At 68.9% G+C, this 40,848-nt stretch carries 31 protein-coding genes (1 of these 31 only partly in view); 26 read left to right on the forward strand and 5 right to left on the reverse strand.

What is annotated here, in order from left to right; translation table 11 throughout:
- A protein-coding gene (locus RUR_RS11340; protein WP_283134929.1) for an ATP-binding protein crosses the window boundary here: on the forward strand, positions 1-311 show its 3' portion. 172 nt of this gene lie to the left of the window's left edge; 311 of the gene's 483 nt are visible here — the last part of the coding sequence; the start codon falls outside the window, past its left edge; the stop codon is at positions 309-311.
- Positions 312-817: 506 nt separating this feature from the next.
- Here RUR_RS11340 and RUR_RS11345 read toward each other — a convergent pair.
- The 3 genes from RUR_RS11345 to RUR_RS11355 form a co-directional block, all read right to left on the reverse strand.
- The gene (locus RUR_RS11345; protein ID WP_283134930.1) at positions 818-1,102 is read right to left on the reverse strand and encodes a hypothetical protein; all 285 of its coding nucleotides are present in this window, start codon (positions 1,100-1,102) and stop codon (positions 818-820) included.
- Positions 1,099-1,404, reverse strand: coding sequence for a hypothetical protein (locus RUR_RS11350; RefSeq protein WP_283134931.1), 306 nt, complete (start codon positions 1,402-1,404; stop codon positions 1,099-1,101). Before RUR_RS11350 ends, RUR_RS11345 begins: the two co-directional genes overlap by 4 nt.
- A 361-nt stretch (positions 1,405-1,765) precedes the next feature.
- Complete coding sequence (locus RUR_RS11355; RefSeq protein WP_283134932.1) at positions 1,766-2,452, reverse strand: class I SAM-dependent methyltransferase; 687 nt, start codon at positions 2,450-2,452, stop codon at positions 1,766-1,768.
- 522 nt (positions 2,453-2,974) lie between these two features.
- On the opposite strand from RUR_RS11355, the gene RUR_RS11360 reads away from it, so the two are divergent.
- The 19 genes from RUR_RS11360 (at position 2,975) to RUR_RS11450 (ending at position 27,675) form a co-directional block, all read left to right on the forward strand.
- Positions 2,975-3,820: an ABC transporter permease gene (locus RUR_RS11360; protein WP_283134933.1), complete on the forward strand. Its 846-nt coding sequence runs from the start codon at positions 2,975-2,977 to the stop codon at positions 3,818-3,820.
- A 35-nt stretch (positions 3,821-3,855) separates the two neighbouring features.
- A complete protein-coding gene (locus tag RUR_RS11365; RefSeq protein ID WP_283134934.1) occupies positions 3,856-4,650 on the forward strand; it encodes an ABC transporter ATP-binding protein in 795 nt (264 codons plus the stop codon).
- Positions 4,647-5,474, forward strand: a complete 828-nt coding sequence (locus tag RUR_RS11370) for an ABC transporter permease (protein ID WP_283134935.1) — start codon at positions 4,647-4,649, stop codon at positions 5,472-5,474. The genes RUR_RS11365 and RUR_RS11370 overlap by 4 nt, the downstream gene beginning before the upstream one ends.
- A gap of 36 nt (positions 5,475-5,510) precedes the next feature.
- Positions 5,511-6,674, forward strand: a complete 1,164-nt coding sequence (locus RUR_RS11375; protein ID WP_283134936.1) for an ABC transporter substrate-binding protein — start codon at positions 5,511-5,513, stop codon at positions 6,672-6,674.
- Between the two features lie 83 nt (positions 6,675-6,757).
- A complete protein-coding gene (locus RUR_RS11380; RefSeq protein ID WP_283134937.1) occupies positions 6,758-7,549 on the forward strand; it encodes an IclR family transcriptional regulator in 792 nt (263 codons plus the stop codon).
- A gap of 43 nt (positions 7,550-7,592) precedes the next feature.
- Positions 7,593-9,077, forward strand: a complete 1,485-nt coding sequence (locus RUR_RS11385) for an NAD-dependent succinate-semialdehyde dehydrogenase (protein ID WP_283134938.1) — start codon at positions 7,593-7,595, stop codon at positions 9,075-9,077.
- Complete coding sequence (locus RUR_RS11390; RefSeq protein ID WP_283134939.1) at positions 9,074-9,922, forward strand: nitrilase-related carbon-nitrogen hydrolase; 849 nt, start codon at positions 9,074-9,076, stop codon at positions 9,920-9,922. The genes RUR_RS11385 and RUR_RS11390 overlap by 4 nt, the downstream gene beginning before the upstream one ends.
- A gap of 114 nt (positions 9,923-10,036) precedes the next feature.
- Positions 10,037-10,600, forward strand: coding sequence for an amino acid synthesis family protein (locus RUR_RS11395; RefSeq protein ID WP_283134940.1), 564 nt, complete (start codon positions 10,037-10,039; stop codon positions 10,598-10,600).
- Between the two features lie 28 nt (positions 10,601-10,628).
- Complete coding sequence (locus tag RUR_RS11400) at positions 10,629-11,990, forward strand: aminotransferase class III-fold pyridoxal phosphate-dependent enzyme (protein WP_283134941.1); 1,362 nt, start codon at positions 10,629-10,631, stop codon at positions 11,988-11,990.
- Between the two features lie 232 nt (positions 11,991-12,222).
- Positions 12,223-13,638: a dihydropyrimidinase gene (gene hydA / locus RUR_RS11405; protein WP_283134942.1), complete on the forward strand. Its 1,416-nt coding sequence runs from the start codon at positions 12,223-12,225 to the stop codon at positions 13,636-13,638.
- Between the two features lie 26 nt (positions 13,639-13,664).
- Positions 13,665-14,672, forward strand: a complete 1,008-nt coding sequence (locus RUR_RS11410) for an LLM class flavin-dependent oxidoreductase (RefSeq protein WP_283134943.1) — start codon at positions 13,665-13,667, stop codon at positions 14,670-14,672.
- A 117-nt stretch (positions 14,673-14,789) separates the two neighbouring features.
- On the forward strand, positions 14,790-15,614 hold the full coding sequence (locus RUR_RS11415; protein ID WP_283134944.1) for a nitrilase-related carbon-nitrogen hydrolase: 825 nt from the start codon (positions 14,790-14,792) through the stop codon (positions 15,612-15,614).
- Positions 15,615-16,019: 405 nt separating this feature from the next.
- On the forward strand, positions 16,020-17,384 hold the full coding sequence (locus RUR_RS11420; RefSeq protein ID WP_283134945.1) for a trypsin-like serine protease: 1,365 nt from the start codon (positions 16,020-16,022) through the stop codon (positions 17,382-17,384).
- A 293-nt stretch (positions 17,385-17,677) separates the two neighbouring features.
- Positions 17,678-19,102, forward strand: a complete 1,425-nt coding sequence (locus RUR_RS11425) for a S1 family peptidase (protein WP_283134946.1) — start codon at positions 17,678-17,680, stop codon at positions 19,100-19,102.
- Between the two features lie 257 nt (positions 19,103-19,359).
- Positions 19,360-20,772 (forward strand): S1 family peptidase, encoded by a 1,413-nt coding sequence (locus tag RUR_RS11430; protein ID WP_283134947.1) that lies wholly within the window; start codon positions 19,360-19,362, stop codon positions 20,770-20,772.
- A gap of 331 nt (positions 20,773-21,103) precedes the next feature.
- The gene (locus RUR_RS11435; RefSeq protein WP_283134948.1) at positions 21,104-22,447 is read left to right on the forward strand and encodes a S1 family peptidase; all 1,344 of its coding nucleotides are present in this window, start codon (positions 21,104-21,106) and stop codon (positions 22,445-22,447) included.
- Positions 22,448-22,886: 439 nt separating this feature from the next.
- Complete coding sequence (locus RUR_RS11440; RefSeq protein ID WP_283134949.1) at positions 22,887-24,197, forward strand: S1 family peptidase; 1,311 nt, start codon at positions 22,887-22,889, stop codon at positions 24,195-24,197.
- Between the two features lie 317 nt (positions 24,198-24,514).
- Complete coding sequence (locus tag RUR_RS11445) at positions 24,515-25,930, forward strand: trypsin-like serine protease (RefSeq protein ID WP_283134950.1); 1,416 nt, start codon at positions 24,515-24,517, stop codon at positions 25,928-25,930.
- A gap of 332 nt (positions 25,931-26,262) precedes the next feature.
- Positions 26,263-27,675 (forward strand): hypothetical protein, encoded by a 1,413-nt coding sequence (locus RUR_RS11450; protein ID WP_283134951.1) that lies wholly within the window; start codon positions 26,263-26,265, stop codon positions 27,673-27,675.
- A 149-nt stretch (positions 27,676-27,824) separates the two neighbouring features.
- On the opposite strand, the gene RUR_RS11455 is transcribed toward RUR_RS11450, so the two are convergent.
- Positions 27,825-29,174 carry an FAD-dependent oxidoreductase gene (locus RUR_RS11455; protein ID WP_283134952.1) on the reverse strand — a complete coding sequence of 450 codons (1,350 nt, stop codon included), beginning with the start codon at positions 29,172-29,174 and terminating at the stop codon, positions 27,825-27,827.
- The gene (locus RUR_RS11460; protein ID WP_283134953.1) at positions 29,165-29,785 is read right to left on the reverse strand and encodes a TetR/AcrR family transcriptional regulator; all 621 of its coding nucleotides are present in this window, start codon (positions 29,783-29,785) and stop codon (positions 29,165-29,167) included. Before RUR_RS11460 ends, RUR_RS11455 begins: the two co-directional genes overlap by 10 nt.
- A 362-nt stretch (positions 29,786-30,147) precedes the next feature.
- Here RUR_RS11460 and RUR_RS11465 point away from each other — a divergent pair, with 362 nt between their 5' ends.
- From RUR_RS11465 to RUR_RS11490, 6 genes are all read left to right on the forward strand, one after another.
- The gene (locus RUR_RS11465) at positions 30,148-32,820 is read left to right on the forward strand and encodes a PEP/pyruvate-binding domain-containing protein (RefSeq protein WP_283134954.1); all 2,673 of its coding nucleotides are present in this window, start codon (positions 30,148-30,150) and stop codon (positions 32,818-32,820) included.
- Positions 32,821-32,922: 102 nt separating this feature from the next.
- Positions 32,923-33,459: an NUDIX hydrolase family protein gene (locus RUR_RS11470; RefSeq protein WP_283134955.1), complete on the forward strand. Its 537-nt coding sequence runs from the start codon at positions 32,923-32,925 to the stop codon at positions 33,457-33,459.
- A gap of 190 nt (positions 33,460-33,649) precedes the next feature.
- Positions 33,650-34,336: an L-2-amino-thiazoline-4-carboxylic acid hydrolase gene (locus tag RUR_RS11475; protein ID WP_283134956.1), complete on the forward strand. Its 687-nt coding sequence runs from the start codon at positions 33,650-33,652 to the stop codon at positions 34,334-34,336.
- A gap of 518 nt (positions 34,337-34,854) precedes the next feature.
- Positions 34,855-36,612, forward strand: a complete 1,758-nt coding sequence (locus tag RUR_RS11480) for an amidohydrolase (RefSeq protein ID WP_283134957.1) — start codon at positions 34,855-34,857, stop codon at positions 36,610-36,612.
- Positions 36,613-36,614: 2 nt separating this feature from the next.
- Entirely contained in the window at positions 36,615-38,099 is a 1,485-nt protein-coding gene (locus tag RUR_RS11485) for an amidase (RefSeq protein ID WP_283134958.1), read from the forward strand.
- 942 nt (positions 38,100-39,041) lie between these two features.
- Positions 39,042-40,592, forward strand: a complete 1,551-nt coding sequence (locus tag RUR_RS11490) for a hypothetical protein (RefSeq protein WP_283134959.1) — start codon at positions 39,042-39,044, stop codon at positions 40,590-40,592.
- Positions 40,593-40,848 lie beyond the last annotated feature (256 nt).

Genomic DNA, 40,848 nt, shown 5'->3' on the forward strand with positions numbered 1-40,848 from the left:
GCGATCGCGCCCCCGACGACGTCCCCCTCGACGATCACGATCCCGGTCCCCCCACCGGCGACTTCTTCACCGACTCCGACGGAACCCGCCGTTTCAAGGTCGTGCACTCCGTCGCGGCCCGCTGGGGCCACGAAGGCATCCCCGGCCGCCACACCCTCGTCTGGGCCGAGGTCGGCAACCCCGCCCCGGACCCCGATCACCCCACCGACGGCTGCAAAGACAACCCCCACTCCCGAATCCCGCTCTATGAGCGCTGGCGAGCCGCCAATTCGGGCGCGAGTTCATCGACGGACATCCCAGACGCTCCCTGAGAACCGACGAAAGACCGCCAGGGGACTAGGGGATGTCCGCCTTCGCCACATTGCGCATGGTGAAATTCGCCTTTTTCCCTGCTTGTCCGCCTATCTTTGTGAATATCGGGACACGGGGTAACAGACCTCACCAGGATGATGAAGGCTGAGGAATCGCCTGAGGTGATCGATGGGTCTCCGGTCGAGAGGGGACGTGCCTCTGCGACCTGGGGCTTCCTGCTACGGGCGGAGCATCCGGGAACGGCGACGGCCTGGCGAACCGAGGTCCGCCAGGCCGTTGCGCCCCCGCTGTTCGCCATCGGATGCCGGAGGTCATTCGTTCAATATGAAGTGAATTCCGGGGCATGGAATTGAAATTGATCGCTGCGGGCGGTGCCCAGTCGCGGTATATATTTCGCAGGCTGATATGGTTTTATAGCTGCAATCCCGGTTAGAGGTCCATACTTCGCGAGTTTTCTTAGGGCTCGCTTAACATTCGAGGCGGGGCGCTCGGCGGATCGGCGATCCTACCCCGCGGCTTCCTCCCCGGCGGACTCCCAGAGCGTGAACAGGCTCGCGAGGAGACCGGCGGTGTCGGCGGCGTCGCAGGCGAAACCCAGGGGGATCACGTCGTCCAGCCAGAGCATGGGGACGCCGCCTTTCCCCTCCCGGCAGGTCACGTTCACGCGGTACCCGTGGCGGGTCTTCGACCACACCTCGATCGAGTGTTCCACCCACCGGCCCCGCAGGTCGCCGTACTTCAGGCAGGCCAGGAACGCGGTGAGGAACGCCCGCTCCTCGTCGGGGCTCACGGGCATCGCGCCGCGGCGCGCAGCCCGAAGGCGTACCCGATCCTGCGCGCGGCCGTCCCCGGGGTGTCGGTGGAGACCTCCGCGTACCCGCCGAGCGCGTCGTCGGCCCGCCAGCGGTATAGCCAGGCTCCCCGTCCCCACTGCACCCAGACGACCGGCCCCCGCTCGGGGATCACGAGCGCCACCCCGGACCCGAGACGGATCACAGTGGAGACGCCGAGCACGGCGAACTCCGCCTGAAGCCGGAGTGCGGCCTTCACCTCGGGGGCCTCCACCCGGGCGGAGTGACCGGTCTCATCCATCGCACCCCTCCGCGATCGACAACCAAGCCGGTGCGTCGAGTGTGCACAGCCCTCCGCCCACCTGGTGCGCTCTCTGAAACCGAGTGAACCCGCGGAGCGCGGCCGACCTTGCGATGGCCGGACTGACCGGGCGATTCACGCTTCCCCGCCGGGGCGCAGAGCTGCACGACCCGGGTCCGGTACGGACGTCGGCTCTAGCCGGACACAGCGGAGGAGCGAATCTGATGCTTCGTCGGCCGAAGGCTCAGCTCCGACTGGGGTCTTCCGCTGGAGGCATTGGTAGAACTCCATTTCGACGAAGTGGAGTTGGGTGAGATGCGATCCCATGCTCGCACCGCCCAAGCAGTGGCCTGACTCCGCCTCAAGGGGTGTGGCGGAGGATGAGGGTGTCGAGGTTTTGGCGGTGGACGGTTTTGAAGCCGGATCGGGTGAAGAGGTTGGCGCAGCGGGGGTTGAGGTAGACGACGTGCAGGTCGCGGGGGCTCCGCTCGACCGACTCGCGGATTCGGGCGATGACGCGGTGCATGATTTCGGGGCCGAAGGGGTTGCAGAGGAAGACGACGTTGATCTCTGGCGGGAGTTCGTAGACGGCGGCGTCGGCGCAGTGGACGTCGATGGTGTCGCCGGGGTGGTGCTCCCGGTGGACGGCGATGTTGCGGCGGGCGATCGCGCAGAGGCTCGGGGAGATCTCGACGCCGGTGACGTGGGCGAAGCCGTGTCGTGCGGCGAGGATCAGGGCGCGGCCTTTGCCGGAGCCGAGGTCGAGGAAGGCGGCGGTGCACGGGTCCGCGGGGAGCCTGGCGACGGATTCGGCGAACAGGAGCGGGTTGCAGCTTTCGTACGGCGGGTTGCGCGTGGTCCGGGGGCCGGCCGGGTCGTCGAACGAGGTCTCGGTGTGGTTCCGCAGGTCGAACGCGAGTTCGTGGAAGGCGAGCCGGATCGCGCGGGCGATTCCGCGTCTGCGGATCTGGGCGGGCAGTGTCTTCGCGACGATCGACAGATTCGCGGTCAGCGGGCTTCCGGCCGGCCCATGGCCCCCCTCGGACATGGTTCTCCTGTTCTCGGCGCCGTCCTGGCCCGGGCGGCGAGGATCCCCAGGGCCGCCCGCGCCCGTTGATCATCTCGCCGGGTCCGGCTGATTTCGACGACGGCCGCGCATGACGCCCGCCAAGTTTTCGCCAGGAAGGCGTCCAGGGCGGGTCGCGGTCGGGCAGCCAGGGCCGATCATGGTGTTGACCTGGCTGTTCGTCTGGATTCTAGGTCCCGAAGATCTACCGGGACCACCCTCACTGACAGATATTTGTCAGTCTCTTTCACGTAATGTCGTAGATGTCCAGATTGTTTGGGATTGGGTATTGACGAGGGTTAAGCCCACATCTACATTGAACCAACGGATCGCTGAGTGATCCGACGGTTCAGTGAGAGCGCCACGCCGCTGACCGTGACCCTCCTCCCGACGATCCGGGGAGTGACCGGCATGACGGCCACAAGAAATCTGTCTTCCGCATCTGTCGCCACGGCAGGTCCGTCCCCAGGGCGTGGACGCCCCGGCTGGGCCAACGCGGCGACCTTGCGAAACGGGCTCTTCAGCGGGGTGATCGGCCTCGCCGTCCTGGTGCTGATGGCGGCGGTATGGGAGGGCTACAAAGCGCTCGGTCAGGCGACCGGCGACCGGCTGCTGGGCATTCCGTTCCCGGTCGCCACCGACGACCTGTCCATGCCGAACGTCGGCACGATCCTCGGCGCCCTGGTGGAGCCGGCCCGGCGCGGCGACCCGGCCAGCCTTGGCGTCTACCTGCTCGGCGAAGCCTCGGTGACCTTGCGGGAAGCCGCGTACGGGCTGGTGGCCGGCTCCCTGCTCGGGCTCCTGCTCGCCGTCGTCTTCCTGCATCTGGCGCCGGTGTCCCGCGGGCTCATGCCCTGGCTCGTGGCCTCCCAGACCGTCCCGCTGGTGGCGATCGCCCCGATGATCGTCATCTGGGGCGGCAAGGCCGGGCTGCCGCCCTGGATGGCGGTGACCGGCATCGCCGCCTACCTGGCCTTCTTCCCCGTGACGATCAACTCGTTGCGCGGGCTCAAGTCCCCGCCCCAGGTGCAGACCGAGTTCATGCGGAGTGTCGGGGCGAGCCGGGGCCAGCTGCTGTTCTGGCTGCGGCTGCCCGCCGCGCTGCCGTACGTCTTCGCGGGCCTGCGGCTCGCCGCCACCGCCAGCGTGGTGGGCGCCATCGTCGGCGAGCTCTCCGCCGGGACCGGCCGGGGCATCGGCCGGTCGATCCTCACCTTCGCCTACTACTACTCAAACGGCCCCGAGAAGCTGTACGCGGCCGTGCTCGTCGCCGCGGTCACCGGAATCCTCTTCGTGCAAGTCCTCAATCTGATCGAGCGGTTCGCGCTGCGAAACCGGCAGACCCGATGACCGCCCCCGCCCCTTCGACCTCTCGGGAGTTCCCGATGCCCGAATCCGGGATCATCAGCGTCCACGGTGTCACCAAGGAGTTCAACAGCGCCACCGACCGCTCGGTGACGGCGCTGACGGATATCGATCTGACCATCGCCGAAGGTGAGTTCGTGTCGCTGCTGGGGCCGAGCGGTTGCGGCAAGAGCACCCTGCTGCGGATCCTCGCCGACCTCACCCCGCCCACCGCGGGAACGGTCCAGGTCAACGGCAAGACCCCCGCTGCGGCCCGGCGGGACCGGGACTACGGCATGGTCTTCCAGCAGGCGGGCCTGTTCGAGTGGCGCAGCGTCCGGCGCAATGTGGAGCTGCCGCTGCAGGTCGCCGGGGTGGCCAAGGAGGAGCGCCGGAACAAGGCCTCCGCCATGCTGGACCTGGTCCGGCTGGAGGACTTCGCGAGCCACTTCCCCTGGCAGCTCTCCGGCGGGATGCAGCAGCGGGTGGCGATCGCCCGCGCGCTCTCCGCCGATCCCAAGATCCTGTTCATGGACGAGCCGCTCGGCGCCCTGGACGAGATGAACCGGGAGCACCTCCAGGCCGAGCTGCTCCGGATCTGGTCCGACACCCGGACGACCGTCGTCTTCGTGACGCACAGCATCTCCGAGGCGGTGTTCCTCTCCTCCAGGATCGTGGTGATGTCCGCCCGCCCGGGCCGGATCGCCGCGAACATCGACGTCGACCTGCCGTACCCGCGTACGGCGGCCACGCGGACCACTCCCGAGTTCTTCGAGAAGGTCACGCAGGTCAGGACCGTGCTGCACGGCATGCTGGCCGCCGGGGAGACGTCGTGACCGTCCGCGCGGACGCCGGTCGTCCGCCTTCGGCGCAGGCGGGACGGGCCGCCGCGGTGATCCGGCGCGGGGCGCCGGTGGTCGTCGCCGCGGCGGTGATCCTGGGCGGCTGGGAGCTCGTCGTCCGGCTTTTCGACGTCCCCTCGTTCATCCTCCCGCCCCCGAGTGAGATCGCCTCGGCGCTCTCGGCCCAGTTCGGCACGATTCTCTCCGCGTCGCGGGTGACGGTGCAGGCGGTCCTGCTCGGCCTGGTCCTCGGCGCGGTCGGCGGGGTGCTGGTCGCCTTGGTGGTGAGCCGCTTCCACAAGGTCTCGGCTCCGATCCTGGGTGTCGCGGTGATCGTCAACTGCGCGCCCATCGTCGCGCTCGCCCCGATCTTCAACAACTGGTTCGGCGTGACGAACGTCCTGTCCAAGGCCGGGGTCGCCGCGGTCATGGTCTTCTTCCCCGTGCTGGTCAACACGGCCCGGGGCCTGCTCCAGGTCTCACCCCTCCACCTAGAGATCATGGAGTCGCTGGCGGCGAACCCGCGGCAGGTCTCCTTGATGCTGCGCCTCCCGGGCGCCCTCCCCTTCCTCTTCAACGCGCTCAAGCTCGGCTCCACCCTCGCGGTCATCGGTGTGATCGTGACCGAGTACTTCGGCGGGCCGAGCAACGCGCTCGGCGTCTACATCGCCTACCAGGCGGCGCTGCCCCGCTTCGCCGAGGCGTGGGCCGGGATCTTCATCGCCAGCCTGCTCGGCCTGGCCATGTTCGGCCTGATGACGCTGCTCGAACGCCTGTTCATGCCGTGGCACGCCTCGCTCCACGGCGACGAGAAGTGACCCCCTTTCGACACCTGATCCCCAAGGAGTCTCCCCATGTTCCGACCCCCATGGCGCGCGCGGGCCTTCGCCGCGACGCTCGCCGCAGCCTCCCTCACCCTCGCCGCCTGCGGCGGCATGTCCGAGACCGCCGCCTCCGGCGGGGACTCCGGCTCGGGTGACGCCAAGAACGCCGCGTCCTGCACGACCAAGACGCCGGTCCGGGTCGTCCTGCAGTGGGTGGCCCAGGCGCAGTTCGCCGGCTACTACGCCGCCAAGGACAAGGGCTACTACGACGCCGAGTGCCTGGACGTGACCATCCAGGAGGGCGGCGTCAACATCGTGCCGCAGCAGGTGCTGTCGGCGGGCAACGCCGAGTTCGCGGTCAGCCACGTCACCAAGACGATGGTCACCCGGGAGCAGGGCGCCGACCTGGTCAACGTCGGCCAGGTCTTCCAGCGCGGTGCCTACCTCCAGGTCGCCTGGGCGGATTCGGGCATCAAGACGCTGGCGGACCTGCGCGGCAAGAAGGTCGGCAGCTGGGGCTTCGGCAACGAGCTGGTGCTCTTCGCCGCCATGCGCGGCGAAGGCGTCGACCCGGAGAAGGACACCACCGTCGTACAGCAGCCGTTCGACATGTCGCTGCTGCTCAAGCGGGAGGTCGACGCGGCCCAGGCCAAGACCTACAACGAGTACGCGCAGCTGCTGGAGACGGTCAACCCCAAGACCGGTGAGCTTTACAAGCCGGAGGACTTCACCGCGATCAGCCTGCAGGACGCCGGGTACACCTCTTTAGAGGACGGAATCTACGCGCGCGGTGACTGGCTCGCCGAGGACGGCAACGCCGACGTCGCGGTGAAGTTCCTCAAGGCGACGTACAAGGGCTGGGGTTTCTGCCGCGACGATCTCGCCGGATGTGTGGAGACCGTGCTCGACCACGGCAGCGCGCTCGGCCAGGGTCACCAGACCTGGATGCTCAACGAGATCAACAAGCTGGTGTGGCCCTCCACCGCCGGTATCGGGCAGATGGATCAGAAGGCGTGGGACCAGACCATCAAGATCGCCGTTGACGCCAAGGTCCTCAAGGGGAACCCGAGCGAGGGCGCCTTCCGGACGGATCTCACGGAGAAGGCGAACGAGCAGCTCAAGGCGGAGGGCTTCGACACGGTCGGCGCGAACTTCAAGGCGGCGACGGTGCAGGTCACCCCGGGCGGAAAATAGCGGCGCGAGACCGCGGGCGGGGGAGGATGTCACGATTGTGGGCGCGATGTCAGTCGAACACATCAGGGTAAACGGAGGACATGATGGCACCGAGTGAAGCAGGGCTGGTCCGGCGGACTATCTGGCTGCTTCGTGCCGTGGCGGCCCACCCCCAAGGGGTCGGCCTCAGCGAGGTCGCCCGCGAGTCGGGCATCCCCAAGGCCACGTGCTACCGCGTGCTCACCGTCCTCGAACGGGAGAGCTGGCTCACCCTCGACCCCGACACCCGGCGCTACCGGGTCTCCCTCGGACTGCTGTCCATCGTCGGCGGGCTGCTGGACGGCGACGGCGCGTACGGCCATATGCGCGGCGTCCTGCGGCAGCTCGCCGAGGAGACCAAGGAGACCTCGGGTTTCGACGTCCTCCTCCCGCCGAGCGTCATGGTGGTCGCCCAGGTCCCCGGGCCGTCCCTGATCGGGCAGACGCTCAAGCCGGTGCCCCGTACCCAGCCGGTGTGGGCCACCTCCACCGGGAAGGTGCTGCTCGCCGCGCTCGACCCGGAGGCGGTCCGGGCCGAGTTCACCGAGGAGTTCGCCGCCCAGGCCCCGGAGCGGCTCGGGGGCCTGGACGGGTTTCTCGCGTCGCTGGCGGAGGTCCGCGCCAACGGGTTCGCCGTCGCCTACGACGAGCTGGAGGTGGGGGCGGCGTCGGTGGCGGCGCCGGTCCGGATCCGCGACTCCACGCCGTACGCGGTGTGGATCGGCGGTCCCACCTATCGCATCACCCGCGATCGGATCGACGCGGTGGCGGCGTCGGTGATCAAGGCCGCCCGTGGGCTGAGCGAGTTGCTCAGCGTGACAGACATCGTCCTGCCCAGCGCTCTCACCGGGCGCTAGCGAGAGAACAAACCGCGCGGCTCAGCGCGGCGGAGGAGAAGCCATGACAATCCTCACCGATACCATCGCGGCGGCGGAGGGCATCGCCGGGAGCCTGCCGCAAGGCCTGTTCATCGGCGGCGAGTGGCGCCAGGCCGAATCCGGCGCGACGCTCGCCGTCGACGACCCCGCCACCGGGCGGACCGTCGCCGAGGTCGCGGACGCCGGTACGGCCGACGGCCTGGCCGCGCTGACGGCCGCCGTGGACGCCCAGACCTCCTGGGCCGCCGTCCCGCCCCGCGAGCGGGGCGAGATCCTCCGGCGCTCGTTCGAGATCATCATGGCGCGCCGGGACGACCTGGCCGCCCTGATGACCCTGGAGATGGGCAAGCCGCTCGCCGAGTCCCAGGCCGAGGTGGCCTACGCCGCCGAGTTCTTCCGCTGGTTCGCCGAGGAGGCCGTCCGCATCGACGGTGGCTACCTCGTCGCCCCCGGCGGCGGTTCCCGGGTGGTGACGACCCGGCAGCCGGTCGGCCCGTCCCTGCTCATCACCCCGTGGAACTTCCCGATGGCGATGGGCACCCGCAAGATCGGCCCGGCTCTCGCCGCGGGCTGCACCGTGGTGGTGAAGCCGGCCAAGCAGACCCCGCTCTCCATGCTCGCCCTCGCCGCCATCCTGGCGGAGGCCGGAGTGCCTCCGGGTGTGGTCAACGTGTTCACCACCTCCAAGTCCGGCTCGGTGACCTCGGCCCTCATCGCCGACCCGCGGCTGCGCAAGCTCTCCTTCACCGGGTCCACCGAGGTCGGCCGGGCGCTGATCGCCCAGTCCGCGCAGAACGTGCTGCGCACCTCGATGGAGCTCGGGGGGAACGCCCCGTTCGTCGTGTTCGACGACGCCGACGTCACGCTCGCCGTGGAAGGCGCCGTCCAGGCGAAGATGCGGAACATCGGCGAGGCGTGCACCGCCGCCAACCGGTTCTACGTCCAGCGCGGCGTGGCCCGCGAGTTCGGCGAGGCGCTCGCCGAGCGGCTCGGCTCCCTGGTCATCGGGCACGGGCTCGACCCCGCGACCCAGGTCGGGCCGCTGATCGACCGCAACGCGCTCACCGGCGTGAGCGAACTGGTGGACGCGGCCACCTCCGCCGGGGCCCGGGTGCTCACCGGTGGCGAGGCGGTCGACGGGGCGGGCAACTTCTACCGGCCGACCGTGCTGACCGGGGTGCCGCACGGCATCCGGACCGTCCGGGAGGAGATCTTCGGCCCGGTCGCGCCGATCGTCGCCTTCGACAACGAGGACGAGGCGATCGCCATGGCCAACGATTCGGAGTACGGCCTCGCGGCGTACGTCTTCACCGAGGCGCTCGAACGCGGCCTGCGGGTCTGCGAGCGGATCGAGAGCGGCATGGTCGGTCTCAACCAGGGCATCATCTCCAACCCGGCCGCCCCGTTCGGCGGGGTCAAGCACTCCGGCCTCGGCCGGGAGGGCGGTTTCGGCGGCATCGACGAGTACCTCGAGGTCAAGTACATGTCGATCAGGGCGCCCTGGTGACGGCGTTCCTCCTCGCCGGGGTGCAGATGCGCCCGGAGATCGGCGATGTGGACGGCAACATCCGGCGCTCGTCGGAGTGGATCGTCAAGGCGGCCGGGCAGGGGGCCAAGCTGGTCGTCCTGCCCGAGGCCGTCTCGGCCGGGTACGTCTTCGCGGACTCGGCCGAGGCGCTGAGGTACGCCGAGGAGATCCCGGACGGCCCCGCCTGCAGCGCCTGGGCGGCTCTCGCGGCCGAGTACGGGCTGTGGATCGTGGCCGGGCTTACCGAACGGTCCGGCGGACGCCCGTACAACTCGGCCGTGCTCATCGGCCCGGACGGGCATGTTGGAACGTTCCGCAAGGCGCACCTGTGGAACGACGAGAAGGCGATCTACGGGCCCAACGAGGCCGGCTTCCCGGTGTTCGACACCCCGCTCGGGCGGATCGGGATCGCGATCTGCTACGACGCCTGGTTTCCGGAGAGCTTCCGCAGCGCGGCGTTGCAGGGCGCCGACCTGATCGTGCTGCCCTCCAACTGGGTGCCGGTCCCGGGGCAGCCGCCGGGGGTGCCCGCCATGGCCAACCTGATGTGCATGACCGGCGCGCACGTCAACCAGTGCTACATCGCCGGGGTGAGCCGGGTCGGGGTCGAACGGGGGCAGGAGTTCGTCGGCAGATCGCTGATCGTCGGCCCCGGGGGCTGGCCGATCGCCGGTCCGGCGAGCAACGACGTCGAGGAGCTGCTCCTCGCCGAGGTCGACCTGATCGGGTCGCGGGCGGTGCGGCACGGCAATCCGTTCAACCAGCCGCTGGCCGACCGGCGTCCCGAGCTGTACGTGACCCGGGGGACACCCGACCCCGGCTAGCCCAATAAGCCGGATATATCCGTTTTATGCGGGTGAATCCCTTGACACCCATCCCCGACGTAAGCAGAATTTGAACCGATGGTTCATTAAATGAACCACCCCTCAGGAGGAACCGTGGGCATCCAGGTCCGGAAGATCGTCAAGCTTCTCGAAGAGACGAGAATGGAGAACGGGCAGCCCGTCCCGGGCCCGCACCGCGTCGCCTTCGTCGGAGCGGTGATCGCCAACCCGTATCCGAGCGAGTACGTCCAGGATCTGGTGACGCTCGCCGACGCCCTGGGCGAGGAGATCGGGCGGCTCATCGGGCCGCCCTGCGTCGAACTGCTCGGCGGTGAGGTGGAGGCCTTCGGCAAGGCCGCGCTGGTCGGCATCGACGGCGAGGTCGAGCACGGCTCCGCGCTCATCCACAACCTGCGGTTCGGCAACGTGTTCCGCAACGCGGCCGGCGGCACCGAGCTGCTCCCGGCCGCGGAGAAGACGGGCCTGCCCGGCAGCCCCATCGACATCCCGCTCAAGCACAAGCTGGACGCCAAGACCCGCTCGCACCACCAGACGGTGACGTTCCAGGTGGCCGACGCCCCCCGCCCCCGCGAGATCCTCGTGGCCTGCGTGGCGGCGAACGCGGGTCGTCCCCTCGCGCGCCTCGCCGTGTTCGGCGCCGAGACGAAGAACAACTGATCACGGCAGGACGCGAGAGGTCAATCCGATGACTGTCACCGACACGCCGACGCAGCCGTGGACCGGGCAGCGGGTGAAGGACGCCGACAAGGAGTACGTCATCCACTCCTGGTCGGTTCAGGGGGCGCTCGACCCCATCCCGGTGGCCGGGGGCGAGGGCTCCTGGTTCTGGGACTACGACGGGCGCAGGTACCTGGACTTCCAGTCGCAGCTGGTCAACCTCAACCTGGGGCACCAACACCCCAAGCTGGTCGAGGCGATCCGCCGCCAGGCCGGGGAGCTCTGCTACATCGGCCCCGGTTTCGCCGAGCGGTCCCGGGCGCAGCTCGCCGAGATGATGGCCGAGCTGACCCCCGGCGACCTGAAGATGACCTTCTTCACCACCGGGGGAGCGGCGGCCAACGAGAACGCGGTCCGGCTCGCCCGGCACATCACCGGACGCCAGAAGATCGTCGCTCGCTACCGCTCCTACCACGGTGCCACCGCCGGTGCCATGTCGCTCACCGGTGACCCGCGCCGCTGGGCCGCCGAGCCCGGGATGTCCGGTGTGGTGCGGATGCTCGACCCCTACACCTACCGCTGCCCGGCCGGTCACCCCGACCCGTGCCCGGTCTGCTCCGGCGGCCCGCACCTGGAGGAGATCCTCCAGTACGAGAACCCGAACACCGTGGCCGCCGTGATCGTCGAGCCGGTGACCGGGACGAACGGCCTGATCTACCCGCCGGACGGCTATCTGCGCTCGCTCCGCGAGGTCTGCGACAAGTACGGCATCCTCCTCATCTTCGACGAGGTGATGGCCGGATTCGGCCGTACCGGCGAATGGTTCGCCTGCGACCACTGGGACGTCGTCCCCGACATCCTCACCAGCGCCAAAGGCCTCAACTCCGGATACGTCCCCCTCGGGGCGATGACCGTCTCGGCGGAGATCTCCGACTGGCTGCGCGACAACATGTTCTGGGGTGGGCTCACCTACGCCGGGCACCCGCTGGCCTGCGCCTCCGGCGTGGCCGCCCTGGAGATCATGCGCGAGGAGAACGTCGTCGAGAACGCCCGGATCATGGGCGAGCGACTCGGCACCGGCCTCGCCGCCCTCGCCGAACGCCACCCGAGCATCGGCGACATCCGCGGGCGGGGCCTGTTCCACGGCGTCGAACTCGTCACGGACCGCGCCACCCGGACCCCCCTCGTGCCGTTCAACGCCAAGGGCCCGGCCGCCGCCCCCGTCGGCCGGTTGATCAAAGCCGCGATGGCGCGGGGGGTCTACCTGACCGCCAACTTCAACGTGCTGCGCCTCACCCCGCCGCTGGTCATCCAGGAGGGTGAGATCGACCTCGCCCTGGAGGTCCTGGACGAGGTGCTCACACTCGCCGACGAGAACTACGTCGGTTGATCGCCGTGCTCGCCGAACCCCGACCCAAGACCCCGGAACCGGCCATACCGGTGGATGCGCGCCGCCGGACCGCGCCACGGAAGGGCGCGCATCCGGCCGGACCGGGCCGACGGTCGACCACCGGGTTCGGCGAGCTCGGCCGTCAGCGCGCGAGCAAGTCGTGTGCCCGGACAGCCGCCGGTGGATCCGGCCGTACCAGCCCGGCGCAGCCGGTCGTGTGAGAGGGAGATCGATGGGATCGACGCTCATCAAGGGCGGAACCGTCGTCAACGCGGACGCCGCGGTCACCGCGGACGTCCTGCTGCGGGACGGCAAGATCGCCGCGCTCGGGCTCGGCCACGACTGGCGGGCCGACACGGTCGTGGACGCCTCGGGCAAGCTGGTGCTGCCCGGCGGGATCGACGTGCACACGCACCTGGAGTACCCGATCGACGGGTTCACCACCAGGACCGCCGACGACTTCCACAGCGGCACGATCGCCGCGGCGCACGGCGGCACGACGACCGTGGTCGACTTCGTGAAGAAGGAGCCGGACCGGTCGCTGCGCGAGTCCTACCTGCGCCGGCGGGACGTCGCCGCGGCGAAGTCGTTCGTCGACTTCGGGCTGCACGCCATCGTGCCGCCGCGCGAGCAGCAGCCGGACGTCCTGGACGACCTGCGACTCCTGGTGGCGGAGGGCGCCTCCAGCTGGAAGTTCTTCATGGCCTATCCGGGGACGCAGATGGTCGACGACGGCCAGCTGCTGGACGGGTTCGAACTCGCGGTCGAGTGCGGCGTGCTGCCCATGGTGCACGCGGAGAACGGCCACATGATCGACCGCGAGATCCGGCTGCTCCTGTCGAGCGGCCGGACCGCGGAGAGCTTTCACGCCGTGGCGCACGCGCACGAGTCCGAGGCCGAGGCGGTGCACCGGGCGGTCGTGCTCGCCGACTCGGTGGGGACACCGCTGTACGTGGTGCACGTCTCCAGCGCCGAAGCGGCCATGGAGATCGGACGCGCCAGGACCCGCGGCTCCCGGGTGTGGGGGGAGACCTGCCCGCAGTACCTCGCGGTCGCCTACGAGGACTACGCCGACCTGGGGGAACGCGCCGCCGCCTACGTCTGCTCCCCGCCGATCCGGGAACGCGGCAACCAGGAGGGGCTGTGGCGGGCGCTCGGCGCGGGGACCCTGTCCACGGTCGCCACCGACCACGCAGGGTTCTGCATGGAGCAGCCCGACGATCTTCCGCCGCAGAAGCTGCGCAGCCCCGGCTACTTCCCCAAGGTGCCGAACGGGGTGCCCGGGGTGGAGGACCGGCTCATGGTGCTCTGGGAGACCGGGGTGCGGACCGGCCGGATCGACGTATGCCGGTTCGTCGACCTGGTGGCCACCCGGCCGGCCAAGCTGTTCGGGCTTTTCCCCGACAAAGGCCTGATCGCGCCCGGTGCCGACGCCGACCTCGTGGTCTGGGACCCGGCGGCCGACCATGTGATCACGGCGGCGGGGTCGCATCTGCGCACCGACTACAACCTCTACGAGGGGATGCGGGTCACCGGACGGCCGGTGCACGTCTTCTCGCGCGGCCATCACCTCGTCGACGACGGCGTCCTCGACGGGGAGCCCGGCCGCGGAGCCTTCCTGGCCCGCGGCAACCCACAGATTTTCTGAAATTTCCGGTGATTGGAGCGGGTGGTATGAAGATTCCCTTGGGCATCCATGTGGGGGAGAGGCTCAGCCTCGAACAGACCTACTGGCAGGCCGAGTTCGCGGATCGCAACGGGTTCGAGTCGGTGTGGGTGGCCGAAGGGCGCCTGTCCAGGGACGGAATCGTGCCGGCCGCGATCATCGCGAGCAAGACCTCCCAGATCAAGATCGCTACCGGTGTGCTCAACAACAAGAGCCGGAACGCCGCCCTGATGGCCGTCACCTTCAAGACCCTCGACGAGGTGGCCCCCGGCCGGGCCGTCCTCGGCATCGGCGCCTGGTGGGAGCCGCTCGCCACCAAGGTCGGCCAGCCGCTGGTCCGGCCGATCGCCGCCATGCGCGAGTACATCACCGTGTGCCAGGCGTTCTTCCGCAACGAGCTGGTGGAGTTCGAGGGCGAGTTCGTGCAGATGCGCGGGGTCCGGTTCGACAGCATGTACCGGGAGAACAAGCCGGTGAACGTGCCGATCTACATCGGTGCGGTCGGGCCCAAGATGCTGGAGCTGGCCGGGGAGATCAGCGACGGCGTCAACATGGACTTCCTCCTTCCGCCGTCCTACCTGACCGGCGCCAAGGAGGCGATCGGCCGGGGCGTCGCCAAGCGCACGGACGGCAAGACCGGGATCGACCTCACCCAGATCGTGGCCTGCAGCGTCAACGACGACGACCCGCAGGAGGCCATCGACGCGTGCAAGGCGTTCCTCACGCTCTACCTCATGCAGCAGCCGCACATCGCCGAGCACTGCGGGGTCGAGCGCGAGCTGGTCGACCGGATCCAGGAGGTGGCGGGCTGGCCGGCCACCCCCGAGGACATCAAGCGGGCGATGCCGCTGGTCCCCAACTCGCTGGTGCAGAACGTCACCGCCTGCGGCTCCACCGACCAGGCGTTCGAGAAGCTCATGGCCTACCACGAGGCCGGGGTGCGCTGCCCGATCATCTCGACCCTCGGCGACAAGGAGCAGACGCTCACCCGCCTCGCCCAGGCAGCCAAGGACTGACGGTGCCGGTACGGCGTGCGCCGTGTGCCGCCGTACCGGATCTTCCGCAATCACCGTTGTGACCAGGTGTTTTGTATCCTCTGAAACGCCGCAAGCCGCTCTCGAAGGAGCGAAAGCATGAAGCTCGCCGCAGTTCAACTCCGTGCCACCGACGATCGGGCGGAGACCATCGGCAGGGCCGCCGACCTCGTCGACGCGGCCGCGGGACAGGGCGCCCGGATCATCCTGCTTCCCGAGCTGTTCGCCGTCCCGTTCGTGCAGCCCGACCCGGACCCGGAGTACTTCGCCCTCGCCGAGGGCCCGGACGGCCCGTCCAACGCGATGGCCGCCGAGCGCTCGCGCCGGCACGGGGTCACCGTGGTCTCCTCGATCTTCGAGGCGGGCGAGGTGCCCGGGGTGTACTACAACGCGACCTACACCTACGTCGCCGGTGAGCTGAAGTCGGTCTACCGCAAATCCCACCTGCCGTTCTCGAACGGTTTCCCGGAGAAGTTCTACTTCCGGCCGGGCGGCCTCGAGCCCGAGGTGGTGCAGACCGGTGAGACCGGCGTCGGGACGATCATCTGCTACGAGCGGCACTTCCCGGAGCTGAGCAGGATCGTCGCCCTCCGCGGCGGCTCGGTGCTCTGTGTCCCGGTCGCCTCGGCGAGTGCCCCCATGAAGGAGGTGTTCCAGCTCGAACTCCGGGCGCACGCGGTGTTCAACGGCCTCTTCGTGATCTGCGCCAACCGGGTCGGCAAGGAGGGCGTCAAGGAGTACTTCGGGATGAGCGCCGTGTACGGCCCGGACGGTGACGTCCTCGCCCAGGCGAGCGACGACACCGACGACGTCGCGGTCGCCGAGGTGGACCTCGACGTGATCGCGCGCACCCGCCGGACCCGCCCGTTCCTCCGCGACCGCCGCCCCGAGCTCTACGACCGTCTGAGCCAAACCCAGCCCTGATCGAGCGACGGCGGCGGTCTCACTCACACCAGGTGCGAAGCGAGTGCCCGCGATCCCGGCCGGGGTCGCGGGCACGTCGCGTTCCGCACTGATCCAGCCGGTTGACGGCGGGCGCGGATGCGTAGTCGATCGATGACTCACGGTCGTGACTTCATGTCTTCGCGGACCGGGTGATCAGCGGTGATCACAACATGCGGCTAAATCGAATGGAGATTCTGGCAGCTGCCTAGATTTGGACATCTGGAATATCGGTGAGGTTCGGGCCGTAACCCTCGTTTGGTGCATGGTTCACTTCGTTCCGGCGATTTCCGACGATGGAAATCCTCGGATCTGGAGAAACCCCCTATGGGCCATGCGCTCCCGAGGACCTGTGCGCTACTTGCGGCAGGCATCCTGGTACTTCCGTTGTTCAACTCCCCCGTCTCGGCCGCCACGACGGCGACGATCACCCCGGTTGAGGTGATCACCGAGGACCCGTTCGCGAACCCGGTTCCGCTCAGCCACACCACCCGCTACGCGCTGGAGAAGGTGGAGGAGCGCGCGCTGGCCAACCCCGACGTGTACGCCGCGCCGTACGTGACGGGCGGCCAGCTGTACTCGCCGGTGGTGAACGCCGCCGAGCAGCCCACGGCGGAGACCCTGTCGGTGCCGCCGCCTCCGCCGGTGCCGGACAACGGGACCGACGACCTGGCCGCCGTACCCGCGCCCGACGAAGGGGACAAGCCGGCTGATCCGCCCCCCGCCGCGGCGACCGCTCCCGAGCCGGAGGCGCCGGGGTCCCAGGCCGCACCGCAGGCGGCGCCGCCGCGGGTGAACCTGTGGATCGAGGCCCCGCTGGTGCAGCACAGCCTGACTCGGCTGGAGGAGATCAAGGACGAGGTGCTGGAGCTCACCCCGGCCGTCCTGCCCGGGGCGGACAAGCTGTTCAGCGCGACGATCCAGCCGGAGCTGAACCGGGTTCTGGTGGAGGCGACGGAGGCTCCCGAGGCGTTGCGTACCGCGCTCGCCGTCCGGTACGGCACCGGGGCGGTCGCCGTTCTGCTGGTTCCCGGCGGGGGCCCGATCGAGCCGCAGGCCCGTCAGAACGACGGCAGCCCGTTCTACGGCGGAGCCAGGATGCAGTCCATCGGATTGAACTGCACCGGCGGGTTCGCCTGGCGGGTGGACGGCGCCCCGCACGTGCTCACCGCCGGACACTGCACGGGTATGGGTTCGTGGGTGCACACGCCGGTCACCCGGATGGGCAAGGTGGTCAAGGACAACTGGGGCAACACCACGGGAACGGTCAAGATCGACGGCCAGCGGAAGTACTACGGGGATCTCTCGCTCGTCAAGGTCGATTCCGGGAAGACGTCGAGTGCTCGCATCTACGTGGGGAACGCGACGTCGGGCGCGTCCCGGGTCGTCACCGCCCCGTGGTCGCGTCGCAGCAAGGCGGGCGACAAGTACTGCGTCGGCGGGGCGACGCAGGGGGAGCTGTGCGGATGGGTGGTCGGCTTGACCGGAATCAACATCAAGTACTCCAGCGGCACCGTCGCCAGAAACCTGGTCAGAGGTAAGAAGCAGGGCAAGTGCACCGACTACGGTGACTCCGGCGGTCCGGTCTACACGGTCAACTCCGCCGGCAAGGTCGTGGCCAAGGGGATCCACAGCGGAAAGGGCGGAGGCGGCACCGACAACTACGGTGGCCCCTTCGACCCCTGCTTTGAGTACTACACCGACATCTGGGACGCCTACGACGCGATGCCCGGCGTGCTGGCGCTCGGCTGATCGGCCTGGCCGCGCCGGTGGCGGCGCCCGCGACCTCGACCGGGGTCGCGGGCGCCGTCACCGGCTTGTGTCGCCGGTCGGTGACCTGCTGGGGTCGGCTTCGGCAGATCGAACCGAGTGATCAGCGCTGTTTTTCACGGAGCACCAAGACTGGCCGTGGATTTTGGTGGATATCTAAATTGGGACATCCGGAATATCGATGCATATTTGTCGCTAATTCCTTTTTGGGGCATGGTTCACTTCGTCTTGGTGATCTCCAACCATGGAGATCCGCTTGATACGGAGAACCCCCATTGAGCCATGTGCTCCTGAGAACCCGCGCGCTACTCGCGGCGGGCGCTCTCACTCTTCCGTTGATCTTCATTCCCGTCCCAGCCGTCTCGGCGGTCACGGTCACCCCGGTCGAGGTGATCACCGAGGACCCGTTCGCGGATCCCGTCCCCCTGGACCACCGGACGGACGTCCTGCTCGACCGGGCCGAGGATCGCGCCCTGGCGAGCCCCGACGTGTACGCGACGCCGTACGTGGAGTACGGGCAGCTGGTCGCACCCGTCGTCAACCCCGCCCGCCAGTTGGAGGCGTCCGTGCTCATGGTGCCGCGGGTGCTGCCCCCGGTGCCGGACGACGGGACCGACGACGAGAGCGCGGTGCCGCCCCCCGACGAGCTGGAGAAGCCGGCGGACCCGCCGCCCGCGGCGGCCGGGCTGTCGGCTTCTGAAGCGAAGACCTCACCCGAGGCCAAGGCCTCCCCGTCGTCGGCCTCCGAAGGCGAACTGGTGGCCGAGATCGTCGACGCCCCGGTCGTGAGGTACAGCCTGACCCGGCTCGAGGAGATCAAGGACGAGGTGCTTGAGCTCGCCCCTGAGGTGCTTCCCGGCGCGGACAAGCTGATCAGTGCGGCGGTACACGCGGAGCGGAACCGGGTGGTGGTCGAGGCGACCGAGGCGCCGGACGCGCTGCGGACCGCGCTCGCCGTCCGGTACGGCTCGGACGCGGTCACCATCCTGCTGGTCCCCGACCCGGGGCCGATCGTCGCCCACAACCGCCAGCGGGACACCAGCCCGTTCTACGGCGGGGCCAGGATCGAGGCCAGCGAGGGCAATTGCACCAGTGGCTTCTCCTGGCGGGTGGGGACCGTCCCCTACATGCTCACCGCCGGGCACTGCACCGCGTCCAACTCCCGGGTGTACACCCCGGTGACCCAGATCGGGACGGTGGTCAAGGACAACTGGGACAACGGCATCGGGACCGTGAAGATCGACGGCCAGAGCGGGTACTACGGGGACCTCGCCCTGGTCAAGGTGGTTTCCGGTGCGTCGTCGGCCGGCCGGATGTACATCGGGAACAAGGATTCCGGCTCCTCCCGGGCCGTCGCCGGCATGGCGTCGCGCAAGTCCCGGCGGGGCGACACGTTCTGTATCGGCGGGATGAAGACCGGGGCGCTCTGCGGGTGGAAGGTCACGCACGTCGCGCAGAACGTCCGGTACGGCAAGAAGATCGGCAGGAACCTCGTCAAGAGCAACAAGACCGGCACGTGCCCGGTCGGGGGCGACTCCGGCGCCCCGGCCTACACGCTCAACTCCAAGGGCCGGGTCGTGGCCAAGGGGATCTACAGCGGAGGGGGAGGGTCCGGCACCAAGCTCAACCCCTGCCGGGCGTACTTCACCGACATCCGGGACGCCTACGTGGCGATGCCGGGGATCATCGCCACCGGCTGAGCCCCAGGAGCCGACGGCGCCCGTGATCCACGAGGGTCACGGGCGCTCGTCCGACCTCGTCGACTCCCGGGCACCTTGAGGACCGGCCGAGCTGCGGTGTTCGCAACCGAGGACTAAATCGAACAGGGATTTCAACAGTTTTCCGGATTCGGACATCTGGAATATCGGTGATCTTCGGTCCGTAATCGTGGGTTCTATGGTGGTTCACTTCGTTTTGGTGATCTCCGACCACGGAGATCTCGGATCTGGAGAACCCCATGGGACGAAGGCTCCCGAGGGCCTGCGCGCTACTTGCCGCGGGTGTCCTCACTCTTCCGCTGATCGATTCTCCTGTCTCGGCCGCCTCGACGGCGACGGTCACCCCGGTGGGGGTGATCACTCAGGACCCGTTCGCGAATCCCGCCTCGCTCAGTCACGCCGACGCCTACGCGCTGGGGAAGATGGAGGAGCGGGCACAGGCCAACCCCGGCGTGTACGCCGTACCGTACGTCGCGAACGGCACGCTGTACTCACCGGTGGTGAACCCGGCCGAGCAGCTCAACGCGGCGACCCTGTCGGTACCCCCGGCACCGGCGCAGCAGGACGACGGCACCGACGACCTGACCGCCGTGCCCCCGCCGGACGAAGTGGGGAAGCCGGCCGACCCGGATCCTCCCGCCGCAGCGGCCGCGACGGTTCCCGAGCAGAAGACGCCGCAGCCTCAGGCCGCTCCGCAGGCGGTGCCGCCACGGGTGAACCTGTGGATCGAGGCGCCGCTGGTCCAGCACAGCCTGACTCAGCTGGAGACGATCAGGGACGAGGTGCTGGAGCTGACCCCGGACGTGCTGCCCGGGGTGGAGAACCTGGTCAGCGCCACGATCCACCCCGAGCGCAACCAGGTCGTCGTCGAGGCCAACGCGGCGCCCGAGGCGCTGCGGACCACCCTCGCCGCCCGGTACGGCGACGCGGTCGTCGTGCACCTGACCGACGCCGGCACCCCGCAGCCCCTGGGCCGGCAGAACGACACCAGCCCGTACTACGGGGGAGCCAAAACCGTCACGAACGTCTACACCTGTTCGACCGGATTCTCCTGGTCGTATCTCGGGGCCTCCTACATGCTCTCCGCCGGGCACTGCACGAGCCTGGGCGGCTATGCGAAGCCGCACAACCCGGATTGGGGGGCGGTGATCAAGGACAACTGGAACAACAGCAAGGGCACCGTCAAGATCGACGGCCAGTCGGTCTACCGGGGGGACCTGTCCCTGATCAGAGTCCGGCACGACAGGTCGTCCGCGGGCCGGATCTTTGTCGGCAACGCGCAGTCGTCGGCCAGCCGGGCCGTCGCCGGTATGCCGTCGCGCCGGACCAGGCCCGGGGACAGGTTCTGCTCGGGCGGCATCTCCACCGGTGAGCTCTGCGGCTGGGAGGTGAAGATGGTCGGGGTGACCGTCAACTACGGCGGCGGAAAAGTCGCGCGGAACGTCATCTTCGCCCAGAAGCGAGGGCAGTGCCTGGTCGGCGGGGATTCCGGCGGGTCCGCCTACACCGTCAACAGCAGCGGCAAGATCGTCGCCAAGGGGATCGTGAGCGGCGGGTGGGGTAACGGCACCGCCTCCAGCCCCTGCCGCGGATTCTTCACCGACATCTGGCATGCCCACGACGGGCTTCCCGGAGTCCTGAAGACCGGCTGAACCGGTTGACCGCAGGTGCCCGCGGGCCCGATCGGCTCGCGGGCACCTTCTCCTTGCCCGGGGACGTATGCGGCGGAGCGCGCCCCGGGCGGCCCTGGTGAGCTGTGGCGTGTGAAATCGGGGACTAAATCGAACGGGAATTCTGGCACCTATCTAGATTCGGACATCCAGAATGTTGGTGATATTTAGTCCCTAATCCCTGGTGGGAGGGTGGTTCACTTCGTTTTGGTGATTTCCGGCCATGGAAATCTTCGGATCTGGAGACCCCCCGTTGGGACATGTGTTCCCGAGGACCCGTGCGCTACTTGCGACGGGTGCCCTCACTCTTCCGTTGCTTGTTTCCCCCGTCTCAGCCGCCTCGGCGGCCACGATCGCCGTCGTCGAGGTGATCACCCAGGACCCCTTCGCCGGTCAGGCGCCGCTCGACTACACCACCGCATACAAGCTGGAGAAGCTGGAGGAGCGGGCGCTGGCCAATCCCGGCGTGTACGCCGTACCGTACGTTTCCGGAGACCAGCTGTTCTCCCCGGTGGTGAACGCCGCCGAGCAGGGCGCCGCGGAGAACATGCTGATTCCCCCGCCCCCGCCACCACCGGACAACGGCACCGCCGATCCCGCCGCGATGCCCCCGCCGGATGAGACGGAGAAGCCCGCCGATCCGCCGCCGTCGGCGCCGGCGAGCGTCAGCGCCCCGGAGGAGCGGGAATCGCTCGCCCCGCAGGCCGCGGCGAGTATGTCGTTGTTCCTTGAGGCACCGCTGGTGCCGCACAGCTGGGAACGGCTGGAAGAGATCAAGGATGAGGTGCTGGAGCTCACCCCGGCCGTCCTGACCGGGGCGCAGCACATGGTCAGCGCCACGATCCATCCGGAGCGCAACCAGGTCGTCGTCGAGGCGAACGCGACTCCCCCGGGTCTGCTCGCCGGACTCGCCGCGCGCTACGCAGGCGCGGTCGTCGTGCATCTGACCGACGCGACCCCCGCCGAGCCCACGGCCCGGCACAACGACAGCAGCCCGTTCTGGGGCGGAGCCGCGATCTCCACCAATGTGACGGCCAACTGCACAAGCGGCTTCTCCTGGCAGTTCCGGGGGATCGCCCACATGGTCACCGCCGGGCACTGCACGAGCATGGGCGGCTCGGCGCGAACCCCGGTCACCACAATGGGCACGGTGGTCAAGGACAACTGGAACAACAGCCTCGGCACCGTCAGGATCGACGGGCAGTCGGTCTACCACGGGGACATCTCCCTGGTGGAGGTCGAGTGGCCCAAGGAGGCGTCCGCCCGGATCTACGTCGGCAACGCCACGTCGTCGAGCAGCCGTGCCGTCGCCGGCATGTGGTCGCGCCGGGCCAGACACGGCGACATGTTCTGTTCGGGAGGGAAGGCCACCGGGGAACTCTGCAACTGGCGGGTTGAAATGACCGGGGTGAACATGCGGTACAACGACGGCACTCTCGCGAGGAACGTCATCTTCGCCAAGAAGCGTGGGGTGTGCCTGAAGGGCGGCGACTCCGGTGGGCCCGCCTACACCGTCAACTCCCATGGCAAGGTCGTGGCCAGGGGGATCAACAGCGGGACCGGAGGAAACGGAAGTATCTCCAACCCATGCAAGGGGTTCTTCACCGACATCCGGGACGTCCATGAGGCCTTCCCCGGAATCCTGAAGACCGGCTGAACCACCTGAGGTCAAGGGCGCCCGCGATCCGATCGGTTCGCGGGCGCTTGCATGCCCGGGGTCGCGTGCGGGAGTCGATCGTCGCCGTAGCGGAGCGCCGTCTGGCGGGCCGGCTGAGTGGCGGAGTATCGGTTGGCGGAGCGGCTGAGCTGCGGCATCCGTAATAGGGGACTGAATCGAATAGGGATTCTGGCGGTTTTTGGGATTTGGACATTCAGAATATAGGATCTCTTAGGGCCGTAATTCCTATTTAGGGCATGGTTCACTTCGTTCCGGTGACTTCCGACCACGGAAGTCCTCGGACCTGGAGACCCCTATGGGCCGTGTGCTCCCGAGGACCTGCGCGCTACTCGCCGCAGGTGTCCTTGTTCTCCCGTTGCTCGATTCCCCTGTTTCGGCTGCCACAACGGCCACGACGATTGTGGTCACCCCGGTTGAGGTGATCACTGTCGACCCCTTCGAGAACCCCGTCACGCTCCCATACCTGATGGACTTCGTGCTGGGCCGGGCCGAGACCCGTGCGCTTGCCAAGCCGGATGTGTACGCGGTGCCGTATGTGGTGAACGGGCAGTTGTTCTCGCCGGTGGTCGATCCGGCGGAGCAGGCCGCGGCGTCCAGCCTGGTGGTGCCGCGGCTGCTGCCGACGCAGCCGGACGACGGGACCGACGACGAGACCGCGATGCCCCCGCCGGATGAGACGGAGAAGCCCGCGGATCCGCCGCCAGCTGCCGCCGAGGTGGCGGTCCCCGAGCGGAAGCTCGCCCCGCAGGCTTCGGGTTCGCTCGCCGCCGAAGGCGAGACGACGTCGATGGACATCCAGGTGCCGATCGTGAAATACAGCTGGAACCGGCTGGAGGCGATCAAGGACGAGGTGCTCGGACTCACCCCGGACGTCCTGCCCGGGGTAGACCATCTGATCAATGCGATGGTTCAGCCGGAGCGCAACCGGGTCGTCGTCGAGGCCAACGCGGCACCCGACGCCTTGAGGACCGCGCTCGCCACGCGCTACGGCTCCGACGCGGTCGCGATTCTCCTGACCGACGCCGTCAGGCCTTCGCCCCTGGCCCGTCACAATGACGGCAGCCCGTTCTACGGCGGATCCAAGATCAGGACCAATGTGACCTCCGGCTGCACCAGCGCGTTCCCCTGGCAGGTCCAGGGGGTCGCCCACATGGTCACCGCCGGGCACTGCACGAGCGGTAACGGGTGGGCGAACACCCCGGTCACCGAGATGGGTACGGTGATCAAGGACAACTGGAACAACGGCAAGGGCACCGTCAAGATCGATGGTCAGACCGCCTACCGGGGCGACGTCTCCCTCATCAAGGTCAAGTCCGGCAAGACCGTACAACCTCGGATCTACGTCGGCAACGCGACATCGGGGTCCAGCCGCATCGTCGGCGGCATGTGGTCGCGTAAGGCCCGGCACGGCGACAAGTTTTGCTCGGGAGGACAGGTCACCGGCGAGCTCTGCGGGTGGATGGTCTACACCGCCGGCATGACCGTCCACTACGGTGACGGCACCATCCTGAGGAACGCCTTCTTCGCGAAGAAGAGAGGTACGTGCCCGCGGGGAGGTGACTCCGGCGGACCGGCCTACACCGTCAACGCCAGAGGCAGAATCGTCGCCAAGGGCGTCTTCAGCGGCGGTGGGGGAAGTGGGACCGCCGCCAACCCCTGCCGTGGGTACTTCACCGACATCTGGGACGCCTATGCGGCGTTGCCCGGGTCACCGAAGGTGGGCAGCTGAACCGCTTCCGCCTCGGTGAGATGAGATGAGGGTGCCCGCGATCCGGCTTGGTCGCGGGCGCGTCTCCTGCCGACCGGGTGTCTCGCACAACGTGCTCCGGTAGCCGATCGGTCGCTCGTCGTCGCATGTCCCGGCACACGTGATGGTCTGATCAGCGATGTCGGCAACCGGGGACTAAATCGAACGGCGGTTTCAACAGTTTTGCGGATTCGGGCATCTGGAATGTTCGTGAGAAGAGCGCCGAAATCTCGTCTCCCCCGTGGTTCACTTCGATCCGGTGATTTCCGGCCATGGAAATCCTCGGATCTGGAGACCTTATGGGACATGTGTTCCCGAGGGCCCGTGCGCTACTTGCGACGGGTGTCCTCTTTCTCCCCCTGACCGTCGCCCCCGCGACAGCCGCCACCGCCACGACGATCGCCCCGGTGGAGGTGCTGACCCAGGACCCGTTCCTGACCGGGGAACCGCTGACCTACCCGCAGGACTACGCGCTGCAGCAGGTCGAGGAGCAGGCACGGGCCAATCCCGCCGTGTACGCGGTGCCGTACGTTTCGGGAGGCGAGGTGCGCGCTCCGGTGGTGAACACCGGTGGGGGTGGGGCCGGTGCGATCAGAGTGATCTTCCCACCGCCTCCGCCGCAGCCCGATGACGGGACCGACGACCTCACCACGGTGCCGCCGCCGGACGAGACGGAGAAGCCGGTGGATCCGCCTCCGGCCGCGGCGTCCGTGTCGGCTCCCGAGCAGAAGACATCCCCGGCGCCGGTGTCGACGGCCGAGGGAGGCGCGGTGGCCGTCCGCGTTATGCCGGCTCGATACAGCTGGAGCCAGCTGGAGGCGATCAAGGACGACTTGGCGGAGCTCACCCCGGCCGTGCTGCCCGGGATGGAGAACCTGATCAATGCCGCGATCCATCCCGAGCGCAACCAGGTCGTGCTCGAAGCCACCGCGGCACCCGACGCCCTGCGAACCGCGCTCGCGGCCCGGTACGGTCCCGGCGCCGTCGCGATCCTGCTGACCCCTGGAGCGTCCAGGGGCGAGCCGCTGTCCCGGCAGGACGACGGCAGCCCGTACTACGGTGGATCCAAGATCTATCCCATGGGGGGCGACGGACTGTGTACGACCGGGTTCACCTGGCAGGTCGGCGGTGTCCCCCACATGCTGACCGCGGGGCACTGCACGGCCATGGGCGGAACGGTGAAGAACCCGCGCGGTGTGATGGGGACGGTGATCAAGGACAACTGGGGGAACTCGAAGGGGACCGTCAAGATCGACGGGCAGACCTCCTTCCACGGGGATCTCGCGCTCGTCAGGTTCGCGTCAGGGAAGACCGCCAAGCCCCGGATGTACGTCGGTGCCTGGAACTCCTCGGCCAGCCGTGCCGTGGGCTCCATGAACTCCCGCCGGATGAGAAAGGGCGACAGGTTCTGCACCGGTGGGCAGCGGAACGGCGAGATCTGCGGGTGGATCGTGCTAAAGGCCGGCGTCCTCGAGTTCTACCCCGACGGCACCGTCCTCAGGAACTCCGTCAGGGCGACCAAGTTGAAAGGTTCGACCGGTTGCAATCAGCGGGGAGACTCCGGTGGTCCGGTCTACACCGTCAACTCCAGGGGGAAGGTCGTGGCGAAGGGGATCATCAGCGGCGGCCATGTGGTCGGCGATCGTTGCTACCTCTACTTCACCGACATCTGGGACGCCTTCCTGGCGATGCCCGGCTCGTTGAAGACCGGCTGATCACGGTTCGATGAGGCGAAGGTGCCCGTGATCCGGCAGGGTCGCGGGCACTTCCCGGTGGGGTGGCCGTTCCGTGGAGGAGCCTCGTCCGGTGGACCGGATGCCCGGGGTCGCGGGCGACAGCGGATCGACGCCGTCGTCGAGGTGGAGTGTGACCTGGTGAGCTGTGGTGTTCGCAATCGGGGACTAAATTGAAGGGCCGTTTCAACAGTTTTGTGCATTCGGATATCAAGAATGATGGTGATGTTTAGGCCTTAATCCCCTTTAAAGGAGTGGTTCACTTCGTTCCGGTGATCTCCGACTTACGGAGATCCTCGGATCTGGAGACTCCCATGGGACGTGTTCTCCCGAGGACCTGTGCGCTACTCGCGGCAGGTGCTCTTGTATTTCCGCTGATCAGCTCCTCCACCACCGCCTCGGCAGCCACGACGGTGACGATCACCCCGGTGGAGGTGCTCCCGCAAGACCCCTTCGCGAATCCGGTGCCGCTCAGTCACGCCGACGCCTACGCGCTGGAGAAGATGCAGGAGCGGGCGCAGGCCAATCCCGGTGTGTACGCCGTACCGTACGTCGCGAACGGCACGCTCTACTCACCTGTGGTCAACCCCGCCGAGCAGGCGGCGGCGGAAACCCTGTCGGTGCCCCCGCCCCCGGCGGTCGACGACGGGACCGACGACACCACCGCCGTACCTCCGCCGGACGAGGGCGGGAAGCCGGCTGAGCCGCCGCCCGCCGCGGCGGCTTCCGAGCTGCGGACACCCGGATCCCAGGTCGCTCCGCAGGCGGTGCCGCCTCGGGTGAACCTGTGGATCGAGGCGCCGCTGGTCCAGTACAGCCTGAGCCGGCTTGAGGAGATCAAGGACGAGGTTCTGGAACTCACCCCGGATGTGCTGCCCGGGGCCGAGCACCTGATCAGCGCGACGGTCGAGCCGGAGCAGAACCGGGTCGTGGTGGGGGCGAGCGCCGCCCCCGACACTCTGCGGACCGCCCTTGCCACGAGGTACGGCATCGACGCGGTGGCGATCCTGGTGACCGACGCCCCCAGGCCCCAGCCGCTGAGCCGCGAATTCGACACCAGCCCGTTCTACGGCGGGGCCAAGACCTACCCGAGCATCGGCGGGATGTGCACGAACGGCTTCTCCTGGGCGGTCGGGGGCGTGTCCCACATGCTCACCGCCGGACACTGTACGAGTATGGGTGGGTATGTGAACGTCCCGCCGACCAACCGGGTGGGCACGGTGGTCAAGGACAACTGGGGCAACAGCACGGGTACCGTCAAGATCGACGGGCAGACCCAGTACCGGGGGGACCTCTCCCTCATCAAGGTGGTTTCCCCTAAGACGTCGGTGGGCCGGATCTATGTCGGGAACCACGCCTCCTCGGCCAGCCGGGCGGTCGCCGGCATGGCGTCCCGGTGGGCCAGGCGCGGCGACAAATTCTGCTCCGGGGGCTGGCGGAGCGGTGAGATCTGCGGATGGACCGTCGCCGCCATCGGGGTGGACGTCCGCTACAACGACGGCACGCTCCTCAGAAACGCCGTCTTCGCGTCCAAGCGCGGGGCGTGCATGGGGGTGAGCGACTCCGGCGGCCCCGCCTACACCGTCAACTCCGCGGGCAAGGTCGTCGCCCGAGGGATCATCAGCGGCGGAGGCGGCGACGGCAGCGCCGCGCGGCCCTGCCTCGGCTACTTCACCGACATCCGGCACGCCGATGCGGCCCTGCCCGGCTCGTTGAAGACCGGCTGACGTCGACGACACAGGTGCCCGTGGCCCCCGCTGGGACACGGGCACCTGTGTCGATTCGTGTGCGGTACGGCTTCGCGTCTCCGGCCTGAATCGGCGCTTCCCAGGCGAGCCGATTTCGATGGGCCGGAAAGGTCATCCGACGGCGGTGGTCACACCCCGGTCGTCACGGGTTCGTTCTCCCGGGATCCGGGTGTTTCGGTCTCCCAGGCTCTGGGGGCGGAGTGGGCGAAGCCCTGCCGGAAGGTACGGCGACGCAGGGGCCCGACCTTGGCGCAGATCCGGAACCAGGTGCGCAGCATGATCTGCCCGAAGGCGCCCGTGTTGGCGAGCACCTGGTCCTTCTCGGCGAGGGCACTCCGCACGGCCGCGTAGCCGTACTCCCGCATCTGTTCCTCGTAGGCCGCGATCGCGGGGACGAGCTCCCGCTCTCCCCGGTGCGCGGCGGTGAGCATCCGGGTGAGCAGGCGCGCGTCCCGCAGCGCGGTGTTGCCGCCGAGGCCGCCGATGGGGGGCATGGTGTGAACGGCGTCGCCCAGCACGGTGACGTTGCCGCTCGCCCAGGCCGGGACGGGTTCGGAGGCGTTGAACGAAATGGCGCCCAGGCTCTCCGGGTCGGCACGGGCGAGCAGGCGGCGCAGGTCCGGACTCCAGTCGGCGATCAGCGTGTCCACGACCCGGGCGAGGGCGTCGCCGGTGAGCTCGGTGACGCCCTGCGGCAGGACATCCGGGTGGGCGACGAGCGCGCACAGCAGGTACGGCCGCTTGAGCGAGGCGGGTTCCGGGCCGCCGTCGGCTTCGGCGAGGGCCTCGGCCGCGCCGGGCGGCGGGGTGAACACCGAGGTGAACATGAAGCAACGCTGGTCGACCATGACGATGTTCATCCCGGTCAGCAGCCGTTCCGGCACCAGGCCCGTGATCTCCTCGGTAAGCCAGATCTTGTGGGCCATGCCCACCGCTCCGGCGCTCACGGAGCGGGCCTGCGGCAGGCGCTGGCGGCGGACCCGGGAGGAGGCGCCGTCGGCGCCGACGAGCACGTCGCCGACCGCGCGGCTGCCGTCGGCGAAGACGGCGGCGACCCGGCCGTCGGCGGTGTGCTCGTATCGCGTGAACTCCGCCCCGAACCGCACGACGTCCCCGAGTCCGGCGCGCAGCAGCCTGCGCAGGGTGGGCCGGTCGGCGGCGTAGTGTCCCTCGGCGGGGTCGGAGACGGCCGGGTAGGCGATGGACTCCTCGACGACGACGAGCTCGCGGAGCCCTTCGGTGACGAAGCCGAAGTCGCCGCCGGGTCCGCAGGTGGCCAGGAACGCCTGCCACAGGTTCTCCGGCAGGCAGGCGCGCAGCGATCGGGCCCCGGCCGGGTCGATGTGGATCCGGTATCCCTCCCAGCGGCTGGCCGGGCCGGAGTCCCGCTCGTAGACGGCGACGCTCACCCCGGCCTTGCGCAGGCCTTGGGCGAGGGCGAGGCCGCCGATGCCCCCGCCGATGACAATCACATGCATTGGTCCTCCCTGGGTGCTGAAAGCAGTTTCATCAGCTGGTTGAAGATGGTTTCCGCCTGTTCCGGGTTGAGCCGGGCTCCCTTGACGGCGGTCATGATGAGCTCCGCTCCGGCCTCCGCCTCGACCCCGGGCGCCCAGACACCGGCCTGAACGCCGTCGGTGAGTATCTCGACGAGGGCCTCCCGCCAGCCCTCCTCGTGCCCGCGCATCGCTTCCCGCACGGCGGGGTCGCGGCGGGCCCGCAGGTCGAGCTCGATCGTCACGATGAAGAGGTCGGGGCGTTCCCGCATCATCGTCCGCAACGTGTCGAGGTGGCCGCGGAGCCGGGCGGCGGGGTCGGGGTTCTCGGGCGATGTGAGCCAGAACTGCCTGGTTGTGTACGCGGCGATCGCGTCGATCAGATCCTGTTTTGTCGCGAAATAGTGGTGCAAGGTCGAGTGATCGATGCCCACTTCGTCGGCAACCTGCCGGAGTCGTAACCCTTCGAAGCCGACTTCGGCCACTCGGCGGAATCCCGCCTGGACCAGTTCGTCGCTGCGAATGTTCGACGTTTCTCTCTTTTTTCCACCAACCACTTGGTTGACGATACTGGCCGGGATCGATCTTCGCAAGCCGTTCGCGAGGGGGCTCGGGTGACCCCTTGTCCGGTACGGCGCGGGCCGTACCGGACGGCGATTCCGCTCCGGCGGTGACCTCCGGCGGTCGCCGCTTCCGGCCGTAGGCCGCGGGGATCGGAGGCGGCACCGGCCATACCGGTCTTGGCGAGATGTTCGCGTGGGCGTCCGGCGGGTTCGCGGCCTCAGGTCGTACATCCGGGGAGTCCCGCCGTCGGGGTCGAGTCCGGCCGGGCCGGGTCGGTGCGGCCAGGTTGAAGGGGCCGGAACTTTCACCGCGGAGCCAGTCCGGGGACGGCCTCGGGGGAGTAGGCTAAATTCATCATGCGATGAGTTGCGTCGCTCCCAAGGAGGCAGCGGTGACCAACCCACTAATCCTGAAATTCGGTGACATAGGGCCTGAGCTCCATGCGCTCGTCGGCGGAAAAGCCGCCAACCTCGGCGTTCTCGTCCAGGCCGGGTTCCCCGTCCCGGCGGGCCTCTGCCTCACCACCGAGGCCTACCGGCGGGTCGCCGAGACCGCCGACCTGGACGACGTCCTCCAAGAACTCGCGCAAACCCCCGCCGCGGACGTGGCGGCCCTCAACCGGCTGGCCGAGCGGGCCCGCCGGCTCGTCGCCGCCGCCCCGGTCCCGGGCGACATCGCCGACGCCGTACGGGGCTCGGCCCGCGGACCCGTGGCCGTCCGATCCTCGGCCACCGCCGAAGACCTGCCGCACGCCAGCTTCGCCGGACAGCAGGACACCTATCTCAATGTGGTCGGCGCCGACGCGGTTCTCGACGCGGCGCGGCGCTGCTGGGCCTCGCTCTGGACCGACCGGGCCGTCGCCTACCGGGCCGCGAACGGGATCGACCACCGGAGCGTACGCCTGGCCGTGGTGATCCAGGAGATGGTGCAGGCCGAGATCGCCGGGGTGATGTTCACCGCGAACCCCGTCACCGGCAGGCGGCGCCAAGCCGTGATCGACGCCGCCCCCGGGCTCGGCGAGGCCGTGGTCTCCGGCGCGGTCAACCCCGACCGTTTCGTCGTCGACCCCGGAACCGGGCGGATCGCCGAGCGCCGGCTCGGCGACAAGCTCACCGCCGTCCGCTCGGTGCCCGGCGGCGGCACCGAGCACGCCGAGGTCCGGATCGAGGGGGCGTGCGTCACCGACGAGCAGGTCAGGGCGCTGGCCGCGCTCGGCGCCGAAGTCGAGGACCACTACGGCGCGCCCCAGGACGTCGAATGGGCGATCGACGCGGCCGGCACGATCTGGCTCACCCAGGCCCGGCCCGTCACCACCCTGTACCCGGTGCCGGAGCCGAACCCGGCCAACCTCGCCCGCATCCCCGGTGACCTGCGCGTCTACTTCTCCGCCAATGTCGCCCAAGGCGTCTTCCGGCCGATCACGCCGATGGGCATGTCCGCCTTCCGGGTGCTCTCCTCCGGCGCCGCCCGGCTGTACGGCCTTCCGGTGGCCGACCATCGGACCGGAGCGCCCGTGTTCGCCGAGGCGGGCGAGCGGATCTACATCGACATCACCGGGATCATGCGCAGCCGCGCCGGCCGCACCCTCTTCCCCCGGCTGCTCGACGTGATGGAGGCCAGATCGGCCAAGGTGCTCCGCGGCCTGCTCGACGACCCCCGGCTGAGCCTCACCCGGACCTCCTGGCTGCCGCTCGCCCGGCGGCTGGCCCGGCTCGGGATGCGTTTCAAGATCCCCCCGCGGGCCGTACAAGGCCTGATGAGACCCGAGACCGCGCATCGGCGTGCCGAGTCGGTCCTGGCCGAGGCGCGGGTACGGCTGACGCTGCCCCCGGACCTGCCGCCCCTCGAACGGCTCGACCGGGTCGAACGGGTGCTGGCCGGGGCGGTGCCCATGGTTCCGCCGATCGCGGCCGGGGCGATCGGCGGCTTCCTCATGCTCGGGCTCGCCCACCGGCTCCTGGGCGCCCGCGCGAAAACCGGTGACCTGCAGACCGTCCTGCGGGGCGTGCCGCACAACGTCACCACGGAGATGGACCTGGACCTGTGGCGGCTCGCCGCCGGAATCCGGGACGACGCCGAAGCGGTCCGGTGCCTGCGGGACCTCCCGGCCGAGGTCTGCGCCGAGCGTTTCCACGCCGGTTCACTGCCGCCGATCCTGCAGACCGGGCTCACCGCCTTCCTGGACGGGTACGGCCATCGGGCCGTCGCGGAGATCGACCTGGGGATGCCCCGCTGGTCGGAGGACCCCCGCCACATCCTCGGCGTCCTCGCGAACTACCTGGGCCAGCGGGACCCGGACACCGCGGCCGACGTCCTGTTCGCCAAGGGCGCCGGCGAGGCCGATCGCATGATCAAGGTGCTGGGGCACCGGGCCGGCGGGCTTCGCGGCGCCGTCGTCCGCTTCGCCCTCGGCCGGGCCCGGGCCCTCGTCGGCCTGCGGGAGATGCCCAAGTTCGTGATGGTGACCCTCCTCGCCGGCGTCCGATCCCACCTGAAGACCATCGGCGCCGAGCTGGTGGGACGGGGACTCCTGGACGGTACGGAGGACGTCTTCTTCCTCAACCTGGGCGAAGTCCGCGCCGCGCTCGGCGCCGTACCGTCCGACCTGCGCCGGATCGTCGCCGAGCGGCGTGAGGTCTACGATCGGGAACTGCGCCGCAGGCACATCCCCCGCGTGCTGCTGTCCGACGGCACCGACCCGGAGGCCGTCGCCGGAGCCGCCGCACCCGTCGAAGGCGCACTCACCGGCACCCCGGCGTCGGCGGGTACCGTCACCGGCAAGGCCAGAGTGGTCCTCGACCCCGTCGGGGCGTCCCTGGAGCCCGGGGAGATCCTGGTCTGCCCCTCCACCGACCCCGGCTGGACCCCGCTCTTCCTCACCGCGGGCGGCCTGGTCATGGAGATGGGCGGCGCCAACTCGCACGGCGCCGTGGTCGCCCGCGAGTACGGGATCCCCGCCGTCGTCGGGGTCGACCGCGCCACCGAACACCTCACGACCGGCCGAACCGTCACGGTCGACGGCACCTCCGGCACAGTCGCGGAGGTCACCCCTGCGGCGCTCTGACCGGAGGTCGAGCCGTCCCATCGGTCGAGGCCGGTGCGCTCCTCGGCGCGGCTACCAGGGGGCAACCGGGTGTTTGCCGGGTTCGCGAAGTACGCTGGCTGAATGGCTGAAATGATCGAAACCGCGTCCGGCTGGCTCGCCCCCGACGAGCTGGAGTCGATGCGGGCGCGGATGCCGATCCTCTACGTCGACGCCGTACCGGTGCGCGTCGACGACACGGGAACGGTCACCCGAATCGGCCTGCTGCTCCGGATCGGGCCGAGGGGGAAGGTCAGCCGTGCCCTCGTCTCCGGCCGGGTGCTGCACCGCGAACGCGTCCGGGACGCGCTCCTGCGCCACCTGGAGAAAGACCTCGGCCCGGTGGCGCTCCCTCGCGTTCCGGCTTCACCCCAGCCGTTCACCATCGCCGAGTACTTTCCGGAGCCGGGCGTCACGCCGTACCACGACTCCAGGCAGCACGCGGTGTCCCTCGCCTACGTCGTTCCGGTCGCGGGTGACTGCCGTCCCCGGCAGGACGCCCTCGACCTCGTCTGGTTCACCCCGGACGAAGCCGCGTCGCCCGTGGTCCAGCAGGAGATGAACGGCGGACAGGGCAACCTGCTCAAGCAGGCCCTCGCCTACGTCGGCCGCCTCCCCTGATGCGCCGGAACGCTCAGCCGTCCGGGCTCGGCGGTAGGATCGTGCCCGTACAGATCGATTGAAGTTCGTCGGCGCCTGGTCGGTGGTGGAGCGCGTCGGCGTGCTCGCTCATGTCGCGAGCACGGCCGTCATGCTCCGCGGGGTGTGTTGTGTCCGTGTTCGGGACTGAGTCCGTCCCGAGAGGATTGACATGACCACCGACCCCTTCGAGCTCACCACGGGTGAATACGTCCCCGACCCCGAGCGCGACACCACCCTGCTGATCGACGGCTACTTCGACTGTCTTGCGGCGCAGCTGTCGAACCGGGGGCTGCCGCCGTCCCTCCTGGACGAGATGCGGGAGGGCCACACCCGGCTGATCGAGGCCAACCGGCTTCCGGTCGTGGACGAACCCGCGCGCCACAACCTCCGGATGACGCTCGCCATCCTCGCCGGATACCGCGTCCTCGAACCCGAGCTCGGCAGGGCCGAGGCGCTCGAACTCGTCGAGAAGGCGTTCGTCGAACCGCTCGGCGACGCGATGCGGGCCGGGACCGCGGCGATGCTGGACGCCGCCCTCGACCCGTTCACCACGATGGTGAACCTCGCCAAGACGCGGGAACGGGAAGCGTTCGGGGAGGCGTTCACCTTCGAACGCGCCGTCGACGACGACCGGCGGTACCTGCTCAACGTCCGAGGCTGCTTCTACCACGACGTGCTGGTCGCGGGCGGGGCTCCGGAGCTGACCCCCGCGATGTGCGCGTTCGACGGCAACTGGATCTCGGCGATCGACCCGGACCGGCACGGGTTCCGGTTCGAACGGGAGACCACCATCGGGTACGGCGGCGGCCACTGCCCCTTCCACTTCCGCAGAAACGATCCTGACCCGGCTGAGTGAGCCCGGCGACGGCGGCCGGTGCCCTCCGCGGCGCCGGCCGCCTTCTGCTGTGCGCGGGGCCGTGTTCGCCGGGACCGCTGCGCGAGCTGTATGCACCGCGCGGGGCTGTGGTCGACGCGCGGGGCCGCCCGGAGGTTGTGACAGGACGGGGCGTTGCGGTAGATCTGACGTAATAGATATACCGAAATAGGCTCTCTTGAGGGTTGACTCGGCTCAGGTTGGGTGTGGCATCATAATTAATAGTAATCAATAGTCTTGTTTAGCTGTCTTTCATGCCATCGTCTGGCCGGACGTTCCGGTGTGACAAGCCCGGAGCCGACGGCCGGTGGCCTGCGGACCACGCCGCAGGCCGTACAGACCCGTCGTGAAGATCGTCATTGTCGTCCGCGGGGGTCGGGACGACCGCCGAGACGATCCGAGCGCGGGACCACGCTGAGGCCGTTCACACCGTCGGCTCTCACCACCCGCTGCCGACCGGGTCCTGCCGGCATGCCCCGACGTAGGGAGTGCACTGAAGAATGTCCAGGTCATCGTCGATCCCCACCGCCGACACGGTGCTGACCAACGCCACGGTCATCACAGTCGACACGGAGTTCAGCACCGCGGAGGCCGTCGCCGTCGCGGGCGACCGGATCATCGCCGTGGGTACCCATGACGAGGTGATGCGGCTGGCCGGTCCGGAGACCCGGGTGATCGACCTGGGCGGCAGACCGGTACTTCCCGGCTTCATCGACACCCATGCGCATATCGGGCTGTTCGGCCAGGAGAAGCTCTGGGTCAACCTCGACGGGGCGTCCACCGTGGCCGAGATCTGCGCCCGGATCGGTGCCGCCGCCGCGGACAAACCGGCCGGTGAGGTCATCATGGCCACCCCGGTCGGAGATCATCCGTACTTCTTCAACGTCCCCCAGGTGATCGAGGAGGGCCGGTTCCCGACCCGGCAGGAGCTCGACGCGGTCGCTCCGGATCACCCCGTCTACATCACCGCCCCCACCAACCGGGTGCCGAACAGCGCGGTGTTCAACACACTCGCGCTCCGGCTCGCCGGGCTGCTGGACGAGGTCGTCCCCGACGACGCCGAGAACGTCAAGGTCACCCCGGATGCGTACTGGCTCGACGGCATCGAGGTGGTCCGGGATCCGGCCACCGGCATCCCCACCGGGGAGATCCGCTACATGCAGCCGGTCTACAACCCGTCCCGGTTCTACCAGCGGATCACCCCGTTTCTCCCCGCGCCCGGTTACGAGTCGATCCGCGAGGGCATCCGGCTCATGGCGCCGGACTTCTACGCCACCGGGACGACGACCCTGCTGGAGAACCACCTGACCAGGCCGGAGGAGGCCCGGGCCTACGCCGATCTGAAGTTGCCGCTGCGGGTCTTCTTCACCCACGAGATCGACCCCCGTCTCCCGCTCGACCAGATCGAGCGGATGCTGAGCATGATCGCCTGGAGCGGTGGGGAAGGCTTCGGCAACGACCGATTCGGTTTCACCGGGGTGAGCATCGGTGTCGACGGGCCGCACTGGCACGGTGCCGGGGTGGCGGACGAGCCCTACGTCGGGCCGTACGGGGACATGATCGACCCCGGCCCGATCGTGCCTGAGGAGCTCTACCGCGAGATCGTCCGGCTCGCCGCCGGGTACGGCCTGCGGGTGCACTCCTGCGGCGGCGGGCGCCGGGCGATCCAGATCGTCCTTGACGCCTTCGCCGCGGCGGACCGGGAGAGCTCGATCGCCGATCGGCGGTTCGTCCTCGAACACTGCGAATTCCCCACCCGCGAACAGATCGCCGAATGCAAGCGTCTCGGCGTCATCCCCACCACCACGACCAACTTCCTCTGGGGGAAGGTCTCCGAGGTCTTCGTCGACCGGCTCGGCGGCGGTGACTACTCGGAGAACTCCATCCCGTTCCGCTGGTGGCTGGACGCCGGCATCCCCGTCGCCCAGGAGACCGACTGGGGCCCGCACGAGGTCATGTTCTCGATCTGGCAGTCGATCGCGCGGCAGTCGGGCCTCACCGGTGAGGTGATCGGGGCGCACCAGCGGGTCACCCGCGAAGAGGCCATCCGGATGTTCACCAACAACGGCGCCTACGTGCTCTTCAAGGAGGACGATCTCGGCTCCGTCGAGGTCGGCAAGCTCGCGGACCTGATCGTGCTCTCCGACAACCCGCTGACCTGCGTCGAAGACGACATCAAAGACATCCAGGTGCTCGCGACCATGATCGGCGGCAAGGCCGTGCACGGGCACGCGCTGCTCAAGGAATCAGGGGAATGACCATGAACGAGATTCACTTCACCTCGGCCGCCGAACTGGCCCGCCGGATCCGCCTTCGCGAACTCTCCCCGGTGGAACTGCTGGAAACCGTCATCGATCGGATCGAAGAGCGAAACCCACACGTCAACGCCGTTGTCTACAAGGGCTACGACGACGCCCGCGCGGCGGCGCGCAAGGCCGAGCAGGCGGTGACCACGCGGGAGGAGCTCGGCGCCTTCCACGGGGTCCCCACCCTGATGAAAGACCTGTTCGACTTCAAGCCCGGCTGGATCTCCACCATGGGCGGCGTACGGGCACTCGCCGGCTACATCCCCGACTTCGCCTGCGGCTGGGTCGAGCGGATGGAACACGCCGGAGCGATCATCGTCGGGAAGACGAACACCCCCGTCCTCGGCCTCCGCGGCGTCACCGACAACCCCCTCTTCGGCCCGGCGCGCAACCCGTTCGACCTCACCAGGAACCCCGGAGGCTCCTCCGGCGGCAGCGCCGCCGCCGTCGCCGACGGCATGGTCCCCTTCGCCGAAGGCACCGACGCGGGCGGCTCCATCCGCATCCCCTCCGCGCTCTCCGGCGTGTACGGGTTCAAAGCCTCCCTCGGGCGGACCCCCGCCGCCATCCGGCCCAACGCGTTCGGCGGCATCAGCCCCTTCGTGCACGAAGGCGTCATCGCCAGAACGGTGCTGGACGTCGCCGTCGGCACCGGCATCCTGTCCGGGATCGACCCCCGCGACCCGTTCAGCCACGGCGAACCGGCCGACTTCACCGCGCATCTGAACCGGGGCGTACGGCGGATGCGCATCGCCTACAGCCCCGACTTCGGCACCTACCCCGTCGCCCCCGACGTGGCCGCCGTCGTCGCCGCCTCCGTCAAACAGTTCGAACGGGCCGGTGCCGTCGTCGAACAGATCGACATCGACCTGGGGATGCACCAGAGTGAGATGCTCGACATGTTCATGCGGCTCATCGCCGTACAGAACATGGAGACCATAGACAACCTGGCAGCTCAGGGAGTCGACCTCCGCGGCGAGCACGCGGCCGACCTGCCCCGCGCGGTGCATGAGTCGGCGGCACTCGGCAACCGCCTGACCGCGCGTGACATCTCCCGCGACCAGCGGCTGCGGACCGGCGTCTACGACGCGATCCAGACGGTCTTCGACACCTACGACCTTCTGATCACGCCGACCGTCGCCGTAACCGCACCGGTCAACGACACGAACGGCGAAACCGAAGGCCCCTCCGAGGTCAACGGCGAGGCCGTCGACCCGCTGCTCGGGTGGTGCCTCACCTACCCGATCAACATGACCGGGAACCCCGCCGCGTCCGTCCCCGCCGGACTCACCGCCCAAGGCCTCCCCGTCGGCATGCAGATCATCGGCCGCCGCGGCCAAGACGGCGACGTCTTCGCCGCCAGCGCCGCCTTCGAGGAACTCCAGCCCTGGATCCACACCTACCCCGGCCACATCGCCGACCCCACTCTGCCCTCCTGACCCTCTACCGCCGGGGTGCCGTGCCGGTCTTATCGGCTCCGGCACGGCACCCCGATCCCCGTTCCCGCTGTACAGGCTGAGCCGTGCCCACCGTGTCTCGGCTCGCCCTCAAACGGCGATACCACGCGAGCCGAGCCATCGGTGCAGACCGGCAACTCACGGAGACGCTCTGCGAGAACGGGTATGTCGGACTTCCATCCCTCCAGGGATGATCTGCGACTCCCAGATGGGCATCACGAAACGCCACGGCGAGGTTGCTATCCCTCCAGGGATGATCTGTGACACCGCCGTACTCACTCGGCCGGTCCCGGTCGGCTGTTTCGATCCCTCCAGGGATGATCTGTGACGATCAACTTCACAGCTGAGCGACTATTCGGATTGGTTTCGATCCCTCCAGGGATGATCTGTGACCCGAGGGTAAAATCGCAGGTCAGCAGTGGTTTGGTGGGGGTGGTTTCGGGGCTGTTTTGCAGTGACCCGGCGGTAGTGCATCATCGCAGGTCAGACCTTGATCAAAATACTTCCTCGGGTCGGCTTGGGTTCGGGTTCATGGTCGCAGTCTCAGCCGGTCCACGTCATGGAAATCGGGGCGTTGGCCCTCTGACCGGACAGCCTTCAACCGCGTGTATTCCACTCGCCGTCGATGCATTGGTTGGCGGTAGGTGCGTCCGATTTGCCGCCTATCACGTCCGCATAACCGGTTCAGGTGACGGCCAGGTTACGGGGGTTTTGCTGAGCTTCCTCCGCTGACGTCGGGAAAGACCCGACGGCGGATCGGGGGAAGTCATGTCACTGCTGTCCGTTCACCGTCCGGTCGCGCCGCCAGGGGCCGATGCGAGGGCACGTCCCTCCGCGAGGCGGTGGGTCGGGTGGCTGCTCGGTGGCGGGTGGGTTGCCCAGTTCGTACTCCGGCTCTGGCTGTACCGGTATCACGCGGGGCCGGTGGCCAACCCCGATGAGGTCGGATACCTGCTCGCGGCCCGCCTGCTGGCCGGCGGCCCGGGCGGCGACTACAGCGGCTCGACCTTCTATCAAGGCGGCTATGCGCTGCTACTTGTCCCGGCCTTCTGGCTCGCCTCGGACCCGGGAACGGTCTACCGGCTGATCGTCGGGATCGGCTCCGCGGTGGCCGCCGCCGCGTTTCCGCTCGCCTACCTGGCACTGCGTAGCCTCGGTATGGCCGTACGGCCCGCGCTGCTTCTGGCGTTCGCGGCGGGGGCGTCGCCGTCGCTGCTGGCGTTCTCGGGACTGGCCCTGGTCGACGCTGTGCTGCCGACGCTGCTGCTCGGCTGGCTGATCACCCTCTACGACCTCGCCCACCGCGGTTCGATGCGGGCGTCGGCCCTCGCCGGGGCGCTTGCGGGCTTCATGGCGGCAACGCATATGCGGGGATACGTCGTCTTCGCCGTCTGGGCGCTGGCATTGGCGGGGCTGGCGGTCACGAGGAGGATTGCGCCGAAGGCAGCCTTCACGGGGGCGATCGTCGGCGGCATGACCGCCCTGGCCGGAGCGGTCCTCAACGCCAGGCTCGCCGCCGACCTCTACCCAGGTGGGGCGCGCAATCTGTCGGGCCTGCTGGTCGACCGCCTCACCGGGTTCGACGGGCAGAGCTGGGCCCTGGCCGGTGCCGCCGGCCAGATTTGGTACCTCGTCGTCGCCACCTGGGGGCTCGCGGGGGTGGGTCTCGTCGCCGCTGCGGTGACCGCTGTACGGCGCGGGGCGGCGCTTGCCCACCGGGTGACGTCGGCCGCCCTGCTGACGATCACGCTGGGCACCGCCTACGCCTCGTCCGCGGCGTTGCCCGATGAGCATCGGGTCGGCAACTACGCCTACGGCCGATACCTCGCGTTCGTGGCGCTGGCCTGGACGCTCGCCGGGCTGGTCGCACTGCTCCGCGCCCGGCGGACCGTCGTACCGGGGCTGGTCCTGGGTACCGTGGCCCTGGCGGCGGCCACCGGCGGCGGGGCGGCCCTGTACGCGGGAGACCGGCTTCACCGATACAACTTCATCGCCTTCGACTTCCCTGAAGTGATCTTCCTTAGTGGGGTGCGCGACCGCCTGGACATGGCGACTGCCTCGTGGACAGCGGTAGCCCTACTCGCCTGTTTCGCTGTGGCCGCGCTCACCCCGCACCGGGTCCGGGGGCTCCTGACCGTCGGCGCCCTAGTCGCGGTCAACGCGGCTTTCGCCGTACACATCGCCCCCCAAGCTCCGCCAAACCCAGACCCTGGACGGTTACCCCAGCCGCCGCCGGGGCGGGTGGCGCTGGACAATCGGATCCACTGGCGATTGTGGGTACAAGTGGCGTACCGGGTTTCGTGGACCGAATTGGAGCGGTTCGACGGGAACCGGCAAGCCGTACCCCACGGCGTGTGCAGCACCGTGCTCCCACCCGCCGCGACCCCGCCCCCTGGCTGGCGCGCCGCCGGTTCCCGCCCCGAGTGGACCCTGTGGACCTCCCCCCACTGCCCGCCCGGCCGAACTCCCGGCTGACCACGTCAAAGTGCGAGGGCTCTCACCGTAGAAGGCTCGCGTCCAACCTCCGGGATGATCTGAGAACTCCACCCGGATATCGATCCCTCCAGGGGTGATCGGGAACTCAGGTCGCCTGCTCACTCGGCCTAGACCAGGAGACGTTGCGATCCCTCCAGGGATTAATGCCCTGAAATTTAGCAACTTTCGGGGCAACCTGTCCGGTTTCCTGCGTCCGGTCACAGATGGATCACCATCTGACGTAGACACCAAAAAA

Origin of the sequence: Rhizohabitans arisaemae (assembly GCF_025996515.1) — a bacterium.
Lineage (GTDB): Bacteria > Actinomycetota > Actinomycetes > Streptosporangiales > Streptosporangiaceae > Rhizohabitans > Rhizohabitans arisaemae.

Excerpts from the sequence above, each read along its gene's own strand:
- RUR_RS11350 (WP_283134931.1), bottom strand. The coding sequence starts at position 1,404 with ATGGATGAGACCGGTCACTCCGCCCGGGTGGAGGCCCCCGAGGTGAAG.
- RUR_RS11355 (WP_283134932.1), bottom strand. The coding sequence starts at position 2,452 with ATGTCCGAGGGGGGCCATGGGCCGGCCGGAAGCCCGCTGACCGCGAAT.
- RUR_RS11365 (WP_283134934.1), top strand. The coding sequence starts at position 3,856 with ATGCCCGAATCCGGGATCATCAGCGTCCACGGTGTCACCAAGGAGTTC.
- RUR_RS11375 (WP_283134936.1), top strand. The coding sequence starts at position 5,511 with ATGTTCCGACCCCCATGGCGCGCGCGGGCCTTCGCCGCGACGCTCGCC.
- RUR_RS11380 (WP_283134937.1), top strand. The coding sequence starts at position 6,758 with ATGGCACCGAGTGAAGCAGGGCTGGTCCGGCGGACTATCTGGCTGCTT.
- RUR_RS11385 (WP_283134938.1), top strand. The coding sequence starts at position 7,593 with ATGACAATCCTCACCGATACCATCGCGGCGGCGGAGGGCATCGCCGGG.
- RUR_RS11400 (WP_283134941.1), top strand. The coding sequence starts at position 10,629 with ATGACTGTCACCGACACGCCGACGCAGCCGTGGACCGGGCAGCGGGTG.
- hydA (WP_283134942.1), top strand. The coding sequence starts at position 12,223 with ATGGGATCGACGCTCATCAAGGGCGGAACCGTCGTCAACGCGGACGCC.
- RUR_RS11410 (WP_283134943.1), top strand. The coding sequence starts at position 13,665 with ATGAAGATTCCCTTGGGCATCCATGTGGGGGAGAGGCTCAGCCTCGAA.
- RUR_RS11415 (WP_283134944.1), top strand. The coding sequence starts at position 14,790 with ATGAAGCTCGCCGCAGTTCAACTCCGTGCCACCGACGATCGGGCGGAG.
- RUR_RS11430 (WP_283134947.1), top strand. The coding sequence starts at position 19,360 with ATGGGACGAAGGCTCCCGAGGGCCTGCGCGCTACTTGCCGCGGGTGTC.
- RUR_RS11445 (WP_283134950.1), top strand. The coding sequence starts at position 24,515 with ATGGGACATGTGTTCCCGAGGGCCCGTGCGCTACTTGCGACGGGTGTC.
- RUR_RS11450 (WP_283134951.1), top strand. The coding sequence starts at position 26,263 with ATGGGACGTGTTCTCCCGAGGACCTGTGCGCTACTCGCGGCAGGTGCT.
- RUR_RS11455 (WP_283134952.1), bottom strand. The coding sequence starts at position 29,174 with ATGCATGTGATTGTCATCGGCGGGGGCATCGGCGGCCTCGCCCTCGCC.
- RUR_RS11470 (WP_283134955.1), top strand. The coding sequence starts at position 32,923 with ATGGCTGAAATGATCGAAACCGCGTCCGGCTGGCTCGCCCCCGACGAG.
- RUR_RS11475 (WP_283134956.1), top strand. The coding sequence starts at position 33,650 with ATGACCACCGACCCCTTCGAGCTCACCACGGGTGAATACGTCCCCGAC.
- RUR_RS11480 (WP_283134957.1), top strand. The coding sequence starts at position 34,855 with ATGTCCAGGTCATCGTCGATCCCCACCGCCGACACGGTGCTGACCAAC.
- RUR_RS11485 (WP_283134958.1), top strand. The coding sequence starts at position 36,615 with ATGAACGAGATTCACTTCACCTCGGCCGCCGAACTGGCCCGCCGGATC.